The 56,178-nt window shown below is 70.5% G+C and carries 56 protein-coding genes and 1 pseudogene (2 of these 57 only partly in view); 42 read left to right on the top strand and 15 right to left on the bottom strand.

From position 1 onward, the window contains the following. The 10 genes from murD to ACIRQP_RS01375 form a co-directional block, all read left to right on the top strand. Positions 1-778, top strand: the 3' portion of a protein-coding gene (murD, locus tag ACIRQP_RS01420; protein WP_403881598.1) for a UDP-N-acetylmuramoyl-L-alanine--D-glutamate ligase. 632 nt of this gene lie to the left of the window's left edge; 778 of the gene's 1,410 nt are visible here — the last part of the coding sequence; its start codon lies off the left edge, out of view; it ends in the stop codon at positions 776-778. 80 nt (positions 779-858) lie between these two features. Continuing rightward, complete coding sequence (gene ftsW / locus ACIRQP_RS01415; protein ID WP_403881595.1) at positions 859-2,373, top strand: putative lipid II flippase FtsW; 1,515 nt, start codon at positions 859-861, stop codon at positions 2,371-2,373. 6 nt (positions 2,374-2,379) lie between these two features. Next, positions 2,380-3,474, top strand: a complete 1,095-nt coding sequence (gene murG / locus ACIRQP_RS01410) for an undecaprenyldiphospho-muramoylpentapeptide beta-N-acetylglucosaminyltransferase (RefSeq protein ID WP_403881592.1) — start codon at positions 2,380-2,382, stop codon at positions 3,472-3,474. A gap of 22 nt (positions 3,475-3,496) precedes the next feature. Beyond that, positions 3,497-4,300 carry a cell division protein FtsQ/DivIB gene (locus tag ACIRQP_RS01405; RefSeq protein WP_403881590.1) on the top strand — a complete coding sequence of 268 codons (804 nt, stop codon included), beginning with the start codon at positions 3,497-3,499 and terminating at the stop codon, positions 4,298-4,300. A gap of 276 nt (positions 4,301-4,576) precedes the next feature. Continuing rightward, positions 4,577-5,791 carry a cell division protein FtsZ gene (gene ftsZ / locus ACIRQP_RS01400; protein ID WP_403881586.1) on the top strand — a complete coding sequence of 405 codons (1,215 nt, stop codon included), beginning with the start codon at positions 4,577-4,579 and terminating at the stop codon, positions 5,789-5,791. Beyond that, a complete protein-coding gene (gene pgeF / locus ACIRQP_RS01395; protein WP_403881582.1) occupies positions 5,788-6,516 on the top strand; it encodes a peptidoglycan editing factor PgeF in 729 nt (242 codons plus the stop codon). The genes ftsZ and pgeF overlap by 4 nt, the downstream gene beginning before the upstream one ends. 7 nt (positions 6,517-6,523) lie before the next feature. Further along, entirely contained in the window at positions 6,524-7,243 is a 720-nt protein-coding gene (locus tag ACIRQP_RS01390; RefSeq protein WP_403881579.1) for a YggS family pyridoxal phosphate-dependent enzyme, read from the top strand. A 123-nt stretch (positions 7,244-7,366) separates the two neighbouring features. Beyond that, positions 7,367-7,978 (top strand): cell division protein SepF, encoded by a 612-nt coding sequence (locus ACIRQP_RS01385; RefSeq protein WP_403881576.1) that lies wholly within the window; start codon positions 7,367-7,369, stop codon positions 7,976-7,978. 91 nt (positions 7,979-8,069) lie between these two features. After that, positions 8,070-8,366 carry a YggT family protein gene (locus ACIRQP_RS01380; RefSeq protein ID WP_030353517.1) on the top strand — a complete coding sequence of 99 codons (297 nt, stop codon included), beginning with the start codon at positions 8,070-8,072 and terminating at the stop codon, positions 8,364-8,366. A gap of 49 nt (positions 8,367-8,415) precedes the next feature. Beyond that, positions 8,416-9,651: a DivIVA domain-containing protein gene (locus ACIRQP_RS01375; protein ID WP_403881573.1), complete on the top strand. Its 1,236-nt coding sequence runs from the start codon at positions 8,416-8,418 to the stop codon at positions 9,649-9,651. Positions 9,652-9,850: 199 nt separating this feature from the next. Here the strand turns inward: ACIRQP_RS01375 and ileS are convergent, their stop codons facing one another. Next, complete coding sequence (gene ileS / locus ACIRQP_RS01370; RefSeq protein WP_403882109.1) at positions 9,851-13,015, bottom strand: isoleucine--tRNA ligase; 3,165 nt, start codon at positions 13,013-13,015, stop codon at positions 9,851-9,853. A 581-nt stretch (positions 13,016-13,596) separates the two neighbouring features. On the opposite strand from ileS, the gene ACIRQP_RS01365 reads away from it, so the two are divergent. From ACIRQP_RS01365 to ACIRQP_RS01345, 5 genes are all read left to right on the top strand, one after another. After that, entirely contained in the window at positions 13,597-14,421 is an 825-nt protein-coding gene (locus ACIRQP_RS01365; protein ID WP_403881570.1) for a TraR/DksA family transcriptional regulator, read from the top strand. Between the two features lie 60 nt (positions 14,422-14,481). Continuing rightward, entirely contained in the window at positions 14,482-15,042 is a 561-nt protein-coding gene (gene lspA / locus ACIRQP_RS01360) for a signal peptidase II (RefSeq protein WP_403881568.1), read from the top strand. Positions 15,043-15,059: 17 nt separating this feature from the next. Next, a complete protein-coding gene (locus ACIRQP_RS01355) occupies positions 15,060-16,001 on the top strand; it encodes an RluA family pseudouridine synthase (RefSeq protein WP_403881565.1) in 942 nt (313 codons plus the stop codon). Beyond that, positions 15,998-16,483, top strand: a complete 486-nt coding sequence (locus ACIRQP_RS01350; RefSeq protein WP_403881562.1) for a GNAT family N-acetyltransferase — start codon at positions 15,998-16,000, stop codon at positions 16,481-16,483. Before ACIRQP_RS01355 ends, ACIRQP_RS01350 begins: the two co-directional genes overlap by 4 nt. 143 nt (positions 16,484-16,626) lie before the next feature. Beyond that, complete coding sequence (locus tag ACIRQP_RS01345; protein WP_403881559.1) at positions 16,627-18,213, top strand: Na+/H+ antiporter; 1,587 nt, start codon at positions 16,627-16,629, stop codon at positions 18,211-18,213. A gap of 14 nt (positions 18,214-18,227) precedes the next feature. On the opposite strand, the gene ACIRQP_RS01340 is transcribed toward ACIRQP_RS01345, so the two are convergent. Beyond that, entirely contained in the window at positions 18,228-19,454 is a 1,227-nt protein-coding gene (locus ACIRQP_RS01340) for a mechanosensitive ion channel family protein (protein ID WP_403881556.1), read from the bottom strand. 43 nt (positions 19,455-19,497) lie between these two features. On the opposite strand from ACIRQP_RS01340, the gene ACIRQP_RS01335 reads away from it, so the two are divergent. Beyond that, on the top strand, positions 19,498-20,067 hold the full coding sequence (locus ACIRQP_RS01335; protein ID WP_403881553.1) for a dienelactone hydrolase family protein: 570 nt from the start codon (positions 19,498-19,500) through the stop codon (positions 20,065-20,067). Between the two features lie 93 nt (positions 20,068-20,160). On the opposite strand, the gene ACIRQP_RS01330 is transcribed toward ACIRQP_RS01335, so the two are convergent. The 3 genes from ACIRQP_RS01330 to ACIRQP_RS01320 all read right to left on the bottom strand — a co-directional run bounded on the left by ACIRQP_RS01330 (position 20,161) and on the right by ACIRQP_RS01320 (position 23,146). Next, positions 20,161-20,976 carry a DsbA family protein gene (locus ACIRQP_RS01330; RefSeq protein WP_403881550.1) on the bottom strand — a complete coding sequence of 272 codons (816 nt, stop codon included), beginning with the start codon at positions 20,974-20,976 and terminating at the stop codon, positions 20,161-20,163. Between the two features lie 52 nt (positions 20,977-21,028). Then, positions 21,029-21,712 carry a hypothetical protein gene (locus tag ACIRQP_RS01325; protein WP_403881547.1) on the bottom strand — a complete coding sequence of 228 codons (684 nt, stop codon included), beginning with the start codon at positions 21,710-21,712 and terminating at the stop codon, positions 21,029-21,031. Between the two features lie 93 nt (positions 21,713-21,805). After that, positions 21,806-23,146 carry a DUF2252 domain-containing protein gene (locus tag ACIRQP_RS01320; protein WP_403881544.1) on the bottom strand — a complete coding sequence of 447 codons (1,341 nt, stop codon included), beginning with the start codon at positions 23,144-23,146 and terminating at the stop codon, positions 21,806-21,808. A 234-nt stretch (positions 23,147-23,380) separates the two neighbouring features. Between ACIRQP_RS01320 and dnaE the strand changes: the two genes are divergently transcribed. Then, positions 23,381-26,920, top strand: a complete 3,540-nt coding sequence (dnaE, locus tag ACIRQP_RS01315; RefSeq protein WP_403881541.1) for a DNA polymerase III subunit alpha — start codon at positions 23,381-23,383, stop codon at positions 26,918-26,920. A gap of 95 nt (positions 26,921-27,015) precedes the next feature. Here dnaE and ACIRQP_RS01310 read toward each other — a convergent pair whose 3' ends face one another. Next, on the bottom strand, positions 27,016-27,195 hold the full coding sequence (locus tag ACIRQP_RS01310; RefSeq protein ID WP_403881538.1) for a hypothetical protein: 180 nt from the start codon (positions 27,193-27,195) through the stop codon (positions 27,016-27,018). A gap of 245 nt (positions 27,196-27,440) precedes the next feature. Here ACIRQP_RS01310 and ACIRQP_RS01305 point away from each other — a divergent pair, with 245 nt between their 5' ends. The 4 genes from ACIRQP_RS01305 (at position 27,441) to ACIRQP_RS01290 (ending at position 31,500) form a co-directional block, all read left to right on the top strand. After that, complete coding sequence (locus ACIRQP_RS01305) at positions 27,441-28,730, top strand: NYN domain-containing protein (RefSeq protein ID WP_403881535.1); 1,290 nt, start codon at positions 27,441-27,443, stop codon at positions 28,728-28,730. A gap of 149 nt (positions 28,731-28,879) precedes the next feature. Beyond that, positions 28,880-29,851: an ABC transporter ATP-binding protein gene (locus ACIRQP_RS01300; protein ID WP_403882106.1), complete on the top strand. Its 972-nt coding sequence runs from the start codon at positions 28,880-28,882 to the stop codon at positions 29,849-29,851. Positions 29,852-29,906: 55 nt separating this feature from the next. Then, on the top strand, positions 29,907-30,743 hold the full coding sequence (locus tag ACIRQP_RS01295) for an ABC transporter permease (RefSeq protein ID WP_403881532.1): 837 nt from the start codon (positions 29,907-29,909) through the stop codon (positions 30,741-30,743). A 34-nt stretch (positions 30,744-30,777) separates the two neighbouring features. Beyond that, on the top strand, positions 30,778-31,500 hold the full coding sequence (locus ACIRQP_RS01290; protein WP_403881529.1) for a DUF2567 domain-containing protein: 723 nt from the start codon (positions 30,778-30,780) through the stop codon (positions 31,498-31,500). Positions 31,501-31,511: 11 nt separating this feature from the next. Here the strand turns inward: ACIRQP_RS01290 and ybaK are convergent, their stop codons facing one another. From ybaK to ACIRQP_RS01270, 4 genes are all read right to left on the bottom strand, one after another. Further along, positions 31,512-32,012 (bottom strand): Cys-tRNA(Pro) deacylase, encoded by a 501-nt coding sequence (gene ybaK, locus ACIRQP_RS01285; protein WP_403881526.1) that lies wholly within the window; start codon positions 32,010-32,012, stop codon positions 31,512-31,514. Between the two features lie 31 nt (positions 32,013-32,043). Next, on the bottom strand, positions 32,044-32,781 hold the full coding sequence (locus tag ACIRQP_RS01280; protein ID WP_403881523.1) for an LON peptidase substrate-binding domain-containing protein: 738 nt from the start codon (positions 32,779-32,781) through the stop codon (positions 32,044-32,046). Positions 32,782-32,786: 5 nt separating this feature from the next. After that, a complete protein-coding gene (locus ACIRQP_RS01275; RefSeq protein WP_403881521.1) occupies positions 32,787-33,815 on the bottom strand; it encodes a hypothetical protein in 1,029 nt (342 codons plus the stop codon). 147 nt (positions 33,816-33,962) lie between these two features. Then, positions 33,963-35,564, bottom strand: a complete 1,602-nt coding sequence (locus ACIRQP_RS01270; RefSeq protein WP_403881518.1) for an oxidoreductase — start codon at positions 35,562-35,564, stop codon at positions 33,963-33,965. A gap of 207 nt (positions 35,565-35,771) precedes the next feature. On the opposite strand from ACIRQP_RS01270, the gene hisD reads away from it, so the two are divergent. The 10 genes and pseudogenes from hisD to ACIRQP_RS01220 form a co-directional block, all read left to right on the top strand. Continuing rightward, positions 35,772-37,103 carry a histidinol dehydrogenase gene (gene hisD, locus ACIRQP_RS01265; RefSeq protein WP_403881515.1) on the top strand — a complete coding sequence of 444 codons (1,332 nt, stop codon included), beginning with the start codon at positions 35,772-35,774 and terminating at the stop codon, positions 37,101-37,103. After that, on the top strand, positions 37,100-38,266 hold the full coding sequence (locus ACIRQP_RS01260; protein WP_403881512.1) for a histidinol-phosphate transaminase: 1,167 nt from the start codon (positions 37,100-37,102) through the stop codon (positions 38,264-38,266). Before hisD ends, ACIRQP_RS01260 begins: the two co-directional genes overlap by 4 nt. Beyond that, positions 38,263-38,856, top strand: coding sequence for an imidazoleglycerol-phosphate dehydratase HisB (gene hisB, locus ACIRQP_RS01255; protein ID WP_403881509.1), 594 nt, complete (start codon positions 38,263-38,265; stop codon positions 38,854-38,856). Before ACIRQP_RS01260 ends, hisB begins: the two co-directional genes overlap by 4 nt. Continuing rightward, positions 38,853-39,020: a hypothetical protein gene (locus tag ACIRQP_RS01250; protein ID WP_403792749.1), complete on the top strand. Its 168-nt coding sequence runs from the start codon at positions 38,853-38,855 to the stop codon at positions 39,018-39,020. Before hisB ends, ACIRQP_RS01250 begins: the two co-directional genes overlap by 4 nt. Beyond that, complete coding sequence (gene hisH / locus ACIRQP_RS01245; RefSeq protein ID WP_403881506.1) at positions 39,017-39,652, top strand: imidazole glycerol phosphate synthase subunit HisH; 636 nt, start codon at positions 39,017-39,019, stop codon at positions 39,650-39,652. Before ACIRQP_RS01250 ends, hisH begins: the two co-directional genes overlap by 4 nt. A gap of 26 nt (positions 39,653-39,678) precedes the next feature. Further along, on the top strand, positions 39,679-40,404 hold the full coding sequence (priA, locus tag ACIRQP_RS01240; RefSeq protein WP_403881503.1) for a bifunctional 1-(5-phosphoribosyl)-5-((5-phosphoribosylamino)methylideneamino)imidazole-4-carboxamide isomerase/phosphoribosylanthranilate isomerase PriA: 726 nt from the start codon (positions 39,679-39,681) through the stop codon (positions 40,402-40,404). Continuing rightward, entirely contained in the window at positions 40,401-40,856 is a 456-nt protein-coding gene (locus ACIRQP_RS01235) for a RidA family protein (RefSeq protein WP_403881500.1), read from the top strand. The genes priA and ACIRQP_RS01235 overlap by 4 nt, the downstream gene beginning before the upstream one ends. Then, positions 40,853-41,608 (top strand): imidazole glycerol phosphate synthase subunit HisF, encoded by a 756-nt coding sequence (hisF, locus tag ACIRQP_RS01230; RefSeq protein ID WP_403881497.1) that lies wholly within the window; start codon positions 40,853-40,855, stop codon positions 41,606-41,608. Before ACIRQP_RS01235 ends, hisF begins: the two co-directional genes overlap by 4 nt. Before the next feature lie 318 nt (positions 41,609-41,926). Further along, positions 41,927-42,835 carry an alpha/beta hydrolase family protein gene (locus tag ACIRQP_RS01225; protein ID WP_403882103.1) on the top strand — a complete coding sequence of 303 codons (909 nt, stop codon included), beginning with the start codon at positions 41,927-41,929 and terminating at the stop codon, positions 42,833-42,835. 14 nt (positions 42,836-42,849) lie between these two features. After that, positions 42,850-43,125: pseudogene (locus tag ACIRQP_RS01220) on the top strand (MFS transporter); the annotation flags it as partial. A gap of 98 nt (positions 43,126-43,223) precedes the next feature. Here ACIRQP_RS01220 and ACIRQP_RS01215 read toward each other — a convergent pair. Further along, complete coding sequence (locus ACIRQP_RS01215; RefSeq protein ID WP_403881494.1) at positions 43,224-43,856, bottom strand: TIGR03085 family metal-binding protein; 633 nt, start codon at positions 43,854-43,856, stop codon at positions 43,224-43,226. An 83-nt stretch (positions 43,857-43,939) separates the two neighbouring features. Here ACIRQP_RS01215 and hisI point away from each other — a divergent pair, with 83 nt between their 5' ends. The 11 genes from hisI to lgt all read left to right on the top strand — a co-directional run bounded on the left by hisI (position 43,940) and on the right by lgt (position 53,092). Next, positions 43,940-44,317 carry a phosphoribosyl-AMP cyclohydrolase gene (gene hisI, locus ACIRQP_RS01210; protein WP_403881492.1) on the top strand — a complete coding sequence of 126 codons (378 nt, stop codon included), beginning with the start codon at positions 43,940-43,942 and terminating at the stop codon, positions 44,315-44,317. A 147-nt stretch (positions 44,318-44,464) separates the two neighbouring features. Next, complete coding sequence (locus ACIRQP_RS01205; protein WP_403881489.1) at positions 44,465-45,952, top strand: anthranilate synthase component I; 1,488 nt, start codon at positions 44,465-44,467, stop codon at positions 45,950-45,952. A 47-nt stretch (positions 45,953-45,999) separates the two neighbouring features. Continuing rightward, a complete protein-coding gene (locus ACIRQP_RS01200) occupies positions 46,000-46,698 on the top strand; it encodes a TIGR02234 family membrane protein (RefSeq protein WP_403881486.1) in 699 nt (232 codons plus the stop codon). A gap of 101 nt (positions 46,699-46,799) precedes the next feature. Beyond that, positions 46,800-47,108 (top strand): HGxxPAAW family protein, encoded by a 309-nt coding sequence (locus ACIRQP_RS01195; protein ID WP_403881483.1) that lies wholly within the window; start codon positions 46,800-46,802, stop codon positions 47,106-47,108. 133 nt (positions 47,109-47,241) lie between these two features. After that, entirely contained in the window at positions 47,242-47,706 is a 465-nt protein-coding gene (locus tag ACIRQP_RS01190; protein ID WP_403881481.1) for a DUF2752 domain-containing protein, read from the top strand. Positions 47,707-47,853: 147 nt separating this feature from the next. Further along, a complete protein-coding gene (gene trpC, locus ACIRQP_RS01185; RefSeq protein WP_403881479.1) occupies positions 47,854-48,663 on the top strand; it encodes an indole-3-glycerol phosphate synthase TrpC in 810 nt (269 codons plus the stop codon). A 34-nt stretch (positions 48,664-48,697) separates the two neighbouring features. Then, a complete protein-coding gene (trpM, locus tag ACIRQP_RS01180; RefSeq protein WP_403882100.1) occupies positions 48,698-48,949 on the top strand; it encodes a tryptophan biosynthesis modulator TrpM in 252 nt (83 codons plus the stop codon). A gap of 126 nt (positions 48,950-49,075) precedes the next feature. Continuing rightward, entirely contained in the window at positions 49,076-50,311 is a 1,236-nt protein-coding gene (gene trpB, locus ACIRQP_RS01175; protein ID WP_403881477.1) for a tryptophan synthase subunit beta, read from the top strand. Beyond that, complete coding sequence (gene trpA, locus ACIRQP_RS01170; protein WP_403881475.1) at positions 50,308-51,120, top strand: tryptophan synthase subunit alpha; 813 nt, start codon at positions 50,308-50,310, stop codon at positions 51,118-51,120. Before trpB ends, trpA begins: the two co-directional genes overlap by 4 nt. A 76-nt stretch (positions 51,121-51,196) precedes the next feature. Further along, the gene (locus ACIRQP_RS01165; protein ID WP_403881472.1) at positions 51,197-52,063 is read left to right on the top strand and encodes a DsbA family protein; all 867 of its coding nucleotides are present in this window, start codon (positions 51,197-51,199) and stop codon (positions 52,061-52,063) included. 69 nt (positions 52,064-52,132) lie between these two features. After that, positions 52,133-53,092 carry a prolipoprotein diacylglyceryl transferase gene (gene lgt, locus ACIRQP_RS01160; RefSeq protein WP_403881469.1) on the top strand — a complete coding sequence of 320 codons (960 nt, stop codon included), beginning with the start codon at positions 52,133-52,135 and terminating at the stop codon, positions 53,090-53,092. A gap of 58 nt (positions 53,093-53,150) precedes the next feature. On the opposite strand, the gene ACIRQP_RS01155 is transcribed toward lgt, so the two are convergent. The 4 genes in view from ACIRQP_RS01155 to ACIRQP_RS01140 are tightly spaced (at most 11 nt apart) and all read right to left on the bottom strand, a layout consistent with a single transcriptional unit that may run on beyond the window. After that, the gene (locus ACIRQP_RS01155; protein ID WP_403882097.1) at positions 53,151-53,948 is read right to left on the bottom strand and encodes an HpcH/HpaI aldolase/citrate lyase family protein; all 798 of its coding nucleotides are present in this window, start codon (positions 53,946-53,948) and stop codon (positions 53,151-53,153) included. 11 nt (positions 53,949-53,959) lie between these two features. Beyond that, on the bottom strand, positions 53,960-55,273 hold the full coding sequence (locus ACIRQP_RS01150; protein ID WP_403881466.1) for a CaiB/BaiF CoA transferase family protein: 1,314 nt from the start codon (positions 55,271-55,273) through the stop codon (positions 53,960-53,962). Continuing rightward, on the bottom strand, positions 55,270-56,154 hold the full coding sequence (rbsK, locus tag ACIRQP_RS01145; protein ID WP_403881462.1) for a ribokinase: 885 nt from the start codon (positions 56,152-56,154) through the stop codon (positions 55,270-55,272). The genes ACIRQP_RS01150 and rbsK overlap by 4 nt, the downstream gene beginning before the upstream one ends. Continuing rightward, a protein-coding gene (locus ACIRQP_RS01140; RefSeq protein WP_403881459.1) for an ADP-ribosylglycohydrolase family protein crosses the window boundary here: on the bottom strand, positions 56,151-56,178 show its 3' portion. It continues 1,376 nt past the right edge of the window; only the last 28 of its 1,404 coding nucleotides appear in the window; the start codon falls outside the window, past its right edge; it ends in the stop codon at positions 56,151-56,153. Before ACIRQP_RS01140 ends, rbsK begins: the two co-directional genes overlap by 4 nt.

Raw genomic sequence — 56,178 nt, 5'->3', positions numbered from 1 at the left:
CAACAGCGTCGCCTGCGTCTACAACGTGGCCGATCCGGCCACCGAGGACCTGGTGCGCGCGGCCGACGTCGAGGAGGGCTGCCGTGCGATCGGCTTCACCCTCGGCACTCCGGGACCGTCCCAACTCGGTGTCGTGGACGGCATCCTGGTCGACCGCGCCTTCGTCGAGAACCGGCGCGAGCAGGCCCAGGAGCTCGCCCACGTCTCCGACGTCAACCCGCCCGTCCCGCACAACATCGCCAACGCGCTCGCGGCCGCCGCGCTGGCGCGCGCGTACGGTGTCGAGCCGGCCGCCGTACGTGACGGGCTGCGCGCCTTCCACCCCGACCCGCACCGGATCGAGCGCGTCGCGGAGGTCGCCGGCGTCACGTACATCGACGACTCCAAGGCCACCAACACTCATGCCGCCGAGGCGTCGCTCGCGGCGTACGACCCGATCGTCTGGATCGCGGGCGGTCTGGCCAAGGGCGCGACCTTCGACGAACTCGTCACGGCGTCCGCGAAGCGGCTGCGCGGTGTGGTCCTGATCGGCAGGGACCGCGCGCTCATCCGGGAAGCCCTCGCGCGACACGCCCCCGAAGTCCCGGTCGTGGACCTCGACCGGACCGACACTGGGGCGATGTCGGCCGCGGTCCGCGAAGCGGCACGGCTCGCGCAGCCGGGGGACACGGTACTGATGGCCCCGGCCTGTGCCTCGATGGACATGTTCGTCAACTACAACAAGCGGGGCGAGGCGTTCGCGGACGCGGTACACGCCCTCGCAGCCGAGCACGCCTGACCCGGTGTCGCAGCAGCAGGCCGCAGCCCACTGACCACCCGCGCCAGCCGCGCCAGGCACGACTGGAGGGGACAGCGACGATGCCGGCCGACGACACCGCGGACCGAGATCCGCGGCCCGCGCCGGGGCCTGTCCGGCGCGGCTGGGGCTTCCTGGGCGCGTCTCCGGGCGCTCCCGCTCTCGCGGGGGCGCCAGGTGGCGTGGACACCCCGGAGGAGAGCGCGCACGCCGGTGCGGACGCCCGCGCGGAGCGCCCGGCAGGGCTCGTGCTGCGCGGCCGGTCCGCCGGATCCGCCGTACGCCGTAGGCCCGCCGCCCGGCGCGGGGGCGGCAGGAGCCGCGCCCCCCGGCGACCGCGCGGCGGCGGCCCCCGGCGCTTCTGCGAGCGGACGCGGCGCGCCTGGGACCGGCCGCTCACCGCGTACTACCTGATCCTCGGCAGCGGTCTGCTGATCACCGTGCTCGGTCTGGTGATGGTGTACTCCGCGTCGATGATCTACGCGCTGCAGCTGTCGCTGCCCGCCACGTACTTCTTCCGCAAGCAGTTCCTCGCGGTGGTCCTCGGCACCGGCCTGCTGCTGCTCGCCTCCCGGATGCCGATCAAGCTCAACCGGGCGCTCTCGTACCCGCTGCTGGTCGGCACGGTCTTCCTGATGGTGCTCGTCCAGATCCCGGGGATAGGGCGGTCCGTCAACGGCAACCAGAACTGGATCTATCTGGGCGGTCCGTTCCAGCTCCAGCCCAGCGAGTTCGGCAAACTGGCGCTGATCCTCTGGGGCGCCGATCTGCTCGCCCGTAAACAGGACAAGCGGCTGCTGACCCAGTGGAAACATCTGCTGGTGCCGTTCGTCCCGGTCGCCCTGCTCCTGCTCGGACTGATCATGCTCGGCGGAGACATGGGCACCGCGATCATTCTCACGGCGATCCTCTTCGGACTGCTCTGGCTGGCAGGCGCCCCCACCCGGCTCTTCGCCGCTGTGCTGGCCGTCGCCGGGCTGATCGGCTTCGCGCTGATCAAGACCAGCGAGAACCGGCTGTCGCGGTTCTCCTGCATCGGCGCGATCGATCTGGGCCCGGCCGGGGAGTGCTGGCAGGCGGTCCACGGGATCTACGCGCTGGCCTCCGGCGGATGGTTCGGTTCCGGCCTCGGCGCGAGTGTGGAAAAGTGGGGTCAACTGCCCGAACCGCACACCGACTTCATTTTCGCCATCACCGGGGAGGAACTGGGTCTGGCGGGGACGCTGTCGGTACTCGCACTGTTCGCGGCTCTAGGCTATGCGGGTATCCGCGTGGCCGGACGCACGGAGGATCCCTTCGTGAGGTACGCCGCGGGAGGTGTGACCACCTGGGTCACGGTGCAGGCCGTGATCAACATTGGTGCGGTGCTCGGCCTGCTGCCGATCGCCGGAGTCCCGCTCCCGCTGTTCTCCTACGGAGGGTCGGCCCTGCTGCCGACCATGTTCGCTATCGGGCTGCTGATCGCGTTCGCGCGAGAGGATCCCGCCGCGAAAGCGGCCCTGGCCATGCGACGGCCCGGGGTGAGATGGAAGACGATGAGACGGCGCGTCAAGAAGCGTCCGTCCGGAGAGCGGTGAATTTCGGTGCATGTCGTACTCGCCGGTGGGGGGACCGCCGGCCACATCGAGCCCGCGCTCGCCCTCGCGGACGCCCTGCGCAGGCAGGACCCCACCGTGGGGATCACGGCCCTCGGCACGGAGCGCGGACTGGAGACCAGGCTCGTACCGGAGCGGGGGTACGAGCTGGGCCTGATCCCCGCCGTACCGCTGCCGCGCAGACCCACGCCCGAACTGATCACCGTCCCCGGGCGGCTGCGCGGCACGATCAAGGCCGCCGAGCAGATCCTGGAGCGCACCAAGGCGGACTGCGTGGTGGGCTTCGGCGGCTATGTCGCGCTGCCCGGCTATCTGGCCGCGAAACGGCTCGGGGTGCCGATCATCGTCCATGAGGCCAACGCCAGGCCCGGACTGGCCAACAAGATCGGCTCGCGGTACGCGGCCGGTGTGGCCGTCTCCACCCCGGACAGCAAGCTGCGCGGTGCCCGGTACATCGGCATCCCGCTGCGCCGCACCATCGCGACCCTCGACCGGGCCCGCGTACGCCCCGAGGCGCGCGCGGCGTTCGGCCTCGACCCCAATCTGCCGACGCTGCTCGTCTCCGGCGGCTCCCAGGGCGCGCGCCGGCTCAACGAGGTGATTCAGCAGATCGCTCCGGTGCTCCAGCGCTCCGGAATCCAGATCCTGCACGCGGTCGGTCCGAAGAATGAAATGCCGCGCGTGGACAACATGCCCGGAATGCCGCCCTATATCCCGGTACCGTATGTGGACCGGATGGACCTCGCGTACGCCGCGGCCGACATGATGCTCTGCCGCGCGGGCGCGATGACCGTCGCCGAACTCTCCGCCGTCGGACTGCCGGCCGCCTACGTACCGCTGCCGATCGGCAACGGTGAACAGCGGCTCAACGCCCAGCCGGTGGTGAAGGCCGGCGGTGGACTGCTGGTCGACGACGCCGAACTGACCCCCGAGTGGGTCCAGAGCCATGTGCTCCCGGTGCTCGCCGATCCGCACCGGCTGTACGAGATGTCCCGCGCGGCCTCCGAGTTCGGCCGCCGGGACGCCGATGATCTGCTCGTAGGAATGGTGTACGAGGCGATCGCCGCACGCCGTCGGGCGTAGCGGCGCAGGGAGGCAGGGGAGCGTGGCCGGACCGACGATCGCAGAGCGTGGTGCCCGACCGCGGTCGGAGTCCGGCCGCCCCGACGAGGGGCCGCCGGGCCGCCGGTTCGGGCTCCCCCGCCTCCGTCTCTCTTCCCGTGTGCTGATCGCGCTCATCGCCGCGGTCGTGCTGATCGCGGGCGGGATCTGGGCGCTGTACGGCTCCTCGTGGATGCGGGTCGAGAAGGTGAGGGCCTCGGGCACCGATATGCTCACCCGCGCCGAGGTCGAGGCCGCGGCCGCGGTGCCGGTCGGGGCTCCGCTGATTTCCGTCGACACGGACGGGATTGAGGCGCGGCTGCGCCGGAAGCTGCCCCGTATCGATTCGGTCGAGGTGGTCCGTTCATGGCCGAACGGCATCGGGCTGAAAGTGATCGAGCGAAAGCCCGCGCTGCTTCTTAAAAAGGGAGCAAAGTTCATCGAAGTGGACGCCGGGGGCGTGCGTTTCGCCACCGTGGAGAAGGCCCCCAAGGATGTCCCCCTCCTCGAATTGACGGTGGAGCGGTCCGCCGGAACACAACGCTTCGGAACGGAGCGGCTGATGCGCGAAGCGGTACGGGTCCGCGCCGAACTGCCGGGGAAAGTGGCCGGGGACATCAAGGTCGTACGGGTCCGTTCGTACGACTCGATCTCCGTGGAGCTGACCGACGGCCGTACGGTGATGTGGGGAAGCGGAGAGGACGGTACGGCCAAGGCGCGTGCGCTCACCGCTCTCATGAAAGCCGTCCCCAGGGCGGGGCACTTCGATGTGAGCGCACCCACCGCGCCTGCGGCGTCGGGGAGTTGACGGGCATATGTGCTGGCCAGCACCCTGGTTGGTCAGCGCTATGGGTGATCACATAGGGTGAAAAGAAAAACGGGAGGTTCGGCGTGTTCGTTGAACGTCCGCCACTTGTCGACTTAGTGTCCTGTTCGGAAGAGTCCAAGAAGCGGACACACTGGTAACCCTGAACTTCAACGTGAGGGTTTGGGTCGGCGTTTCGGACCGTCCCATCGGCATCAGTCGTCGCGGCGCCACATCAGCGAAGCGACGACACGTAACTCGAGGCGAGAGGCCTTCGACGTGGCAGCACCGCAGAACTACCTCGCAGTCATCAAGGTCATCGGTGTCGGCGGCGGTGGTGTCAATGCCATCAACCGAATGATCGAGGTCGGCCTCAAGGGCGTCGAGTTCATCGCGATCAACACCGACGCACAAGCCCTGTTGATGAGCGACGCCGACGTCAAGCTCGACGTCGGCCGCGAACTCACCCGGGGCCTCGGCGCCGGAGCCAACCCGGCAGTCGGCCGCAAGGCGGCAGAGGACCACCGCGAGGAGATCGAGGAGGTCCTCAAGGGGGCCGACATGGTCTTCGTCACCGCCGGCGAGGGCGGCGGCACCGGCACCGGCGGCGCGCCCGTCGTCGCCAACATCGCCCGCTCGCTCGGCGCCCTCACGATCGGCGTGGTCACCCGCCCGTTCACCTTCGAGGGCCGCCGCCGCGCGAACCAGGCGGAGGACGGCATCGCCGAACTCCGTGAAGAGGTCGACACCCTCATCGTCATCCCCAACGACCGGCTGCTGTCCATCTCGGACCGCCAGGTCAGCGTCCTCGACGCGTTCAAGTCCGCGGACCAGGTGCTGCTGTCGGGTGTCCAGGGCATCACCGACCTCATCACCACCCCCGGCCTGATCAACCTCGACTTCGCCGACGTCAAGTCCGTGATGTCCGAGGCGGGCTCCGCGCTCATGGGTATCGGCTCGGCCCGCGGCGACGACCGCGCGGTGGCCGCCGCCGAGATGGCGATCTCCTCGCCGCTCCTCGAAGCGTCCATCGACGGCGCCCGCGGCGTCCTGCTCTCCATCTCCGGCGGTTCCGACCTCGGTCTCTTCGAGATCAACGAGGCGGCGCAACTGGTCAGCGAGGCCGCCCATCCCGAGGCCAACATCATCTTCGGCGCCGTCATTGACGACGCCCTGGGCGACGAGGTACGGGTCACCGTGATCGCGGCCGGCTTCGACGGCGGACAGCCGCCGACCCGGCGCGAGACCGTACTCGGCGCGGGCTCCGCGAAGCGCGACGAGCAGCCGGCGCCCTCCCGGTCCTCGGACACCGTCCGGTCCTCGGGCGGACTGGGCACCGTACCGCCGCGTGAGGACCGCCCGGTCAAGTCCGAGTCTGTTCCCCCGGTCAACGAGAAGCCGCTCTCCCCGGTGAACCCGCCGCAGGTTCCCCCGGCCCGTCCCTACCAGGACAGCCAGGCCGAGGAACTGGATGTCCCGGACTTCTTGAAGTGATACGACAGCACGAACCACGGAGCGGCGCGCACTTCGCCTTCACCGACCGGTGGGGCGGGGTGAGCGCCGTTCCGTACGATCAGCTCAACCTCGGCGGCGCGGTCGGCGACGACCCCGGAGCCGTACGCGCCAACCGTGAACTCGCCGCGAAGTCCCTGGCGCTCGACCCCGCGCGGGTCGTCTGGATGAACCAGGTGCACGGCCGTGATGTGGCCGTCGTCGAAGGGCCGTGGACGAGCGCGGACACCCCGGCCGTCGACGCGATCGTCACGCTACGGCGCGGACTGGCACTCGCCGTACTCACCGCGGACTGCGTTCCGCTGTTGCTGGCCGACCCGGTCGCCGGGATCGTGGCCGCCGCCCACGCGGGCCGTCCCGGTCTGGTCGCCGGGATCGTACCGGCCGCCGTCGAGGCGATGATCACACTCGGCGCGGAACCGTCCCGGATCACCGCCCGTACCGGACCGGCCGTCTGCGGACGCTGCTACGAAGTCCCGGCGCGGATGCGGGACGAGGTCGCCGCCGTCGTACCGGAAGCCCGCTCCGAGACCAGCTGGTCCACCCCGGCCGTGGATGTCGTCGCCGGGGTCCACGCACAGCTCGACGCGCTCGGGGTCAGGGACCGGCAGCGCTCGGCGGTCTGCACACTGGAGTCGGACGACCACTATTCGTATCGCCGCGACCGCACCACCGGACGGCTCGCCGGCTATGTCTGGCTGGACTGATAAGCACATGAAGGACCGGAAGACCGAACTCGCCGCGAATCTGGCGATGGTGGAGGAACGTATCTCCTCCGCCTGCGCCGCGGCCGGGCGCGCGCGGGACGAGGTGACCCTGATCGTGGTCACCAAGACCTACCCCGCCGGCGATGTCCGGCTGCTCCATGAACTCGGCGTACGGCACGTCGCCGAGAACCGTGATCAGGATGCCGCACCCAAGGCCGCCGCCTGCGCGGATTTGTCGCTGACCTGGCACTTTGTTGGTCAATTGCAGACGAACAAGGCCCGTTCCGTAGCCAGTTACGCCGAAGTCGTGCAGTCTGTCGACCGGATCAAGCTCGTTTCCGCGCTCTCCGCCGCGGCGGTGCGCGCGGAGCGTGAGCTGACCTGTCTGATTCAGGTCGCCCTCGACGCCGAATCCGGCGAACGCGGTGCGCGGGGCGGCACGGCACCCGACGGAATTGAGGAGTTGGCCACAGTGGTGGCCGGTGCACCAGGACTGCGGCTCGGCGGTCTGATGACCGTGGCGCCGCTCGCCGGACCGTACGCGGGACGGCAACAGGCGGCGTTCGAGCGGCTGCTGGAATTCTCATCACGCCTGCGCGCGGACCATCCGGCTGCGAACATGGTCTCAGCAGGGATGAGTGCGGACCTTGAGGATGCCGTGAAGGCCGGTGCGACACATGTACGCGTCGGTACGGCGGTACTCGGAGTCCGACCCAGCCTCGGGTAACGTCGCGAAGCAAGTCGGACCACAGCAGAAAATATGGTCATTTCGCCAAAAAGCGGACAGACCTAGTGGATCGCGGGCACTTGGTGACGAGGCCGATCCACCACAGAGCGGAGGACTCAGAGCATGGCCGGCGCGATGCGCAAGATGGCGGTCTACCTCGGCCTCGTGGAGGACGATGGGTACGACGGCCGGGGCTTCGACCCCGACGATGATTTCGAACCCGAGCCGGAGCCCGAACGGGAACACCGGCGTCACCAGCCCGTGCGTCAGCAGGAGCGGGAAGAGCCGGTGCGGGTGCCTCAGCCGCCCGCGCAGCGTGAGCGCGAGCCGGTGTCGCTAGCGGTAGAAAGTGGACGTCCCGCCCGAATCGCCCCCGTGGCGTCCATCACACCTGAACGTCCGAGCCTGGAGAAGAACGCACCGGTGATCATGCCCAAGGTCGTGTCCGAGCGGGAGCCCTACCGCATCACCACACTGCACCCGAGGACCTACAACGAGGCCCGTACTATCGGGGAACACTTCCGCGAGGGCACTCCAGTGATCATGAACTTGACCGAGATGGACGACACCGATGCGAAGCGACTTGTCGACTTTGCCGCGGGACTTGTCTTCGGTCTCCATGGCAGCATTGAGCGAGTGACCCAGAAGGTGTTCCTGCTGTCTCCTGCTAACGTCGATGTCACGGCGGAGGACAAGGCCCGCATCGCAGAGGGCGGGTTCTTCAACCAGAGCTAGGAAGCAGCACCGGGAACGACCCGGTCGCACGGCGGGAACGGCCCGGCGAGCGGCCGGACCACAGTGAGCCAGGGGAGAGGGAAGCAGCGGGATGGGCGTCGCACTACAGGTGGTTTACATCGCGCTGATGTGCTTCCTCATCGTGCTTATTTTCCGGTTGGTCATGGACTACGTCTTCCAGTTCGCCCGCTCATGGCAGCCCGGCAAGGCGATGGTGGTCGTTCTGGAGGCCACCTACACTGTCACCGATCCACCGCTCAAGCTTCTGCGGCGGTTCATTCCGCCGTTGCGTCTCGGGGGCGTGGCACTCGACCTGTCCTTCTTCGTTCTGATGATCATCGTTTACATCCTGATCTCGCTTGTGAGCAACCTGGCGAGGGGAATGTGAACGATACGGTCTTGCCGACTGCCGACGACTACGTAGAGGTGAAGTAGAGATGCCGTTGACCCCTGAGGACGTGCGGAACAAGCAGTTCACGACCGTCCGCCTCCGAGAAGGCTACGACGAGGACGAGGTCGATGCCTTTCTCGACGAGGTCGAGGCCGAACTGACCCGCCTGCTCCGCGAGAACGAGGATCTGCGCGCCAAGCTGGCCGCCGCCACGCGTGCCGCCGCGCAGAACCAACAGCAGCAGGGTATGCGGAAGCCTCCCGAACAGCAGGAACGGCCGGGTGCCCCGGTACCCGCCGCCATATCCGGACCGCCGCCGCAGCAGCAGCCCCCGCAGATGGGTCCCCCCCAGCTGCCCGGTGGTGCTCCGCAGCTGCCCGCGGGTCCGAGCGCGCACGGCCACGGCCCCGGTCCGCAGGGTCATGACCCGCGGGGCCAGCACGGCCCCGGCCCGATGCAGGGCGGCCCCATGCAGCAGGGCGGCCCCATGCAGCAGGGCGGTCCGATGCAGGGCGGTCCCATGCAGCAGGGTGGCCCCATGGGCCAGGGCGGTCCGATGCAGGGCGGTCCCATGCAGCAGGGCGGTCCCATGGGTGGACCGATGGGCGGCCCCATGGGCGGCCACGGCCCGGGGATGCAGCAGCCCGGTCAGGGCCCCGGCGGCGACAGCGCCGCGCGGGTCCTCTCGCTCGCCCAGCAGACCGCCGACCAGGCGATCGCCGAGGCGCGCTCCGAGGCCAACAAGATCGTCGGCGAGGCGCGCAGCCGTGCCGAGGGTCTGGAACGGGACGCGCGCGCCAAGGCGGACGCCCTGGAGCGGGACGCGCAGGAGAAGCACCGCGTGGCGATGGGCTCCCTCGAGTCCGCGCGCGCGACGCTGGAGCGCAAGGTCGAGGACCTGCGCGGCTTCGAGCGCGAGTACCGTACGCGGCTGAAGTCCTACCTGGAGAGCCAGCTGCGTCAGCTGGAGACCCAGGCCGACGACTCGCTGGCCCCGCCGCGGACCCCGGCGACCGCTTCGCTGCCGCCGTCGCCGTCCATGGCTCCGGCCGGTGCGGGCGCGATGGGACACAGCATGGGTGGCAACCCGTCCATGGGCGGATCCATGGGTGGGTCCATGGGGGGCCACACGCCCTCGCCCGGTCCGTCGTACGGCGGTCAGCAGCAGATGTCGCCGGCGATGACCCAGCCGATGGCGCCGGTGCGGCCGCAGGCGCCGCAGCCGATGCAGCAGGCACCGTCGCCGATGCGGGGCTTTCTGATCGACGAGGACGACAACTGACGGGCGGCGTGCGCGCGACCAGCGCGTAGCCGTCGGCAGGCTGAGGGGCTGGGCCCGGGGTTCTTACCTCGGGCCCAGCCCCTTTCCGTGGGCGGGCGCGGTGGCCGGCGCGGCTTCGCGGCGTCGGCGTCCGTACTGAGCCGGGAACGGCCCGGCCTGGGGATGCCGGGGCCGGGCCGTCCAGGGGAGGGGAGGCGGGTCAGATCTTGCGCAGCCGGAACGTGAGCGACAGGCCCTCGTCCGTGAAGGGGGCGCCGTACGCGTCGTCCGCTTCCGCGTCGTCCGCTTCGCCCGTGGCGAAGTCCGTCGCGAGGACCTCCTCGGAGATCAGCGGGGCGTGGGCCGTCAGGGCCTCCGTGGTGGACGGGGACGACGCCGTCCAGCGCACCGCGATGCGGTCCGCCACGTCGAGACCGCTGTTCTTGCGGGCCTCCTGGATGAGGCGGATCGCGTCACGGGCCAGGCCCGCCAGGCGCAGTTCCGGGGTGATCTCCAGATCCAGGGCGACCGTCGCGCCGGAGTCCGAGGCGACCGACCAGCCCTCGCGCGGGGTCTCCGTGATGATCACCTCGTCGGGGGCGAGCGCGATCGGCTCGCCGTCCACGGTCACCGTGGCCGTACCGTCGCGCAGGGCGGCGGACAGGGCCGCCGCGTCCGCCTCGGCGACGGCCTTGGCCACCGCCTGGACGCCCTTGCCGAAGCGCTTGCCCAGCGCGCGGAAGTTCGCCTTGGCCGTGGTGTCGACCAGCGAGCCGCCCACCTCGGAGAGCGTCGCCAGCGAGGAGACGTTCAGCTCCTCGGTGATCTGGGCGCGCAGCTCGGGGGAGAGGTCCTCGAAGCCCGTCGCCGCGATCAGCGCGCGGGACAGCGGCTGGCGGGTCTTCACGGCCGACTCGGCGCGCGTCGCGCGGCCCAGCTCGACCAGCCTGCGTACCAGCGTCATCTGCCGCGAGAGCACCGGATCGATCGCCGTGAGGTCGGCCTGAGGCCAGCCGGTCAGATGGACCGACTCCTCCGCCTCGGCCGTCACCGGCACGATCATGTCCTGCCAGACCCGCTCGGTGATGAACGGGGTCAGCGGGGCCATCAGCCGCGTGACCGTGTCGACCACCTCGTGCAGTGTGCGCAGCGCCGCCTTGTCGCCCTGCCAGAAGCGGCGGCGCGAGCGGCGTACGTACCAGTTGGAGAGATCGTCGACGAAGGCCGAGAGCAGCTTGCCGGTGCGCTGGGTGTCGTACGCCTCCATGGCCTGCGTGGTCTGGTCGACCAGCGCGTGCAGCTCGCTCAGCAGCCAGCGGTCGAGCAGCGGGCGGTCGGCCGGCGCCGGATCGGCCTCGCTGGGCGCCCAGTTGGAGGTGCGCGCGTACAGGGCTTGGAAGGCGATGGTGTTCCAGTAGGTGAGGAGCGTCTTGCGGACGACCTCCTGGATCGTGCCGTTGCCGACCCGTCGGGCCGCCCACGGGGAGCCGCCGGCCGCCATGAACCAGCGCACCGCGTCCGCGCCGTGCTGATCCATCAGCGGGATCGGTTGGAGGGTGTTGCCCAGGTGCTTGGACATCTTGCGGCCGTCCTCGGCGAGGATGTGGCCGAGGCAGACCACGTTCTCGTACGACGACTTGTCGAAAACCAGCGTGCCGACGGTCATCAGCGTGTAGAACCAGCCGCGCGTCTGGTCGATCGCCTCCGAGATGAACTGCGCCGGGTAGCGCTTCTCGAAGAGGTCCTTGTTCTTGTACGGGTAGCCCCACTGCGCGAACGGCATCGAACCCGAGTCGTACCAGGCGTCGATGACCTCGGGGACCCGGACGGCCTCCAGCGAACAGCCCTCCGTGGGGCAGCCGAACGTGACCTCGTCGATGAACGGGCGGTGCGGGTCCAGCGCCGACTGGTCGGTGCCCGTCAGCTCGCTCAGCTCCGCGCGGGAGCCCACGCACGTCAGATGGTTGTCCTCGCAGCGCCAGATCGGCAGCGGGGTACCCCAGTAGCGGTTACGGGACAGCGCCCAGTCGACGTTGTTGTTCAGCCAGTCCCCGTACCGGCCGTGCTTGACCGACTCCGGAATCCAGTTGGTCTTCTCGTTCTCCTCCAGCAGCCGGTCCTTGATGGCCGTCGTACGGATGTACCAGGACGGCTGCGCGTAGTAGAGGAGCGCGGTGTGGCAGCGCCAGCAGTGCGGGTAGCTGTGCTCGTAGGGCACATGGCGCAGCAGCAGCCCGCGCTCGCGCAGGTCCTCGGTCAGCGCTTCGTCCGCCTTCTTGAAGAAGACCCCGCCGACCAGCGGGACGCTCTCCTCGAACGTGCCGTCGGGACGGACCGGGTTCACGACCGGAAGGCCGTACGCGCGGCAGACCTTGAGGTCGTCCTCGCCGAAGGCCGGGGACTGGTGGACCAGACCCGTACCGTCCTCGGTCGTGACGTACTCGGCGTTGACGACGTAGTGCGCCTCGGTCCCGTCCGGGAAGTCGATCAGCGTGAAGGGGCGGTCGTACGTCCAGCGCTCCATCTCGCGGCCGGTGAACGACTCGCCGGTGGCCTCCCACCCCTCGCCCAGCGCCTTCTCCAGCAGCGGGCGGGCGACGACGAGCTTCTCCTCGCCGTTCGTCGCGACGACGTAGGTGACGTCGGGGTGCGCGGCGACGGCGGTGTTCGAGACCAGCGTCCAGGGGGTGGTTGTCCAGACCAGCAGCGCCGCCTCGCCCGCGAGCGGTCCCGAGGTGAGCGGGAAGCGGACGAAGACCGAGGGGTCGACGATCGTCTCGTACCCCTGCGCCAGTTCATGGTCGGACAGGCCCGTCTGGTCGCGGGGACACCAGGGAGCGACGCGGTAGTCCTGGACCAGCAGGCCCTTGTTGAAGATCTCCTTCAGCGACCACCAGACGGAGTCGACGTACTCCGGGTCCATCGTGCGGTACGCGTCGTCCAGATCGACCCAGTACCCCATGCGGGTCGTCAGCTCGGCGAAGGCGTCGGTGTGGCGGGTGACGGACTCGCGGCACTTGGCGTTGAACTCCGCGATGCCGTACGCCTCGATGTCCTTCTTGCCGGTGAAGCCCAGCTCCTTCTCGACGGCCAGCTCCACGGGCAGGCCGTGGCAGTCCCAGCCGGCCTTGCGGGCGACGTGGTAGCCGCGCATGGTGCGGAAGCGCGGGAAGACGTCCTTGAAGACACGGGCTTCGATGTGGTGCGCGCCCGGCATGCCGTTGGCGGTGGGCGGTCCCTCGTAGAAGACCCACTCGGGGCGGCCCTCGGACTGTTCGAGGCTCTTGTCGAAGACCTTGCTCTCGCGCCAGAAATCGAGCACGGCGTGTTCCAGCGCGGGCAGGTCGACCTGGGCGGGCACCTGGCGGTACTGGGGCGGGGTCACTGGTGTCATGGGGCGCTTCCTCCGGCGGAACTGCGGCATCTCCGTCGGAGGGACGAGAGCAGTGCTCCCGCGGTACCACCCTCCTTGGCCCCGGGCGTGCGCCGCCCGCGGCCCCCTCATTGGGGTCGCGCTGCCGGTTCTACTCGCTCCGGTCGGACCGGGGCTTTCTTCCGGCGGCTCCGGGGTGATGCTTCACATCGCGCTCTGCCCCCGGGCTCTCACCGTCCCCGGGTCGCTCATGGCCGCGTACGACGCTACTCGTCCCCATCCACGCCTCTCGCTCGGCCCAGTGTACGGGGCCGAGCGAGGCGCGGCCGACCGGTTTTCGCGGGGAGCGCCGTACGGCCGAACGTATGACCCGAATGGTTATACCGGCCCTGGTGGGCTCGGCGGCGGCTCGGTGGTGGCCCACCGGCGGATTACCGGGCGGCGAGCTGGGCACAACGGAGGCAGGCTGGTCTTGTTCACCGACGTGGGGAGGGTCGATCCGGCGGCGTGCCCCGTTGCCGCGGCGCTGGGGTCGATTTATCGTCCCAGCACGATTCGCGAGCAAGATCACCCTATGTGAAGGGGCCGCGGCCATGGTGGCGAAGAAGACCGCCGCGAAGAAGACGACCGCGGCGGAACCGGCGACCGAGAGCGCGGCCAGGACCACGGCGAAGGCCACGGCGAAGAAGGCACCGGCCAAGAAAGCACCGGCCAAGAAGGCCACGGCGAAGAAAGCGGCCAAGAAGGCATCGGCCAGGAAAGCACCGGCGAAGAAGTCCGCGGCGAAGAAAGCGGCCAAGAGGGCACCGGCCAAGAAGGCGGTGCCCGGCCGGGCGGCCGTCGGTGAGACCGCGAAGAAGGCCGCGTCCGCGGCCGAGGGGGCGGCCCAGGCCGCGGAACAGACGGGAGCCAGCACGGTGGGAGCGAAGAAGACCGCGGGCGGCGGGGGTACGGCGGCCGGCCGGCGTGAATCGGGGGCCGCGACGGCGGTCCCCACCGCGCGCGCCGCCGCCACACCCCCGGAGGAGCTGGCCGTACGGCCGGGCGAGGATCCCTGGACGCCGGAGGAGGTCGCGGCGGCCCGCGCCGTGCTGGAGAGCGAGTCGGCCAGACTGCGCGCCGAGATCACTTCGTCCGAGACCGCGCTGGCCGGGCTGATGCGGGACTCCGGGGACGGCGCCGGTGACGACGACGCGGACACCGGCACGAAGAACATCACGCGCGAGCACGAGATGTCGCTCGCCGCCAACGCCCGCGAGATGCTGGAGCAGACCGAGCGGGCGCTCCAGCGGCTCGACGCCGGTACGTACGGGTTGTGCGAGGTCTGCGGAAAGCCGATCGGCAAGGCCAGGATGCAGGCGTTTCCACGAGCCACGCTCTGTGTGGAGGACAAGCAGAAGCAGGAACGTCGGGGCTGAACGCGTACGCGTGTGCCGTACGCTCGTCCTCAGTCAGGTACCTAGGGTTGAGGGACTCACGTGGCAGAGGCGGAGCGCATCATCGGTACGCCGGAGGTTGACGACGAGGCCGCGGCTGCCGCCGAGCAGCCCAGAGGGAAGCGCAAGATCGTCGCCCTCTTCGCCGTGGCCGTGGTGGCTTATCTGCTGGACCTCAGCAGCAAGATGCTCGTGGTGTCCAGGCTGGAGCACCACGAGCCGATCGAGGTGATCGGCGATCTGCTGAAGTTCGAGGCGATCAGGAACCCGGGCGCAGCGTTCGGTATCGGCGAGGCGTTCACGGTGATCTTCACGTGTATCGCGGCGGCCGTGATCGTGGTGATCGCCAGGCTGGCCCGCAAGCTCTACAGCCTGCCCTGGGCGATCGCGCTGGGTCTGCTGCTCGGTGGCGCGCTGGGCAATCTCACCGACCGGATCTTCCGTGCGCCCGGCGTCTTCCAGGGCGCCGTGGTCGACTTCATCGCGCCCGCGCACTTCGCGGTCTTCAACCTCGCCGACTCCGCGATCGTCTGCGGCGGCATCCTCATCGTGCTGCTGTCGTTCCGGGGCCTCGACCCCGACGGGACCGTCCACCGGGACTGACAAGGCATACTCGACGGGTGAGCTTTCCCGAGATCAGAACGCTGCCCGTGCCCGATGGCCTGGAGGGCGAGCGCGTCGACGCCGCTATCGCCCGTATGTTCGGGTTCTCCCGTACGAAGGCGGCCGAGCTGGCCGCCTCCGGGAAGGTCCAGGTCGACGGCGCCGTCGTCGGGAAGTCCGAGCGTGTGAACGGCGGGGCCTGGCTGGAGGTCGAGATGCCGCTGGCCGCCGTCCCGGTGCAGATCGTGGCCGAGCCCGTCGAGGGCATGGAGATCGTGCACGACGACGACGACATCGTGGTGATCGTCAAGCCGGTCGGTGTCGCCGCGCATCCCAGCCCCGGCTGGAGCGGTACGACCGTCATCGGCGGTCTGGCCGCCGCCGGCTACCGCATCTCCACCTCCGGGGCGGCCGAGCGGCAGGGCATCGTGCACCGGCTGGACGTCGGGACCTCCGGGCTGATGGTGGTGGCCAAGTCGGAGCGCGCGTACACCCTGCTCAAGGCGCAGTTCAAGGAGCGGGTCGTCGACAAGCGCTACCACGCGCTGGTGCAGGGCCACCCGGACCCGATGAGCGGGACCATCGACGCCCCCATCGGCCGCCATCCGAACCACGACTACAAGTGGGCGGTCACCGCCGAGGGCAAGCCGTCGGTGACGCACTACGACCTGATCGAGGCGTTCCGGTCGGCCTCGCTGCTGGACATCAAGCTGGAGACGGGCCGTACGCACCAGATCCGGGTGCACATGTCCGCCCACCGCCACCCCTGCGTGGGCGATCTGACCTACGGCGCCGATCCGACGCTGGCCAAGCGGCTGGGGCTGACGCGGCAGTGGCTGCACGCCGTACGGCTCGGCTTCGAGCACCCGTCGGACGGGCGGTGGGTGGAGTACTCCAGCGGCTACCCCGACGATCTCCGGAGCGCGCTGGACAAGGTCAGAGCGGAGAGCAACGGATGACCGCGGGCGAGGCCGGCTCCGGCTTCCTGGTGCGGATAGCGACCGGACCGGCGGACGTCGCGGCGTGCTTCGCGGTCCGCAAGGAGGTCTTCGTCGTCGAGCAGCGGGTCTCCGAGGACATCGAGTACGACGGCCGTGACGAGCGGGCGCTCCAGTTGCTCGCGGTCCGCGAGGACGGGACGCCGCTGGGCACGGCGCGGCTGCTGTACGGGCCCGAGGCCGCCGACCGGACCGGCGGGGACCCGTCCGTCGGTTCGCTGGGAAGGCTGGCGGTCGTCGCGTCGGCCCGTGGCCTCCGTATCGGCGTGGCGCTGGTACGGGCCGTCGAGGACGCGGCCCGCGAACGCGGCCTCACGGTGGTGGACCTGCACGCGCAGTCGCACGCGCTGGGCTTCTACGAGCGGCTGGGTTACGCGGCGTACGGCGCCGAATTCCAGGACGCGGGCATCACGCACCGGTCGATGCGGCGGACGCTCTCCTGACGGGTTGTTCCCTCAGCGGGCGGAGCCGCTTCCGTGGCGTCTTTCAGCCACCCCCTGGGGGGATTCGGACAGCGTGCGTGGCAGGCTGGAGCCCCTGATCACCGACGTCTGCCGTAAGGCTTTCGATCACCGGAGGGCCTCACGTGGACCAGTTGGCGCTGCTGCTCGTGCTGTTGCTCGGCGCGGTGGTCACGGTGCCGCTCGGGGAGCGGCTGGGGCTGCCCCCGCCGGTGCTGATGACCCTGGCGGGGATCGTCCTGGCGCTGCTGCCGTTCGTACCGAACGTTCAGGTGCCGCCGGACTTTATCCTTCCGCTTCTGCTGCCACCCCTGCTGTACGCCGCCGTACAGCGCACCTCCTGGCGGCAGTTCGCGGCGAATGTGCGCCCTATCCTGCTGCTCGCGGTCGCGCTGGTCTTCGTGACGACGGCGGTCGTCGCGGCGGTGGCCAACTCCATCGTGCCCGGACTGCCGATCGCCGCCGCGGTCGCGCTCGGCGCGCTGGTCGCCCCGCCCGATCCGGTGGCCGCGACCGCTGTCGCGGGCTCTCTCGGACTGCCCCGGCGGCTGGTCTCGATCCTGGAGGGCGAGGGGCTCTTCAACGATGTCACCGCGATCGTGCTCTATCACGTGGCGATCGCCGCGGCCGTCAGCGGAACGTTCTCCTGGCCGAGCGCGGTCGGTTCGCTCGTCCTGTCCGCGGTGGTCGCCGTGGCGGTGGGGCTCGCGCTCGGCTGGATCTCCAACAAGCTGATGTCGCTGCTCGGGGACGCGACGCTGCAGATCGGACTCTCGCTGCTGGTGCCGTTCGTCAGCTATGTGCTGGCGGAGGAGCTGCACGGCTCGGGTGTGCTCGCCGTCCTGACCACCGCGCTCTTCCTGGCCACGCACACGGCGGACGCCGACGACGTGATGGGGCGGCTGGCCGGCAACTCCTTCTGGCAGATCGTCGACACCCTGGTGACCGGCGTCGCCTTCGGTCTGATCGGGCTGGAGCTCCACAACGCCTTCGGCGCGACCGGCGGCCACGCGGCCGAGATGCTCGGCTGGGGCGCGGCGGTCATCGTGGTCGTCGTGGTCGTACGGCTGCTGTGGCTGCTGCCGGCGACCTGGCTGGCCAAGCGGATGCACAAGCTCCGCGACTACGACGAGGAGATCCCGACCAGCTGGCGCGAGACCGTGGTCATATGGTGGGCCGGGATGCGCGGGGTGGCCTCGGTCGCCCTGGCGCTGGCGATCCCGCTGAAGACCGACAGCGGCGAGCCGTTCCCCGGTCGCGCGGAGATCATCTTCATCGCGTTCGCGGTCATCATGGCCACCCTCGTCATCCAGGGTCTGACCCTGCCCTGGCTGGTGCGCAGGCTCGGCGTACGGGCGGACACGGACGCGGAACGCGAGCTGGAGCACTCGCTCGCGATCCGCGCCGCCAAGGCGGCCAAGCGCCGGCTCAAGGAGATCGAGGAGGTCGAGGATCTGCCGGAGGAGATCAGCGAGCGGCTCCTGCGCGGCGCGGGCGACATCGGGGTGCGGATCAGCCCCGATCTGATCGATGACGAGCGGCGTGAGTGGGTCACCAAGCGAGTGGAGCGCCTCAGGACTGTCTCGCGCATTCAGCGCGAGATGATGTCGGCGGCCCGCCACGAGGTGCTCTCGGCCCGCAATGAGCCGGGCTCGAACCCCGAGATCGTGGACCGCGTCCTGCGCCATCTGGACGTACGCAGCATGCGCTGAGCGCGTGCGCGGTCTCAGCCGCGGCTCGTGCGGGGCCGCTCGGTGTCCTGGTCGACCTCGGTGTCCTGGCCGTTCCCGGTGTTCTCGTGGTCCGCACCGCGGTCCCGCGTCTCACCCGTCTCGCGTTCGTTGCGTTCAGTCCGTTCGGTCCGTTCAGGCCGTGCGGTCCGCTCGGCGGCCAGCGGGCTCCGGCCGCGCGGGAGAAGCCCGTGGGCGAGATCCGTCGAGATCCTCGGCAGCGCGTACGGATGGTTCTCCACCAGCCAGACGATCAGCTGCTCCCGTACCGCGCAGCGCACCGTCCAGATGTCGTCCGCGTCCTTGGCCGTGACCACGGCGCGCACCTCCATCGTGGTGGTGGCGGTGTCGGTCACCGCCAGACTCCAGGCCCTGCCGTCCCAGGCCGGGCAGGCCAGCAGGATCTCGTGGAGCCTCTCGCGCATCGGCTCCATCGGGGCCGAGTGATCCAGCTGGAAGAGGACGGTGCCGGTCATCTGGACCCCGCCGCGCGACCAGTTCTCGAAGGGCTTGCTGGTGAAGTACGACACCGGCATCGTGATGCGCCGCTCGTCCCAGGTCCGTACGGCGAGGAAGGTGAGCGTGACCTCCTCGACCACGCCCCACTCGCCGTCCACCACCACCGTGTCGCCGATCCGCACCATGTCCCCGAACGCGATCTGGAAGCCCGCGAAGAGATTGCCGAGCGTGGACTGCGCGGCGACACCGGCGACGATGCCGATGATGCCCGCGGAGGCCAGGATCGAGGTGCCGATGGCCCGCATATCGGGGAAGGTGAGCAGGATCGCCGCCGCCGCGACCACCGCGACGACCGCCGTCACGATCCGCATGATCAGCGTCACCTGCGTACGGACCCGGCGGATCCGGGCCGCGTCCCGGGTCGAGGCCGCGTAGCGGGCGTACGTGGACTCCACCGCCGCCGAGACGATCCGTATCACCAGCCAGGCACCGGCGCCGATGAGCACCAGCGAGAGCGCCCGGCCGATCCCGTCGTGATGGTTCTCGATGATCCGCCACCGGGTCTGCCGGAACGAACCGCGCAGCAGGGCCGTGAGCAGGACCACCTGGAGCGGCAGTCGGCAGCGCCGCAGCAGCCCCCACAGCGGGGTCTCCGGGTTCCGGCCGTCCGCGCGGCGCAGCACCAGATCGACGGCCCAGCCGAGCGCGAGCGTCAGCAGCACCGAGCCGCCGAGCACGAGAAGTGGGCGCAGTACGTTCTCCATGGCTCCCTCGTCGGGTTCCGATACGGGCTGGCAGGATGGCCGGATGGACATCATCCTCTTCCATTCCGTCCACGGTCTGCGCCCGGCCGTGCACGCCGCGGCGGACCGGCTGCGTGCCGCCGGGCACCAGGTGCGCGTGCCCGACCTCTTCGAGGGCCGAACCGCGACCTCTGTGGAGGAGGGTACGGCCCTGAAGGACGAGATCGGCAAGGACGAACTGCTGCGCCGCGCGGTGCTGGCCGCCGCGCCGTACTCGGAACGCGGTCTGGTGTACGCGGGCTTCTCGCTCGGCGGCTCGATCGCGCAGAATCTGGCGCTCGGCGACAGCAGGGCGCGCGGGCTGCTGCTGTTGCACGGTACGTCCGACATCGCGGAGAACGCGTCCGTGGACGACCTGCCCGTACAACTGCATGTCGCGGATCCGGACCCGTTCGAGACGCATGACTGGCTGACCGCCTGGTACTTGAAGATGCGGCAGGCCGGGGCCGATGTGGAGATCTACCGCTACCCGGGGGCAGGGCATCTCTACACCGACCCCGATCTGCCGGACTACGACGAGGCGGCTGCCGAGGAGACCTGGCGGACCGGGCTCGCCTTCATCGACTCGCTCTGAGGTCGCGCCGGGGCCCGCTCCGAGGTCGCGCCGAGGACCGGGTGCCGGTCGGCGGACGGGCTGCCCCCCGTCCGGACCGGGCGGTTCTCCTCGTCAGCCCTTGAGGGCCCGGGTGACCGCCGCGTTGAACTCCGCCACCGTCATGGGCGGGTTCTCGCTGCCCTCGGCGGTGAGCTTCTTGCCGTCCAGCTTCAGCGTCGGGGTGCCGCTCACCCCGCTCTTGTCGAAGGCGGCGGACATCTTCATCGCCCAGGCGTCGTACGTACCGTCCGTGACGTTCTTCTGGAACGCCTTGTTGCCCTTGAGCGCGCTCACCGAGTCCGCCACCTGGATCAGATAACTGTCCTTGGCGAACTTGTCGTTGGTCTCCTCGGGGTGGAACTTCGTCGAGTAGAGCGCGGTCTTGTACTGGAGGAACGCCTCGGGGCTCACATTGAGCGCCGCGCCCAGCGCCGACAGGGCGTTCTTCGAGCCGGTGCCGTTGTCGGAGTTGTCGATGAAGGTCGCGCCGACATACTTGATCTTGAACTCGCCGGAGTCGACGCCGTTCTGGACGGTCTCGCCGACCGTCTGCTCGAAGGACGCGCAGACCGGGCAGCGGGAGTCCTCGAACAGTTCCAGCGTGTTCTTGGCGTCCGCCTTGCCGATGACGACGGTCGTACCGTTCGTGCCCTCGGTGTTCTTCGGGGCGACGACGGACGTCTCGTCCTTCACCGCCTCCCAGTGCGAGGGCTTGTTGGACTGGACGACGGCGTAGCCCACGCCGCCGGCTATCGCGAGGACCACGACGGCCGAGCCGAGGACGACGAGCTGGCGGCGGACCCTGTCCTTCGTCGCCTGCCGCTCGCGCTCCTCGCGCAGCCGTTCGCGGGCCGCCGCCTTGTTGGCCTGGTTGTTGCGTGCGCTCATGATGATTCACTCCGTGTGATGACGTAACTGCTGCTGGGGGACGGGGCGTGGCTCAGACAGAGCTGAGCGCGAGGCGCGGCGGCCCCCGCCGTCCTACGGAGTGCACGAGAAGGCGGGTACGGGACGGCCGCGGGCGGCCCGCCGGGCGCGGCCCGCGCCGTACGGCCCGGCGGACCGTGCCCGCCGCCGCGACGGCGATCAGCAGCGGGCGGAAGGCGCAGGCGCCCGCCGCCCGGACCAGCCGGGACAGCGCGGACTCGCCGTGCCGCAGCCAGAACGCGGCGAGCAGCCCGATCGCGACATGGGCGGCCAGCAGCAGCCAGGGCAGAGCCGGGTCGGGTGAGTTCAGCAGGGCGGCCGGGGTGCCCTCGGGGGAGACCACGCCGGGCAGCGGCGTACCGAAGGCTCCCCCGCACAGGACATCGAGGCCGACCGAGCGCAGCGGCCCCGCGATGGGGCCGCCGGCCGGGCCGTAACAGACGTTCTGACCGCTGGTGAAGACGGTGTCCGCGGCCAGTTCGAGCGGGACGAGCAGGGCCGCGATCCGCCAGAAGCCCCGCTCGCGGCCCGCCGCCGCGTAGGCGACCAGAAACACTACGACGCTGAGCGCGGCGACGACGCTCAGCGGCAGCGGGGCGCGGGACAGCAGCACGTGCGAGCCCGCGGACAGTGTCACGACCAGTGCCGTGAACAGTGCTGCCCGCGCCGCCCTGAGCCGCGTCCCTGATATGTCCATCGTCGCCGAGTGTGCCATGCGTCCCTGTAAGCGGTCCTTAAGGATCCGTCCCGTCCGTCCAGCGTCCAGGCGGACGGCGGGTCTCAGCCGGTCTCAGGCCAGCCGGCCGTTGCGGAACAGGTCGACGAAGATCTGGTGATCGGCCCTGGCCCGCGCCCCGTACGCGTGCGCGAAGTCCACCAGCAGCGCGCCGAAGCCCTCCTCGTCGGCCGCGATCGCCGCGTCGATGGAGCGTTCCGTGGAGAACGGCACCAGCGAGTGGCCGCTCTCGTTGTCCGCCGCCGCGTGCATCGTGGCCGTCGCGCGGCCGAGGTCGGCGACGACCGCCGCGATCTCCTGCGGGTCGTCCAGATCCGACCAGTCCAGATCCACGGCGTACGGCGAGACCTCCGCCACCAGCTGCCCCGTCCCGTCCAGCTCGGTCCAGCCGAGCCACGGGTCGGCATGGGCCTGGAGGGCCCGCTGCGAGATCACCGTGCGATGGCCCTCGTGCTGGAAGTACTCCCGCACGGTCCGGTCGGTGACATGCCGCGAGACCGCCGGGGTCTGCGCCTGCTTCATATAGATCACGACATCGTTCTCCAGGGCGTCGCTGTTGCCCTCCAGCAGGATGTTGTACGAGGGCAGCCCCGCGGAGCCGATACCGACGCCGCGCCGTCCCACGACATCCTTCACGCGGTACGAGTCGGGGCGGGTCAGGCTGGACTCGGGCAGGGTCTCCAGATAGCCGTCGAAGGCCGCGAGGATCTTGTAACGGGTGGCGGCGTCCAGCTCGATGGAACCGCCGCCCGGTGCGAAGCGGCGCTCGTACTCCCGGATCTCGGTCATCGAGTCGAGCAGCCCGAAGCGGGTCAGCGAGCGGGCCGAGCGCAGGGCGGCGAGCAGCGGGCCCTGTGCCGTGTCCAGGGTGAAGGGCGGGACCTCGTCGTTCTTGGCGCCGGTGGCCAGCGCGTGGATCCGCTCGCGGTAGGCGCCCGCGTAGATCGCCACCAGTTCGGTGATCTGCTCGTCGCTGAGCGCCTTGGTGTAGCCGATCAGGGCGAGGGAGGCGGCGAAGCGCTTCAGGTCCCAGGTGAAGGGGCCGACGTACGCCTCGTCGAAGTCATTGACGTTGAAGATCAGCCGGCCGTTGGCGTCCATGTACGTGCCGAAGTTCTCGGCGTGCAGATCGCCGTGGATCCACACCCGTCCGGTGCGCTCGTCGAGGAAGGGGCCGGTGACCCCGCCGGCCCTGCGCTCCCGCTCCAGGTCGTGGTAGAAGAGGCACGCCGTACCCCGGTAGAAGGCGAACGCGGAGGCCGCCATCTTCCGGAACTTCACCCGGAAGGCCGCTGGATCGGCCGCCAGAAGCTCACCGAACGCGGTGTCGAAAACGGCGAGGATCTCCTCGCCGCGCTGCTCATCAGCTGTTTCAACGGGTCGCGGGACCGACATCGCGGGGTGCCTCCTGGTGCATGACAGTGGAGTGAGGGGCCTCGTGCCCCTCGGAGTGGGCAACGGGTGACGCTACTCGCGAGTGCCCGCCGCTGTCAGTCCCGAGACGTAGACTTCGAGGCTGTCCCCCCGGACTGTGCGCAGCGCTGTGGGGCCCCGGGGTTGACCCCTGGAAAAGAACAGATTCACCCCTGGAAACCACACCGTGTCGTCCGCTCGCTGGAGGCCCTCGCCGTGACCAAGCCGCCGTTCACGCACCTGCATGTTCACACCCAGTACTCACTGCTGGACGGTGCCGCGCGGCTGGGGGACATGTTCAACGCCTGCAAAGAGATGGGCATGTCCCATATCGCGATGACGGACCATGGCAATCTGCATGGTGCCTACGACTTCTTCCATCAGGCGAAGAAGGCGGGGGTGACGCCGATCATCGGGATCGAGGCGTATGTGGCGCCGGAGTCGCGGCGCAACAAGCGGAAGATCCAGTGGGGGCAGCCGCATCAGAAGCGGGACGACGTGTCCGGCTCCGGCGGTTACACGCACAAGACGATCTGGGCGGCGAACCAGACAGGTCTGCACAATCTGTTCCGGCTGTCCTCGGACGCGTACGCGGAGGGCTGGCTCCAGAAGTGGCCTCGGATGGACAAGGAGACCATCGCGAAGTGGTCGGAGGGGCTGATCGCCTCGACCGGCTGCCCGTCGGGGGAGCTCCAGACGCGGCTGCGTCTCGGCCAGTTCGACGAGGCGCTGAAGGCGGCCTCCGAGTACCAGGACATCTTCGGCAAGGACCGGTACTTCCTGGAACTGATGGACCACGGCATCGAGATCGAGCGGCGCGTGCGGGACGGGCTGCTGGAGGTCGGCAAGAAGCTGGGGATCCCGCCGCTGGTCACGAACGACTCGCACTACACGTACGCGGGTGAGGCGACCGCGCACGACGCGCTGCTGTGCATCCAGACCGGCAAGAACCTCTCGGACCCGGACCGCTTCCGCTTCGACGGGACCGGCTACTACCTCAAGTCCACCGACGAGATGTACGCCGTGGACTCCTCCGACGCCTGGCAGGAGGGGTGTGCGAACACCCTGCTGGTCGCCGAGCAGATCAACACGGAGGGCTGGTTCCAGGAGCGGAACCTGATGCCCAAGTTCGATGTGCCCGAGGGCTTCACCGAAGTCACCTGGTTCCGTGAGGAGACGCTGCGCGGCATGGCCCGCCGCTACCCGAACGGCATCCCGGACGACCGGCTCAAGCAGGTCGAGTACGAGATGGGCATCATCATCGAGATGGGCTTCCCGGGGTACTTCCTCGTGGTTGCCGACTTCATCATGTGGGCCAAGAACAACGGCATCGCGGTCGGCCCCGGCCGTGGTTCCGCCGCCGGTTCGATCGTCGCGTACGCCATGGGCATCACCGACCTCGACCCGATCGAGCACGGTCTGATCTTCGAGCGGTTCCTCAACCCCGAGCGCATCTCCATGCCGGATGTCGACATCGACTTCGACGAGCGTCGGCGCGGTGAGGTGATCCGTTATGTGACGGAGAAGTACGGCGCCGACAAGGTCGCCATGATCGGCACGTACGGCAAGATCAAGGCGAAGAACGCGATCAAGGACTCGGCGCGGGTGCTGGGTTACCCGTACGCGATGGGCGACCGGCTCACGAAGGCGATGCCCGCCGATGTCCTCGGCAAGGGCATCGACCTCAACGGCATCACCGACCCCAAGCACCCCCGCTACGGCGAGGCGGGGGAGATCCGGGGGATGTACGAGAACGAGCCGGACGTGAAGAAGGTCATCGACACCGCGAAGGGTGTGGAGGGCCTGGTCCGGCAGATGGGTGTGCACGCGGCCGGCGTGATCATGTCGAGTGAGACCATCACCGATCATGTGCCGGTCTGGGTACGGCACACCGACGGGGTGACCATCACGCAGTGGGACTATCCGAGCTGTGAGTCGCTCGGCCTGCTGAAGATGGACTTCCTCGGCCTGCGGAACCTGACCATCATGGACGACGCCGTCAAGATGGTGAAGGCCAACAAGGGCATCGACCTCGACCTGCTCGCCCTGCCGCTGGACGACCCGAAGACCTACGAACTGCTCTGCCGCGGTGACACGCTCGGTGTCTTCCAGTTCGACGGCGGGCCGATGCGCTCACTGTTGCGTCTGATGAAGCCCGACAACTTCGAGGACATTTCCGCCGTCTCGGCCCTGTACCGGCCGGGCCCGATGGGCATGAACTCGCATACGAACTACGCGCTGCGCAAGAACGGCCAGCAGGAGATCACGCCGATCCACCCGGAGCTGGAGGAGCCTCTCAAGGAGGTCCTCGGCCTGACGCACGGCCTGATCGTGTACCAGGAGCAGGTGCAGAAGGCCGCTCAGATCATCGCGGGCTACTCGCTGGGCGAGGCCGACATCCTGCGCCGCGTGATGGGCAAGAAGAAGGCCGACGAACTGGCGAAGAACTTCGTCCTGTTCCAGGCCGGAGCCAAGAAGAACAACTACTCGGACGAGGCGATCCAGGCCCTGTGGGACGTGCTGGTCCCGTTCGCCGGATACGCGTTCAACAAGGCGCACTCCTCCGCGTACGGACTGGTCACGTACTGGACCGCGTATCTCAAGGCCAACCACCCCGCCGAGTACATGGCGGCGCTGCTCACCTCGGTGAAGGACGACAAGGACAAGTCGGCGGTCTACCTCAACGAGTGCCGACGCATGGGCATCAAGGTGCTGCCGCCCAATGTGAATGAGTCGCAGTCGAACTTCGCCGCGCAGGGTGACGATGTGATCCTGTTCGGTCTGACGGCGATCAGGAACGTCGGGCAGAACGTGGTGGATTCGATCATCCGGTGCCGTAAGGCGAAGGGGAAGTACGCGACGTTCCCCGACTTCCTCGACAAGGTCGAGGCCGTCGTCTGCAACAAGCGGACCGTCGAGTCACTGATCAAGGCCGGTGCCTTCGACGAGATGGGCCATACCCGCAAGGGGCTGGTCGCCCATCACGAGCCGATGATCGACAACGTGGTGCAGGTCAAGCGCAAGGAGGCCGAGGGGCAGTTCGACCTCTTCGGCGGGATGGGCGAGGAGGAGACCAGCGAGCCCGGCTTCGGACTCGACGTCGAGTTCTCGGACATCGAGTGGGACAAGTCGTATCTGCTCGCCCAGGAGCGGGAGATGCTCGGTCTGTACGTGTCCGACCATCCGCTCTTCGGTATCGAGCATGTCCTGTCCGACAAGTCCGACGCCGCGATCTCGCAGTTGACCGGCGGTGAGCACGCGGACGGCGCGGTGGTCACCATCGGCGGCATCATCTCCGGTCTCCAGCGGAAGATGACCAAGCAGGGCAACGCGTGGGCGATCGCGACGGTCGAGGATCTGGCCGGCTCCATCGAGTGCATGTTCTTCCCCGCGACGTATCAGCTGGTCTCCACGCAACTGGTCGAGGACACCGTCGTCTTCGTCAAGGGCCGGCTCGACAAGCGCGAGGACATCCCCCGCCTCGTCGCCATGGAACTCCAGGTCCCGGACGTGTCGTCGGCGGGCACCGACGCCCCCGTCACCATCACCATCCCGACGGTGAAGCTCACCCCGCCGATGGTCAGCAGGCTCGGTGAGATCCTCAGCCACCACCGGGGCAACTCCGAGGTGAGGATCAAGCTCCAGGGCGCCAGGAAGACCACGGTGCTCCGGCTCGACCGGCACCGCGTCCAGCCCGACCCGGCGCTCTTCGGTGACCTGAAGGTCCTGCTCGGCCCGGCCTGCCTGGCCGGATAGCCGGGGCCGTGCCTCGGTGAGGAGGCGGACGCGTATGGGGGGCATCCCAGCATGTGGGATGCCCCTCATACGGTTACGGACGGCGGGTGGTGGGGTCAGTTGTGGCCGAAACGCTTCTGCTTGCCCTTGTGGGCCGCATCCGTCGGCGTGATCCTCGACTGCACCTGCTCGGACCGGTCCTCCATCGACGAGGACTGCGACTCTTCGGTGCCACGCGCGGCGTCCGAGCGGGCGTGCTGCTTGTTGCTGCGATCCCGGTTCTTGTTCTTGGCCATGATGCTGCCTCCTGCCGGGGGTGTGGATGCCAGGCCGCGTCAAGCCTCACATAAGCCGCCAATCGCCGCATTTTGGATCATTGCCGTGTGTAGTGGCCCCTCGTCAGCGGCCTGATCGGCTCCGTATCGCCGAATACGCCACGCCGATGATCGAGTTCCGGACGTTAACCCTGTTGCCGTCGGGCAGACTCGAAGGAAACCCGCAGTAACTCCTGATCTCACGATCCCGAGGTTCCCGAAAGAAGGTGGAACACGTGGACCGCTGCGTCGTCCTGGTGGACGCCGGCTATCTGCTGGGCGCCGCCGCGAGTCTCCTCGCCGGAGAACCGGCCCGTTCCCGCATCACCGTCGACCACACCGCCCTCATTCAGGGCCTGCGAGAACGGGCCGAGGCCGATACGGAACAGCCGCTGCTCCGTATCTACTGGTTCGACGGCGCCCCCGACCGGGTTCCGCAACCCGAGCACCGACGGCTGCGGGTCATGCCGCGCGTCACCGTCCGGCTCGGTGCCCTCACCCGCAGTGACGGGCGCTGGGCACAGAAGGGCGTGGACGCGGCGATGCACGCGGAGCTGACGGAACTGGCCAGAAATCGCGCCTGCTCCGATGTCGTGCTGGTGACGGGGGACGGGGATCTGCTGCCCGGCCTGATGTCCGCGAAGGAGCATGGCGTCGCCGTCCATCTCTGGGCCGTGCAGGCCGCCGACGGCGACTACAACCAGTCCGAGGACCTGGTTGCCGAGGCCGACGAGCGACGTGTGCTCGACCGGGCCTGGATCACCAAGGCCGTACGGGCCAAGGACCTGGGCGGCGTCTGCGCGCCGCCGCCGGCGCCCCGGCCCGAGATCGCGGCGATTCTCTCGGCGCCGCTGCCCGAATCGGCGCTGGCCGCGTCCGCGGAACGGGCGGCGGAGGCGGAGGCGGCGGGTGGCGCGGGTGCCGCCTCCGGCGCCGGGCGGAACGGCTCGTCGTCGACGCCCGCCCCCGCGGGGACCGGTGCGGAACCCCATCCGGCCGGTACGGGCAGCAAGGGCGTGCCGACGCCCAAGGACCTGGCGGGGCTGCGCGGCCCCGGTGCCCCGACGCCGGGCCCGTCCGCACAGCATCCGGCGGGGGCGACGCTGCGGTGGTCCTCCGACAAGGGCTGGGTCGAGCGGCCGGGCAGCGGTACGGCGGGTGAACCGCCCGAGACAGCGTCGCTGCCGACGCTGGCGCAGCTGACCAGCGCGGAGCAGCGCTGGGCGGACCGGGAGGAGGACATCACCACGGTGGGAGGCGATCCCTTCGAGGTGGGGCAGGTGTTCGCGCGGCGCTGGATGGAACGGCTGCCGGAGGCGGGGCATGTGCAGAAGCTGTCCGTGATGTATCCGCGGATTCCGCACCGTATCGACGGGGAACTGCTGCGGTATGCGGCGCGGTTCGGTCTGCTGGCGCACAAGGACGACCAGATCGATGAGCACGACCGGTATGCGATCCGGGCGGGGTTCTGGCGGGAGATCGATGTGCGGGCGGCGGCGGATACGGCTTCGCCGTAGGTGTTTCGGGGGTACGGTGCGGTGCGCCGTCCGGCGGGTTGCGGTTGCGGTTGCGGTGCGGGGTGCGGGGTGCGGCGAGGGGTGCGGGTGCGCCCCCCGCCGGATCCACACCGTCCAGCCACAACGTAAGGTCCTTGCTCGTGAGTACGGTGTGCGTGGTGCGCGATGTGGTCAAGACGTACCCCGCCGCGCGCGGCAGACGCGGCGTCCCCGGGACGCCCGCGGTGCGGGCCACCGACGGGGTCTCCCTCGATGTGCGGCGCGGCGAGATCTTCGGTCTGCTCGGGCCCAACGGCGCGGGCAAGTCCACTCTCGTACGCCAGCTCACCGGCCTGATGCGGCCCGACTCCGGTGAGGTCGAGGTCCTCGGGCACGATCTGGTGCGGCATCCCGAGCGCGCCTCCCGGCTCATCGGTTATCTCGGCCAGGAGTCGACCGCGCTGGACGAGCTGACCGTCGCGCTCGCCGCCGAGACCACCGGCCGGCTGCGCGGGCTGCCGCTGCGGGTGGCGCGGGCGGAGCGGGACGCTGTGCTGGCCGAGTTGGGGCTGACCGAGATCGCCGGGCGGCCTCTGAAGAAGCTGTCGGGGGGACAGCGGCGGCTGGCCTGTTTCGCCGCCGCGCTGGTGGGGGAGCGGCCCGTGCTGGTTCTTGACGAGCCGACCACCGGTATGGACCCGGTCGCGCGGCGCGCGGTGTGGGCCGCAGTGGACCGGCGGCGGGCCGAGCACGGGGTGACCGTACTGCTCGTCACCCATAACGTCATCGAGGCCGAGACCGTGCTCGACCGGGTGGCCGTGCTGGAGCGGGGCAAGGTCATCGCCTGCGACACCCCGTCCGGGCTCAAGGAAGAGGTCGCCGGAGAGGTGCGGGTGGAGCTCGTGTGGCGCGAGCGCGCGCCGCTCGATGTTCCCGAGGTCGCGGCGCTGCGCGATTCGGCGCAGGAGTCGGGGCGCCGGTGGGTGCTGCGGCTCGCACCGGACGAGGCGCGCGCGGCGGTCGCCGCGGTGACCGGCGGCGCGGCCTTCGCGGCGCTGGACGATTTCACACTGGCGACGCCGAGTCTGGAAGATGTCTATCTGGCGCTCGGCGGCCGGGCGAAGGGGCTAGTCAAGGCGTGAGCAGCCGTTTCACGAGCGACGCACGTACGCCCGTACCGAACAGGAGCAGCACCAGGTGAGCATCGTGCCCGCGGAGGCCGTGTCCGGGAGAGTCGGGACCGCGGCGGACACCGTGAACGAGCCGGCGGACGGCGAGCCCGCGCCGCTCGCGCCCCGGGCCCGGCTGCTGCCCTCGCTCGCCGCCGTGTACCGCGCCCAGCTGTCCCGGGCCCGGGTCGCGCGGATCCCGTTGCTTTTCGTGGCGACGTTCCAGTCGGTCGGGATCATGATCCTGATGCGGGGCGTGGTGGAGGGGGGCGACGAGGCGCGGGCGGTGGTCGCCGGGTCGAGTGTGCTCGTCGTCGCGTTCGTGGCGCTCAATCTGCTCGCCCAGTACTTCGGTCAGCTGCGCGCGAGCGGCGGGCTCGACCACTACGCCACCCTGCCGGTGCCGCCCGCCGCGGTGGTGCTCGGCGCGGCCGGTGCCTATGCCTCGTTCACGGTCCCGGGCACCGCGGTCACGGCCGTCACCGGCAGTGTGCTCTTCCAGTTGCCGCTCACCCATCTCTGGGTGCTGGTCGCGGTGATTCCGCTGTCCGGCGCGGCGCTCGCCGGTCTGGGCGCGGCGCTCGGTCTGCTCGCGCCCCGTCAGGAGCTGGCGACGCTGCTGGGCCAGCTGGGCATGTCGGCGGCGCTGCTGCTGGGTGTGCTGCCCCCGGACCGGCTGCCGGGGGCGATCGGGTACGCGCGCGACCTGCTGCCCTCCACGTACGGGGTGGAGGCTCTCGCCCGTACGTTCGATGCCCGTCCGGACTGGCCGGCCGTCGCTCTCGACCTGGCGGTGTGCGCGGCCGTCGGTGTCTGCTCGCTGGCCGTGGCGACCTGGGCGTACCGGCGGGCGGCGGTCCGATGAGGCACCCCCTGGCCAGGACTGGCACGATGGCACAGTGACAGCACCCTTGACACCGCCCCACCGACCGCCGCACGACGATCCCTGGCAGACACCGCCGGCCGGGGGATCGCCCCATCACGGGGCGGAAGCGGAGAAGGGGCCCGATATGAGGACCGAAGTGCGTCAGGCCGTCGTGGTGATGGTGGCGGTGGCGGTCTCGGGTCTGGCGCTCGGACTGCTGTGGCTCTGGCTCTCACCGCGTATCCCGTTGATCTCGGACGAGACGGCGGTCTTCCTGAAGGACACCGAGGGCGAGGAGGCCATCGGGTCGGACGGTACGTTCCTGCTGCTGGCGCTCGCCTTCGGGGCGGTCAGCGGGCTGCTGGTGTTCGTCTTCCGCAGGCGCGGCGGTATCCCGCTGGTGGTGGGGCTGGCACTGGGCGGGCTGCTGGGCGCCGCGCTCGCCTGGCGGGTCGGCGTCTGGTTCGGCCCCATGTCGGACGTGGTGGCGCATGCCAGGGCGGTCGGCAAGGGCGTCACGTTCGACGCGCCGCTGGAACTGAACGCGAAGGGCGCGCTGCTGGCGTGGCCGATCGCGGCGATGGTGGTCCACCTGGCCCTGACGGCCCTGTTCGGCCCGCGCGATCCGGAGCCGCGCTGGGACGGCTGGGGCCCGGCGGCGTACGGCCCGGCGCCGGACGACGCCGCGCCGGACGATGCCGCGCCGGACGATGCCGCGCCGGACGATGCCGCGCCGGACGGACAGCACAGGCACTGAGAGCCGGTCGTTCAGCTCCGGCCGATAGGCGCCATGACGGCCGAGGTGAGCGCCGCCAGATCGGCCGGGGACAGCTCGACCTCCAGGCCCCGGCGGCCCGCCGAGACACAGATCGTCGGGTGGGCCCCCGCCGAGGCGTCCACTACGGTGCGTAGTCGCTTGCGCTGCCCCAGGGGTGAGATTCCACCGCGTACATAACCTGTCGTACGTTCCGCGGCCGCCGGGTCCGCCATCGCGGCGCGTTTGCCGCCGACGGCCGCCGCGAGGGCCTTCAGATCGAGCGAACCGGAGACCGGCACGACGGCCACGGTCAGTTCGCCGTCGACGTCCGCGACCAGGGTCTTGAAGACCCGGTCGGGAGAGACACCGAGGGCCTCGGCCGCCTCCTCGCCGTACGAGGGCGACGCCGGGTCGTGCTCGTACGCGTGCAGGGTGTATGGCGTGCCCGCGGCCGTCAGGGCGACCGTCGCCGGGGTGCCTCCGGACTGCTGCTTCTTGGACTTCTTCGCCAAGGCGGTTCTTCCCTGGGTGAGTTGAGGTGTGTCAGTTGGGGCTGGGCGGCGTGTGCGTCAGCGTCACGGCGGGCAGCGAGGGGAGATGGCGGATCACGGCGGTCTCGGCCCGCAGGAGCTTCAGCTCCTCGCGCAGCCGGGCCGCGATGTCCGGAGCCTCGAGCAGCCGCTGCTTGGCCGGGGTGTCGAGCACCGCCGCCGCGGCGACCAGATAGGACACGACCGAAGGCTCGTCGGGCAGTTCGTCCCCGGAGAGTGAGCGCTCACGCGCCCCGGCCAGCCGCTTCTGGTAGTTCCGGAAAGCGCGCAGCACGCCCTCGGCGAGCGTGCCCGCGCCGTCGCCCGTCTGCTCGGGGAGCTCTTCGAGCTCGGCCGTCAGATACGGGCCGCTCGCGTCGACCGAGAGCAGCCGGACCCGGGTGGTGCCGGTCGCGACCACCTCGAAGCTGCCGTCGGGGCGCTCGCGGATCGTCGCCGCGTCCGCGACGCAGCCCACCGGGTGGAAGGATTTCAGGGGTTCGGGGCCGAAGCCGGCGGCGGGCCCGCGGTCGGTCAGGGCGGTTCCGTCCGGCATTCCCGGCGCTGTCGGCGCGACTTCGTGTCCGTCGCGGATGGCGACCACGGCGAAGCGGCGCGGCTCGGAGTCATCGGTCTTGAGCAACTCGCGCATCATCGCGCGGTAGCGCTCCTCGAAGACGTTCAGAGGCAGGACGAGGCCCGGGAACAGCACCGCGTTCAGCGGGAAGAGAGGGAGGCGTGCGGTGGTCACAACGGTCAAGCGTAGTGGCCGCGGGGCCCTCTCCGTTCTGTCCTGCTCCGCAAAGGCATCGCCGAGGCCACTTGGAGCCGTACGGCGTGCCGTGATTCGAGGAACTGGCCCAGCGGATCGTCGGTGAACGAGGTCCACGGGAAGGAGGTCGCGTACGAGCCGATCAGCCGGAACTGCTCCAGCGCCTCCTGCCAACGTCCCCGCTCCACCAGCACATACGCCAGCAGATTGCGCACCTCGGCCGGCCACGGGTCGCCCGGCTCGTACTCGGCGGACACCGCGATCGCGAGATCGGCCGCCGCGTCGATCCGGTCCAGTTGCACGGAGGTGGGCTCGCCGCTCAGCAGCAGCGTGAAGGCGGCGCGCACGGGCAGCGCGCGTACCTGGGAGCCGGGCAGGGCGTCGTGCGCCGCCTGTTCGGCGAAGTCGAAGCACTCGTGGTGCGAGCCGTACCACTCGGCCGAGAGGTACTGGAGGGCCGCGACATGGCAGCCGTAGTGGTGCGAGGAGCGGCGCACGGCCTGCTCCCACAGCGACTCGAACGCGGTGTGGGTGGCGTGCGTACCGCGTGCGTGGTCGAGCGCGACCCGCCAGGGCACCGGATCGCGTGGATCGCCGTCGGCCGCCGCGTCGATCATCGGGCCCGTCTCCCGCAGCCGCTCGGCGCGGGCCGGCGACTCCCAGGCCCTGCGGATGGCCAGCTCGGCCCGGACGAGCAGCGCGTCGGGGTCTCGGGGCGCGGCGCGCAGCCAGGCGGTGAGCCAGCCGTCCCGGCCGTACGCGAACGCGGCCAGCCGCATAACATAACGGTCGCGGTTCTCCCATTCGGCGGCCTCGCGCGTCGTCGCGAGCAGCTTCGCCGCGGGCTCGTACTCGCCGAGAGCGGCGGCGACGAGCGCCGGAGCGAGCCGCTCGTCGGGAGCGTCGAGCAGCACCGCGTCGTCCGGCGGCAGCCCGGCGGCGAGCTGCGGGGTGTGCCGGACCATACGCGCGGTGCTGATCAGGGCGCGGAGCAATGACATGGTGCGGACCATTGAAAACCGCAGGTCGCGGACGCGCCAGAGGGCAGCTGTGAAGCTTTCGTATCGGGCGAAAAGGTTGTAGCGCCCAAAGTCAAGGCAAGGTAAAGAAACCCGGGATGTCGACACATCCCGGGTGTCCCGGATGCCTTCGAACGGGCCCTAGCCGCGCCGCAGGAGTCGCGACGCACCCGCCGCCACCGTCGTCGCCAGGATCCAGCCCAGCATGATCAGCATGGCCGCCGCCCACTGCCAGCCGCCCTTCAGCAGCCAGTAGCCGTCCTGGCCGAGGTTGATCACCGGGATCAGCAGGTCCAGCGTGTACAGCGCCGGGTTCCACGCCGGATGTCCGTCGCCCTTGATCGCCTCCGGCGCGTGGCGGGCGAAGGCGACCGTGCTCGCTCCCCACAGCACCGCCATCCACAGCGCCGCCCGGCCCGGCCGGTAGCCGTAGGCCACCGTCCAGTCCTGGAGGTAGCCCCAGAGCTTCGCCGCGAGCGGCAGCGTCTCCCGGCGCCTGCGCTGTTTGGCGAGGAGGACCTCCCGCGCGTCCGCGTCCTCGCCGGTGTTGCGCAGGACCTGGGCCAGTCGTTCGTACGGCTCGGGGGAGTACTCGGGAGTTGCCGCCGCCACCCATTCCAGCCGTCTGATCAGCGGGAAGTGGCCGAACGGGACGAGGTTCTCGTAGACGAAACCGCCCATGGCGAGCCCGCCGGGGCCCGGCCAGCTGGTCGACATGTCGACCAGCGTGATGATCTTCGCGCCGTTCAGGACGACCCTGCCCTCCTCCAGCCGCTCGCACTTGAACCGCAGCTCGGGGGTGCTGATCCGGCGCAGCGACAGCTCCTCCATGGGGGCGAGATGGAACCGCGCCTGGTCCATGTCGACCGCGTCGCCGAAGCGGCCGTCGTCGAGCCGGACCCCGCCCCGGCACTCGAAGCGCTGCAGCCGCGTGCCCAGGAGCGGCGTGGCGACGCTGCCGACGCCGTGCGGGGGCGTCATCCCGGGGTCGCCGGTCTCCGTGCTCACCCACGCGCCCGTCATGTACAGCGACCGCTCCACGGTCAGCTGCGGGGCGTTGAGCGCCCGCCGCTCCTCCGCGGCGCGCAGCCGGCTGCCGCGCAGGCTCAGCGACACCCCGATCTTGGCACCGCGGAGACTGACCTCGCCATATGTCTCGATCTGATCGGCCTGGAGGTCCTGGGCGACGGACATTCCGTCCGCGGTGATCGCCCGGCCCAGTCGGTCGGGACGTACATCGATCTGGCTGATCAGCAGATCCGTACCGATGTGCGCGTCGGTCAGCCTGATGCCCCGCTCGACCCGGCAGCGCGGCAGATGGAGATCTCCCTCGGTGTGCAGCCGGGCGGCCTCCAGTCGGGGGATGGCGCAGCCCACCATCCGCAGGGTGGTGAAACGCGACTCGGGCAGCACCACCTCGTTCTCGAAACGGCAGTGGTTCAGCTCGACGTACGGGGCGATGGTGCCGCCCGCGAGATTGAGCGTGCCGGTGATCTGCACCCCGCGGAGCTTGAGCGCGGCGACCCGGCCCGGCAGCGCGGCGGGGCCGTTGAGCAGCAGCAACGCGATGACCCTGGCGCGGACGCTGCGGTCCGTGCCCCAGGGACGCGGCGCGAAGGGGTCGTTCAGTAAGGCGTCCGACGTGCTCAGATCGTACGTGCTGCCGTTGCGGAACGACTGCCACATGCCGAGTTCCGCCGCGCTGAGCCAGTCGGGAGATTCGTCGTTCTGCGGCTCGGTCACTGCCGCGCCTCCGCTTCCCCTGTGCGTACGGATGGTCCGTACAACTGATGACGGATGGTCCGTGCGACTGATGAAAGGTGGTCGTACATGCGTTGTTCCCGCTGAGTGACGTGCTGAACGCTAATGGTGACCCGGAGTGAACATGGCGTGTATCAGCCAGTGATACGCGCGACCGGCGGCCTGATCCGGTCTGCGAGAATTGACCCCGTGATCTCACGAATCGATCTGCGCGGCGACACCCTCCCCGAGGGTGGAGACCTGCGTGACCTGCTGCCCCGAGCCGAGTTCGACGTGGAAGCCGCCCTGGAGAAGGTGCGCCCGCTCTGCGAGGACGTGCGCCATAGGGGGACGGCGGCGCTGATCGATGCCGCGGAGAAGTTCGACGGAGTGACACTGGAGCGGGTCCGGGTGCCCGCGAAGGCCCTTATCGACGCCCTGGAAGCGCTTGATCCGGCCGTACGGGCCGCGCTGGAGGAGTCGATCCGGCGCGCCCGGCTGGTCCACCGCGCGCAGCGGCGCTCCTCGCACACCACTCAGGTCGTGCCCGGCGGCACGGTCACCGAGAAGTGGGTGCCGGTCGGGCGGGTGGGGCTCTACGCGCCCGGCGGCCGGTCCGTCTACCCGTCGTCGGTGATCATGAACGTGGTGCCGGCCCAGGAGGCGGGCGTCGAGTCGATCGCCCTGGCCTCTCCCGCGCAGCGGGAGTTCGGCGGTCTGCCGCACCCGACGATCCTGGCCGCGTGTGCGCTGCTCGGGGTCGACGAGGTATACGCGGCCGGTGGCGCCTCGGCCGTCGCGATGTTCGCGTACGGCACCCCGGGACCCGACGGCTGCGCACCCGCCAACATGGTCACGGGCCCCGGCAATATCTGGGTCGCCGCCGCCAAGCGCTACTTCACCGGCCGGATCGGCATCGACGCCGAGGCGGGCCCGACCGAGATCGCGGTCCTCGCGGACGAGACCGCCGACCCGGTCCATGTCGCGGCCGACCTGATCAGCCAGGCCGAGCACGACCCGCTGGCCGCCTCCGTCCTGGTCACCGACTCCGCCGAACTGGCCGACGCGGTCGAGAAGGAGCTGGAGCCGCAGGTCGCGGCGACCAAGCACATCGAGGACCGGGTGGTCCCCGCGCTCTCCGGCCGGCAGTCCGCGATCGTGCTGGTCGAGTCCGTCGAGGATGGCCTGCGGGTCGTCGACGCGTACGGCGCCGAGCACCTGGAGATCCAGACCGCCGACGCCGCCGCGGTGGCCGCGCGGGTGCGCAACGCGGGCGCGATCTTCGTCGGCCCGTACGCCCCGGTATCGCTCGGCGACTACTGCGCGGGCTCCAACCACGTACTGCCGACCGGCGGTTGCGCCTGCCACTCCTCGGGACTCTCCGTCCAGTCCTTCCTGCGCGGTATCCACATCGTGGACTACAACGAGGAGGCACTCGCCGAGGTCGCCCATCACGTGGTGACGCTCGCCGAGGCCGAGGACCTGCCCGCGCACGGCGCGGCCGTGAAGGCGAGGTTCGCGTGGAAGGTGCCCGGAAAGTGACGTTCGGTAGTCGTGAGTTCGACGAGCTGCGCGTACGGGACGAGCTGCCCGTACGGGACGAGCTGCGCGGCAAGTCCCCCTACGGCGCGCCCCAGCTGGATGTCCCCGTACAGCTGAACACCAACGAGAACCCGTACCCGCTGCCCGAGCCGCTGGTCGAGCGGATCACCGAGCGCGTCCGCGAGGCCGCCCGGAGCCTCAACCGCTACCCCGACCGGGACGCGGTCGAGCTGCGCACCGAGCTGGCCCGGTATCTGACCCGGACCGGAAAGCACCCGCTGACCGCGGCGAACGTCTGGGCCGCCAATGGCTCCAACGAGGTCATCCAGCAGCTGCTGCAGACCTTCGGCGGCCCCGGCCGTACGGCCATCGGCTTCGAGCCCTCGTACTCGATGCACGGACTGATCGCCCGCGGCACCGGCACCGGCTGGCTCTCCGGTCCGCGCAAGGAGGACTTCACCATCGATGTGGAGGCGGCGCGGAAGGCCGTCGCCGAGCACCGCCCCGAGGTCGTCTTCATCACCTCGCCCAACAACCCCACGGGCACGGCGGTCGACGCCGGGACCGTCGTCGCGCTCTACGAGGCCGCCCAGGCCGCCAGGCCCTCCCTGGTCGTGGTCGACGAGGCGTACGTCGAATTCAGCCACCGGGACTCCCTGCTGCCCCTCATCGAGGGCCGGCCGCACCTCGTCGTGTCGCGCACCATGTCCAAGGCGTTCGGGGCGGCCGGGCTGCGTCTGGGCTATCTCGCCGCGCACCCCGCCGTGGTCGACGCCGTCCAGCTGGTGCGCCTGCCGTACCACCTCTCCGCGATCACGCAGGCCACCGCGCTCGCCGCGCTGGAGCACACCGATACGCTGCTCGGGTACGTCGAGACGCTCAAGGCCGAGCGGGACCGGCTGGTAGGGGAATTGCGGGCGATCGGTTACGAGGTCACCGAGTCGGACGCGAACTTCGTCCAGTTCGGCCGCTTCGAGGACTCCCACGTGGCCTGGCAGCGGATCCTCGACCAGGGTGTCCTCATCCGTGACAACGGCGTACCGGGCTGGCTGCGGGTCACCGCGGGCACCCCGTCCGAGAACGACGCGTTCCTCAACGCGGTACGTGACCTGAAGCGTCACCTGGGGGACGCCCCCAAACCCCCGAAGGAGCAGCGCGCATGAGCCGCATCGGCCGCGTGGAACGCAGTACGAAGGAGACCTCCGTCGTCGTCGAGATCGATCTCGACGGCAGCGGCAAGGTCGACGTGTCGACCGGAGTCGGCTTCTACGACCACATGCTCGACCAGCTCGGCAGGCATGGCCTGTTCGACCTCACGGTGAAGACCGAGGGCGATCTGCACATCGACTCGCACCACACCATCGAGGACACCGCGCTGGCCCTCGGCGCCGCCTTCAAGCAGGCCCTCGGCGACAAGGTCGGGATCTACCGCTTCGGCGACTGCACCGTCCCGCTGGACGAGTCGCTGGCCCAGGTGACGGTGGACCTGTCGGGGCGGCCGTATCTCGTACACACCGAGCCCGAGAACATGGCGCCGATGATCGGCGAGTACGACACGACCATGACCCGGCACATCCTGGAGTCGTTCGTCGCCCAGGCGCAGATCGCGCTGCACGTACACGTGCCGTACGGGCGCAACGCGCACCACATCGTGGAGTGCCAGTTCAAGGCCCTCGCCCGCGCCCTGCGATACGCCTCCGAGCGCGATCCGCGCGCTGTGGGGATTCTTCCTTCGACCAAGGGTGCCCTGTGACCGGTCTGTCGACCATTCTGATCGTCGTGGGGCTCTTCCTCGCCGGCGGTGTGTACTCGTTCCACAAGCAGAAACTGCCCAAGAGCGTGATCGTGCTGCTGGGCATCTGCTCCGCGCTGTGCCTGGTCGCCGGAGTCCTGCGCATCCAAGGGATCTGGGAATGAGCAAGAGCGTCGTTGTCTTCGACTACGGATTCGGCAACGTCCGTTCCGCGGAGCGCGCCCTCGCCAGGGCCGGTGCCGACGTCGAGATCACCCGCGACTTCGACCGTGCCATGAACGCCGACGGGCTGCTCGTCCCGGGCGTCGGGGCCTTCTCCGCGTGCATGAAGGGGCTCACCGCCGCCCGCGGCGAGTGGATCATCGGCCGCAGGCTCGCCGGTGGCCGGCCCGTCATGGGGATCTGTGTCGGGATGCAGATCCTCTTCGAGCGCGGTATCGAGCACGGCGTGGAGACCGAGGGCCTCGACGAGTGGCCCGGTACCGTCGCGCCGCTCAAGGCCCCGGTCGTCCCGCACATGGGGTGGAACACCGTGGAGGCACCGGAGGACAGTCAGCTGTTCGCCGGGCTCGACCCGGAGGCCCGCTTCTACTTCGTCCACTCCTACGCCGTGCACGAGTGGGGCCTTGAGGTCACCAACCCCAAGATCCGCGCCCCCAAGGTCACCTGGGCCACCCACGGCGAGCCGTTCGTCGCCGCCGTGGAGAACGGCGCCCTGTGGGCCACCCAGTTCCACCCCGAGAAGTCCGGCGACGCCGGCGCCCAGCTGCTGACCAACTGGATCGGAACCCTCTGATGTCATCTGTGCCCCCGGTGCCCTCCGTGCCGAAGCTTGAACTCCTGCCCGCCGTCGACGTCCGCGACGGCCAGGCCGTCCGGCTGGTCCACGGCGAGTCCGGTTCGGAGACGTCGTACGGTTCCCCGCTCGAAGCGGCCCTCGCCTGGCAGCGCTCGGGCGCCGAGTGGCTGCATCTGGTCGACCTCGACGCGGCGTTCGGCACCGGTGACAACCGCGCGCTGATCGCCGAGGTCACCGAAGCCATGGACATCAAGGTCGAACTGTCCGGCGGAATCCGCGACGACGCCTCGCTCGCCGCCGCCCTCGCCACCGGCTGCACCCGCGTCAACCTCGGTACGGCCGCGCTGGAGAGCCCCGAGTGGGTCGCCAAGATCATCGCCGAGCACGGCGACCGGATCGCGGTCGGCCTCGACGTACGCGGTACGACGCTGCGCGGGCGCGGCTGGACCCGTGACGGCGGCGATCTCTACGAGACGCTGGCCCGGCTGGACTCCGAGGGTTGCGCGCGGTACGTCGTGACCGACATCGCCAAGGACGGCACGCTCCAGGGCCCCAACCTGGAGCTGCTCACGAACGTCTGCGCCGTCACCGACAAGCCGGTCGTCGCGTCCGGCGGGGTCTCCTCGCTGGACGATCTGCGCGCGATCGCCACGCTGGTGCCCGAGGGCGTCGAGGGCGCGATCGTCGGCAAGGCGCTGTACGCCAAGGCGTTCACCCTGGAAGAGGCGCTGGCGGCGGTGTCCGGATGAGCGACGACGTACGCGACGCCGCACCCGCCGGAGAGGTGCGGAAGGTCTCGTCCGGCGGGCCGTGGGAGGAGTCCATCGGCTACTCCCGCGCGGTGGAACTCCCCAACGGCCTTGTCCTGGTGGCCGGGTGCACGGCGATGGCCGACGGCAGGATCGCGGCCGGTGGCCCGTACGAGCAGGCCAGGGCCGCCTTCGGGGTGGCCGTCAAGGCGCTGGAGGAGCTGGGGCTCGGCGCGGAACATGTGGTGCGCACACGTATGTACATCACCCATGTACGGGACACCGACGACGTGGGGCGCGCCCACAAGGAGCTGTTCGACGCCGTACGCCCGGTCGCATCGATGATCGTCGTGTCCGGCTTCATCGACCCGAGTCTGGTCGTCGAGGTCGAGGTCGAGGCGTACCGGCCCGAGACACAGCGGCCCGAGACGCACCCGGGAGGTGCCGGATGACTCTCGCCGTACGGGTCATTCCCTGCCTGGACGTGGACAACGGCCGGGTGGTGAAGGGCGTCAACTTCCAGAACCTGCGGGACGCGGGCGACCCGGTCGAGATGGCCAAGCTGTACGACGCCGAAGGCGCCGACGAGCTGACATTCCTCGACATCACCGCTTCCTCCGGCGACCGCGAGACGACGTACGACGTGGTGCGCCGCACCGCCGAGCAGGTCTTCATCCCGCTCACGGTCGGCGGCGGCGTACGCACCCCCGAGGACGTCGACAGGCTGCTGCGGGCGGGCGCGGACAAGGTCGGCGTCAACACCGCGGCCATCGCACGCCCCGACCTCATACGGGAGATCGCCGAACGCTTCGGGCGGCAGGTGCTGGTGCTGTCGGTCGACGCGCGGCGCACGCCGTCCGGGACCTTCGAGGTGACGACGCACGGCGGACGCCAGGGCACCGGCATCGACGCCGTCGAATGGGCGCACCGCGCGGCCGAGTTGGGCGCGGGGGAGATCCTGCTCAACTCGATGGACGCGGACGGTACGAAGGACGGCTACGACACGGAGATGATCGCGGCCGTACGCGAGCACGTCACCGTGCCCGTCATCGCGTCGGGGGGCGCGGGCAGGCTCGCGGACTTCGCGCCGGCCATCGAGGCGGGCGCCGACGCCGTGCTGGCCGCCTCCGTCTTCCACTTCGGTGATCTGCGGATCTCGGAGGTCAAGGGCGCGCTGCGCGAGGCGGGTCATCCGGTGCGCTGATCCGGGGTGGTTGACCCAGGTTGACTGCGATTGACCCCGGTGCGGATTCGGTAGGTTTGCCTCCGTTCGTGAAGATCTGTCAGGTCCGGTGAGAACCGGCGAGAACTGGTGAAGACCGGTGAACTCGCCGGTGCTCGTACGCCGGTTGCGCCGCGACAGTGGAATCGCCAGTCATCATCGCGGTTCCACTCCGGTGCGCCGACGGCATCCGACGATTCGCGGCAGCTTCCGGTGTGGCTCCGTCACGACCGAGAGGCACCCGCCGTGCACCCGTACTCCCCACCGCGTCCCGTCACCTCCCGCGCCACCTCCGGCTCCATCTCCCGCCCCACCTTCCACTCCCCGCGTTTACGAGCGGGCGCGCTCGCGAGCGCGGTTCTGGTCGCCGCGCTGATCCCCGGCGCGTCCGGCGCCCACGCGACCGGCCTCGCCGAGGCCGCGGACAATCCGTACGAGCGCGGACCGGCCCCGACCGTGGCGGCCATCGAGGCCGACCGCGGCCCGTACACCGTCTCGCAGACCCCGGTCGCCCCGGCCGCCGTCAGCGGATTCGGCGGCGGCACGATCTACTACCCGACATCCACCGCGGACGGCACCTTCGGCGCCGTGTCCGTCGCGCCCGGTTTCACCGGCACGCAGTCGAGCCTCGCCTGGCTCGGCCCCCGGCTCGCCTCCCAGGGCTTCGTCGTCTTCACCATCGACACCACCGGCCTCCTCGACCAACCCGCGAGCCGGGGCCGCCAACTCCTCGCCGCGCTCGATTATCTGACCGGCAGTTCGGCCGTCAGCGGCCGGATCGACGGCGCGCGGCTGGGTGTGATGGGCCACTCGATGGGCGGTGGCGGCGTGCTGGAGGCAGCCAAGAGCCGTACCTCGCTGAAGGCGGCCGTCCCGCTGACCGCCTGGAACCTGGACAAGACCTGGCCCGAAGTGCGTACCCCCACCCTGGTGGTCGGCGCCGACGGTGACACCGTCGCGCCCGTCGCCTCGCACTCCGAGCCGTTCTACACCTCGCTGCCGGGCTCGCTCGACAAGGCGTATCTGGAACTGAAGGGAGCCACCCACAACGCGCCGAACACCTCGAACACCACGATCGCGAAGTACAGCGTCTCCTGGCTGAAGCGGTTCATCGACCAGGACACCCGCTACGAGCAGTTCCTCTGCCCGCTGCCCCAGCCGGGCGTGGCCATCGTGGAGTACCGCGGGAACTGCCCGCACCACGGCTGACTCCACAGCCACTCCTGACTCCGCGGGGTTTATCGGCTCCGGAGCGACCCGCTCACCGTGACCGCAACGTCGGGCGCCGGCTCGCCGCCTGCACCGCCTCCATGATCGGCGACAGCGTCTACCGCATGGCACTGTCCTGAGCCGCGATCCGGATCGGCAGTCCGGTGCAGGCCGGTCTCGTACTCGCCCCCGGTGCCGTTCCGCGCGCCGTGCTGATGCTCGGCGGGGGAATGCTCGCCGACCGTTTCGGACCACGCCGGGCCGTCATCGGCAGCGACGCCGCGCGCTGTCGTCAGTGCGGCACCGGGGGCCTGCTCGGCCTCTGCTTCAAGGCCCTCCGCCGTGCCGAACTGCCCGCGTCCTGAGGCGCGTAGCTCCGGACAGGCCCCTAGATACCGAGGTTCGCTTCCTGGAGCCGTGCGATCGCGTCCTTGTCGCCGTCCAGTTCCACATGCGCCGCCGTCTGCCGGCCGAACGCGAAGAGCAGCAGCTCACCCGGCTCGCCGGTGACCGTCACCACCGGTGTGCCGCGGTGGGCCACGGTCGTCTGGCCGTCCGGGCGGCGCAGCACCAGGCCGACCGGGGACTTCCGCCCCATCATCCGGCCGCCTTTCTCCAGCCGTGACCAGAGCGCGTTCGCGAAGACGCTGTCCAGTTCCCGGGGCGACCAGTCCGGCTGCGCCCGCCGTACGTCCTCGGCGTGGACGTAGAACTCGACGGTGTTCGCGACCTCGTCGATCTGCTTGACGCCGAACGGGGACATCCGGGGCGGGCCGGTACGGATCAGCTGGATCAGTTCCTCGTACGGCTTGGCGAGATACTCCGCCTGCACCCGTTCGAGCCGGTTCCTGAGCACGGCCAGTACCGTCCCGCCCGCCGCGTCGGGGCGGCGCTCGCGGACCACGACATGGGCCGCGAGATCGCGGGTCAGCCAGCCTTCGCAGAGCGTCGGCGCATCGGGGCCCGCCGCCTCCAACAGGTCGGCGAAAAGAAGTCGTTCACGCTTCGCATGGGTCGACATGCCGGTAAGCCTACGGTGGCCCGGCCCCGTCCGCCCAGTGGACGTCCCGGTCGCCCGCCTCACGGGCGCGGCACAATGGCCGTATGACCAGCACGCCCCCACCCGCGGGCCCGGCCGGCGGACTCGACCCCGCCATCGCCGACCGCCTCAAGCGCAGCGCCGACGGCCTCGTCCCGGCCATCGCCCAGCAGTACGACACCGGCGAGGTGCTGATGCTCGGGTGGATGGACGACGAGGCACTGCACCGCACCCTGACCACCGGCCGCTGCACCTACTGGTCGCGCAGCCGGCGGGAGTACTGGGTCAAGGGCGACACCTCGGGCCATGTCCAGCACGTCAAGTCCGTCGCCCTGGACTGCGACGGCGACACCGTCCTGGTCCAGGTCGACCAGGTGGGCGCCGCCTGCCACACCGGCGCGCGGACCTGCTTCGACGCCGACGTACTGCCGCTCGGCCGCTGACGTCCGGGCGTAACCGTCGTCCTGCGCAGCCATCGTCGTGGGTAACCGTCGTCGTACCGTAGGGAAGTGATTCCCGGTGACCGTACGGAGTGGACGTTCCACCGTCCGCGCCCAACGCCTCCCGTCCAACGAGTAGGGTCAGCGGCCATGGACCTTGAGACCTTCCGCAAGCTGGCGGTGGACCGCCGCGTCATCCCCGTCAGCCGGCGCCTCCTCGCGGACGGCGACACTCCGGTCGGCCTGTACCGCAAGCTCGCCGCCGAGCGTCCCGGCACGTTCCTGCTGGAGTCCGCGGAGAACGGCCGCTCCTGGTCCCGCTACTCCTTCATCGGGGTACGGTCGGCCGCCACGCTCACCGAGCGCGACGGCGTCACCCACTGGCTCGGCACCCCGCCCGTCGGGGTCCCCGTCGACGGGGACCCGCTGGCGGCCCTGCGCGCGACCGTGGAGGCCCTGCACACCCCCCGCGACCTCTCCTCCGGCATGCCGCCCTTCACCGGCGGCATGGTCGGCTACCTCGGCTACGACATCGTCCGGCGGCTGGAGCGGATCGGCGAGCACGCCCGCGACGATCTGCGCATCCCCGAGCTGACGATGCTGCTCACCTCGGATCTCGCCGTACTCGACCACTGGGACGGCACCGTCCTGCTGATCGCCAACGCCATCAACCACAACGACCGCGACACCGGTGTGGACGAGGCGTACGCGGACGCCGTCGCCCGGCTCGACGCCATGGCCGCCGATCTCACCGAGCCGGTACGGTCCGCGCCCACCGCGCTGCCCGCCTCGGAGCTGCCGGAGTACACCGCGCTCTGGGGCGGCCCCGACTACCAGGCCGTGGTCGAGGACATCAAGGAGCGCATCAGGGCGGGCGAGGCGTTCCAGGTGGTCCCCTCCCAGCGCTTCGAGACCCCCGTCACCGCGAGCGCGCTGGACGTCTACCGGGTCCTCCGGGCCACCAACCCGTCGCCGTACATGTACCTCTTCCGCTTCGACGGCTTCGACGTCGTGGGCTCCAGCCCGGAGGCGCTGGTCAAGGTCGAGGACGGCCGGGCGATGGTCCACCCCATCGCGGGCACCCGGCCGCGCGGCGCCACGCCGCGGGAGGACCAGGCCCTCGCCGACGAGCTGCTCGCCGACCCCAAGGAGCGCGCCGAGCATCTGATGCTCGTGGACCTCGGCCGCAACGACCTCGGCCGGGTCTGCGAGCCCGGCACCGTCGAGGTGGTCGACTTCATGTCCGTCGAGCGCTACTCGCACGTCATGCACATCGTCTCGACGGTGACCGGACGGGTCGCCGAGGGGCGCAGCGCCTTCGACGTACTGACCGCCTGCTTCCCGGCGGGCACCCTCTCCGGGGCCCCCAAGCCGCGCGCCCTGCAGATCATCGACGAGCTGGAGCCCACCCGGCGCGGACTGTACGGCGGCTGCGTCGGCTATCTCGACTTCGCGGGGGACTCCGACACCGCCATCGCCATCCGTACCGCCCTGCTGCGCGACGGCACGGCCTATGTGCAGGCGGGAGCGGGTGTCGTCGCCGACTCGGACCCTGTCTCGGAGGACACGGAGTGCCGTAACAAGGCAGCCGCGGTGCTCCGCGCCGTCCACACGGCCAACCGGCTGAACGCCGGGTAAACCCCCGGGCGGCCGGGCGGGTGGAGCCGTAGGGGATAGTGGGGTGCGTGAGTGCCGTACCCGTACCCCAGCCCCGTACCGCAGGACCCGCGGCCACCGCCAGGAGCGGCGGTGGCGGGGCCCGCCGCGCGCTCGCCGCGGCGCTGCTGCTCGGCGCCGCCGGCGCCGCCGTCGCGCTGATCGCCTCCGGCCAGATCTGGGCCGAGGGCACGGCGGCCGTCGGCGGTGGTTCCGTGCTGCTCGACGCCGATGGCAGGGATGTCACCGGCGTTCCGGCCGCGCTCGGCATCGTCGGTCTCGCGGCGCTCGTCGCCGTCTTCGCCGTACGCGGAGCGGGGCGTTTCCTCGTCGCGGCGCTGCTCGCGCTGAGTGGCGCGGGCGCGGCCGTCTCCGCGTTCCTCGGCGCGTCGGACAGCACGGCCCTCGACGAGAAGGCCGCCAGGACCACCGGCGACAGCGCCGCCACCGTCGACGCCCTGACCCATACCGCGTGGCCGTACGTGACCGTGGTCGGTGGCGTACTGATCCTGCTCGCGGGGGCGCTGGCCCTGCTGTACGGGCTGCGCTGGCCGGGGATGTCGGGCCGCTACGAGCGGCCCGGCGCGCCCACCGGCACCGGCGGGCCCGGCGGAGGCCATGGCGGGCGCGGGCGTACGGCCGGTAAGGCGCCCACCGTGGACCCCGACCGCCCCGAGGACCTGTGGAAGGCCCTGGACCGGGGCGAGGACCCCACGCGCGAGAGCTGACTCACATCGATGGACCCCACAGGCCTTCACGGGTACCGCATGCGGGACAATATGAGTCGAGCGTCCGACTCACACAGCGCAACAGCAACGAGGAGCAACTCATGGCGGGCACCAGCCACGGACACACCCCGGCCGCCTGGACCGGCGTCACCATCTCCGTCATCGGCTTCTGCATCGCGGGAGTCTTCATGGTGGCGGCGAATCAGCCCGGGTTCTGGGCCGGTATCGGCGTGGTCCTGCTCGGTGGTGTCGTCGGCCTGGCGATGAAGGCCGCGGGCCTGGGCATGCCGAAAGAGTCGGCGGCGATGGCGCAGGCGAGGGCCGCGGCGGTGAGGCAGCAGCTCGAGAGCGCCGCCGAGACGCAGGTCCGTCCCGAGACGCAGAGCCAGACGCAGGCGCAGGCCGTCTGACGGACCGCACCGTCTGACGGACCGCGCACCGGGATTTCCGTGCACCGGGATTTCCGCGCACACTGACACGCACCGAGGCGCAGTCCGGCGAGACCGGGCTGCGTCTTTCCGTACGAGCGGGGAGAATCACCGGGTGGATGACGCCCTGCCTGTGCCCGCGCCCGACCGCTCGGTCCCTCCGGCGGCCTCCGCCGGGCAGCCGTCGATGGCGCGGCGGCTGCTGCCGCCGCTCGCCACTCTCGCGGGAGTGGCCGCCGCCTTCACCTACGTCGGGCTGGTCGACCCGAACGAAACCGGCCACTACCCGGTCTGCCCGCTGTACGGCCTGACCGGCGTCCTCTGCTTCGGCTGCGGCGGGCTGCGCAGCGCCCACGCCGTCGCGCACGGCGACTGGATCGCCGCCCTCGGCGACAACGCCCTCGCCACCGTCGGCTACCCGGTCTTCGCCGTCCTGTGGGTGGTGTGGCTCGTACGTGCGCGGAAGGCGCTCCCCGTGGCGATCACCCTGCGGCCCGCCTGGTGGTGGGCCATCGGCGGGGTGATCCTGGCCTTCAGCGTCATCAGAAACCTGCCCTTCGGCTCGTCCCTCGCGCCATGATGGTCCCGGCGGTGTCATGCTCGGTCCACCGGATGCGGGTCCTCCGGCCAGTTCCGGATAGCATCGATATGGCCGATCCTGATCCCATTGCCGATCCGGTCGGCGACCGAGCTTGAATCGAACCAGTCCCGGAAGGGGGCCGCTCGCGTGAGTGTGCTCGACGAGATCATCGAAGGCGTACGCGCCGACCTCGCAGAGCGGCAGGCGCGCGTGGGCCTTGGCGAACTCAAGGAGCGCGCGGCGAAGGCGCCCCAGGCCAAGGACGGTGTCGCCGCGCTGCGTGGCGAGGGTGTCCATGTGATCTGCGAGGTCAAGCGCTCCAGCCCGTCGAAGGGCGCGCTGGCCGCGATCGCCGACCCCGCGGCCCTCGCCGCCGACTACGAGGCGGGCGGCGCCGCCGTCATCTCCGTACTGACCGAGCAGCGGCGCTTCGGCGGCTCGCTGGCCGATCTGGAGGCCGTACGCGCCAGGGTCGACATCCCGGTCCTGCGCAAGGACTTCATCGTCACCTCGTACCAGCTGTGGGAGGCGCGCGCGTACGGCGCCGACCTGGTGCTGCTGATCGTCTCCGCGCTGGAGCAGCCGGCGCTGGTCTCGCTGATCGAGCGCGCCGAGTCGATCGGGCTCACTCCGCTCGTCGAGGTCCATGACGAGGACGAGGTCGAGCGGGCCGTGGACGCCGGGGCGAAGATCATCGGTGTCAACGCGCGCGATCTGAAGACGCTGAAGGTCGACCGGAGCACGTTCGAGCGGGTCGCTCCGGAGATTCCGGCCGGCATCGTGAAGATCGCCGAGTCGGGGGTGCGCGGGCCGCACGACCTGATCGCGTACGCGAACGCCGGGGCCGACGCGGTACTGGTCGGTGAGTCGCTGGTCACCGGGCGGGACCCGAAGTCGGCGGTGGCCGATCTGGTGGCGGCGGGCGCGCATCCCGCGCTGCGGCACGGGAGGGACTGAGCTCCCCGTGTCCGCGACCTCCGTTGCCGTGCGTATGCCGGGGCCCGTGCCGAGTGCGATGGGCGCTGCGGCCCCAGCCCGACACCAGGCGTGCTCACAACGCCAGGCGCCCGCACGCTCGGCCGCGGGCTTCGCGTGTGTCCCGCACGCACCGCTGGCGCGGGGGTGCCGCCCGCGTGGGTGCCGTGCGCCGGCGCGGCGGGTGCATGGGCGACGGGTGCGGTACGTGATCGGCGACGAGCCGGGACAGGTCAACGGGATGCGATGGCGCGGGGCCGCGCTGTAGGCGTGGCCTTCGCGGTGCGGTCTCCGCGGGTTGTATGTGTGTGCGGTGCCGCGCCGTGTGCTGGGCTGCCTCGCCTTGGCGCATTCGGTCATTCCCGTCTGCCGCTCTCCGAGGAGTCGTTCATCGATGTCCGAGTTTTTTGTTCCCGACCCTGACGGTCATGTCCCGAGCGCCGAAGGGTACTTCGGTGCCTTCGGCGGCAAGTTCATTCCCGAGGCTCTCGTCGCCGCCGTCGACGAGGTCGCCGTCGAGTACGAGAAGGCCAAGGGCGACCCCGCCTTCGCCGCCGAGCTCGAAGACCTCCTGGTCCACTACACCGGGCGCCCCAGCGCGCTGACCGACGTCCCGCGGTTCGCCGAGCATGCCGGTGGCGCTCGGGTGTTCCTCAAGCGGGAAGATCTGAACCACACCGGCTCCCACAAGATCAACAATGTGCTGGGGCAGGCATTGCTGACGAAGCGGATGGGCAAGACCCGCGTCATCGCCGAGACCGGGGCCGGGCAGCACGGGGTCGCGACCGCGACCGCCTGTGCGCTGTTCGGGCTCGAATGCACCATCTACATGGGCGAGATCGACACCGAGCGCCAGGCCCTGAACGTGGCCCGGATGCGGATGCTCGGTGCCGAGGTCGTGCCCGTGAAGTCCGGGAGCCGGACACTGAAGGACGCCATCAACGAGGCGTTCCGCGACTGGGTCGCCAATGTGGACCGTACGCACTATCTGTTCGGGACGGTCGCGGGGCCGCACCCCTTCCCCGCGATGGTGCGGGACTTCCACCGGGTCATCGGCGTCGAGGCACGGCGACAGATCCTGGAGCGGGCCGGGCGGCTCCCCGATGCCGCTGTGGCGTGTGTGGGGGGCGGGTCCAACGCGATCGGGCTCTTCCACGCGTTCATCCCCGACACGGATGTGCGGCTGGTGGGCTGTGAACCGGCCGGGCACGGGATCGGGAGCGGGGAGCACGCCGCCACCCTGACCGCCGGTGAGCCCGGCATCCTGCACGGGTCGCGGTCCTACGTCCTCCAGGACGAGGAGGGCCAGATCACCGAGCCGTACTCGATCTCGGCCGGTCTCGACTATCCCGGCATCGGCCCCGAGCACGCGTATCTCAAGGACAGCGGGCGCGGCGAGTACCGGGCGGTGACCGATGACGACGCGATGCGGGCGCTGTTGCTGCTCTCGCGCACGGAGGGCATCATTCCGGCGATCGAGAGCGCGCACGCGCTGGCCGGCGTGCTGGAGGTGGGGCGGGAGCTGGGCGAGGACGGGCTGATCATCGTCAACCTGTCCGGGCGCGGCGACAAGGACATGGACACGGCCGCCCGTTACTTCGGGCTGTACGACGGGGAGGGCACCAAGTGAGCGGGAACATCCAACTGCTGAGTGACACGCTCGCGGCGGCGAAGGCCGAGAACCGCGCCGCGCTGATCGCCTACCTTCCCGCCGGGTTCCCGACCGTGGACGGCGGGATCGAGGCGGTGAAGGCCGTCTTCGACGGTGGCGCGGACGTGGTCGAGGTGGGGCTGCCGCACAGCGACCCGGTGCTCGACGGGCCCGTCATCCAGACCGCCGACGACATCGCGCTGCGGGGCGGTGTGAAGATCGCGGATGTGATGCGTACGGTCCGCGAGGCGTACGAGGCGAGCGGTAAGCCGGTGCTCGTGATGACGTACTGGAATCCGATCGACCGGTACGGGATCGAGCGGTTCACCGCCGAGCTGGCCGAGGCGGGCGGCGCCGGGTGCATTCTGCCGGATCTGCCCGTGCAGGAGTCCGCGCTATGGCGCGAGCACGCCGAGAAGCACGGGCTGGCGACCGTGTTCGTGGTGGCTCCGAGCAGCAGGGACGAGCGGCTGGCGAAGATCACGGCGGCGGGCAGCGGCTTCGTGTACGCGGCGTCGCTGATGGGCGTCACCGGCACGCGTGCCTCGGTGGGCCTGGAGGCCAGGAATCTGGTGGGGCGTACGCGCGCCACGACCGGGCTGCCGGTCTGTGTCGGGCTCGGGGTGTCCAACGCGGAGCAGGCGGCCGAGGTCGCCGGATTCGCGGACGGTGTGATCGTCGGATCCGCGTTCGTGAAGCGGATGCTGGACGCGGAGGACGAGGTGGCGGCGCTGGCCGCGGTGCGCGCGCTCGCGGGTGAGCTGGCCGAGGGCGTTCGCAAGCGCTGACGGGTGACCACACCCGTACGGGTGGACCTGGGACCGGGGAGGTGCGTAGGCGCCTCCCCGGTTCGTTGCTGTGGGCGTGAGCGAGAAGAACCGTGAGGTAAAACGGAGCGCGAGAGAGCGGCTCCAGCAGGAACGTGTCGCGGACAGGTCGCGGGAGAAGCGCCGGCGGACCCTGGTCGTCTCCGCGGCGGTGGTGGGGGTCCTCGGCCTCGTCGCGGTGGTGGGGCTGGTCGTCGCGAATGTCGGCAAGGACAAGACCGACAGCGCGGGGGGCCCGGTCAGCGCGCCGTCGGGACTGACGGGCAAGGACGATCTGGCGATCCCCGTGGGAGCGACGGACGCGCCGTCCACGCTCACGGTATGGGAGGACTTCCGCTGCCCGGCCTGCGCCCAGTTCGAGAACGGCTTCAGGAGCACGATCCAGCAGCTGGAGAAGGCGGGGGAGCTCAAGGTCGAGTACCACCTCGCCACGATCATCGACGGCAACATGGGCGGTACGGGCTCGCTGCGCGCGGCCAACGCGGCGGCGTGCGCGCAAGACGCCGGTGAATTCGCCCCGTACCACGATGTGCTCTACCAGAACCAGCCGGCGGAGACGGACGACGCCTTCGCCAAGAACAGTCATCTGCTGGATCTGGCGGGCAAGGTCGACGGGCTGGAGTCCGCGCCCGGCTTCCGGGAGTGCGTGGACGGCGGCAAGCACGACGACTGGGTGAACAAGTCCGCGGAGGCGTTCCGGACGGGTGGTTTCTCCGGGACGCCGACCGTGCTGCTCAACGGTGAGCCGGTCTTCCCGAAGAAGGGCGCCGAGAACATCACGCCCGACAATCTGAGGAAGTGGGTCAAGGAGGCCAACAAGGGCAAGAAGGCGGGTATGACCACCCCGTCCGCGCCCTCCTCGATCCCGGTCGAACCGACGCCCGCGGGGACCCCGTCGGCCTGAGCTCGTTATGCAGAAGTTGCCGGGCGGGTTGCCGTAGGTCCCGTCCGGCACTGTAGCGTCGGTCCTGCCATGGACCTCGCTTACATTCCCAGTCCGTCGACCGGAGTGATCCACCTCGGACCGCTTCCGTTGCGCGGCTATGCCTTCGCCATTCTCGTCGGGTTGTTCATCGCCCTCTGGATCGTCAACCGGCGTTGGGTCGCCCGTGGCGGCAAGCCGGGAACGACCACGGACATCGCCGTCTGGGCCGTACCGTTCGGTCTGCTCGGCGGCCGGCTGTACCACGTCATCACCGACTACGAGCTGTACTTCGGTGAGGGGCGCAACTGGGTCGACGCCTTCAAGATCTGGGAAGGCGGCCTCGGCATCTGGGGCGCGGTGATGCTGGGCGCGGTGGGCGCGTGGATCGGCTGCCGCCGCCGGGGGATCGCGCTTCCGCCGTACGCCGACACGCTGGCCCCGGGCCTCGCCATCGCGCAGGCCGTCGGGCGCTGGGGAAACTGGTTCAACCAGGAGCTGTACGGCAGGCCGACCGATGTGCCGTGGGCGCTGAAGATCAGCGAGGGCCCCAACCGGGAGGCCGGCCTCTACCACCCGACGTTCCTGTACGAGTCCCTGTGGTGCCTCGGGGTCGCCGCACTGGTCATCTGGGCCGAGCGTCGCTTCAAGCTCGGACACGGACGGGTCTTCGCGCTCTATGTCGCGGCGTACTGCGCGGGCCGCGCCTGGATCGAGTACATGCGGGTCGACGAGGCGCACCACATCCTGGGCCTCCGGCTCAATCTGTGGACCGCGATGATCATCTTCGTCCTCGCCGTTGTCTATCTGGTGGTCTCCAGCAAGCTGCGGCCGGGCCGCGAGGAGATCGTGGAACCGGACAAGGGCGCCGACGCCTCGGGGAAGGACGCCGACGCCGAGGAATCCGCGGGGACCGACTCCGGTCAGGTCGCGGTAGCCGCCGAGGCGTCCGGAGCCGCCGAGAAGGCGGAGGATTCGGTGTCCGGCGCGGCCACGGACGGGCGCGGCTGAGAACCTGTCGGGCGGACAGCGCTGCTTTCGCGACACGCCCCAAGGGCCGCCAGGCGGGTCACCGGCGGGCGGCCAGTGAGAGGGTTCTGTGCGCCGCCGCCACGATCGCCGCGTCCACGAAACGGCCGTCGGGCAGCGCGTGGGCTCCCGCGTCGGCCGCCGCCGCCTCGATGATCTCCTCGGCCTCGACGATCTCCCGGGCCGTGGGCAGATACGCCCGCTCGATGACCGGCAGCTGGCGTGGGTGGATCGCCGCCCTGCCGACGAACCCCAGTGCCCTGCCGCGGAGGCAGGACGCCGCGAGACCGTCCAGGTCCTGTACGTCGGGGTGGACCGACTGCGCGGGCGGTGCCAGACCCGCCGCGCGGGCCGCGACCACGGTCCGGCCGCGTGACCAGTCCAGGCCCGCGTCGTCCCGTACCCCCAGATCGGCGCGGAGATCCGCCTCGCCCAGGGCGATGCCGCGGACCGCCGGGTGGGCGGCGGCGATGGCGTGGGCGTGTTCCACGGCGAGGGCCGATTCGAGCAGCGCGTAGAGCGCGACATCGGGCGCGCGCGACGCGACGCGGTGGATGTCCGAGGCGTGGTCGACCTTCGGAACGCGCAGCCCGGACAGTCCCGGGAGGCCGACCAGGACCGGCAGGTCCCGTTCGTCGGCGATCCGGACATGGACCGGGGTCTCGTGGGTGGACGAGAGGAACTCGGCGGTGGCGGCGCGCGCGTACTCCCCGCGGTCCGGCGCCACCGCGTCCTCCAGGTCGACGATCACGACATCCGCGCCGCAGGACAGCGCCTTCGCCATCACCTCCGGACGGTCCCCGGGCACATAGAGCCAGGTGAGAGGGGTCGACCAGATGAGCGGCGCCGTCACAGCGCACCGGCGGAGCGGAGCGCGGCGACCTCGGACCGCGACAGACCCAGCTCTGCCAGGACGCTGTCGGTGTCCGCGCCGTGCGGGCGGCCCGCCCAGCGGATGGCGCCGGGGGTCTCGGAGAGCCGGAAGAGGACGTTCTGCATCCTGAGCGGCCCCAGTTCCGGGTCGGGGACCTCGGTGACGGTGTCCAGGGCCCGGTACTGGGGGTCCGCCATGACGTCGCGGATGTCGTAGACGGGTGCGATCGCGGCCTCGGCCTTCTCGAACTCGGCCATGGCCTCCTCGCGGGTGTGCCGGGCCATCCAGTCGCCGACGGCGTCGTCCAGCACGTCCGCGTGGTCCGCGCGCCCGCCGCCGGTGGTGAACCACGGCTCCGCGACCAGCTCCGGTCGGCCCACCAGACGCATCACGCGTTCGGCGATGGACTGCGCGGAGGTGGAGACCGCCAGCCAGGAGCCGTCGGCCGTGCGGTACGTGTTGCGCGGGGCGTTGTTGCGGGAGCGGTTGCCGGTGCGTGGCTGTACATAGCCGAGCTGGTCGTACCAGAGCGGCTGCGGGCCGAGGACGGTGAGGATCGGCTCGATGATCGCCAGATCCACCACCTGGCCACGGTCCGTGACGGCCCGGCCGCTGAGCGCCGTCATCACCGCGTACGCCGTGGCCAGCGCGGCGATCGAGTCGGCCAGCCCGAAGGGCGGCAGGGTGGGCGGTCCGTCCGGCTCGCCCGTGACGGCGGCGAACCCGCTCATGGCCTCGGCGAGGGTGCCGAACCCCGGGCGGTGGGAGTACGGGCCGAACTGCCCGAAGCCCGTCACCCGCGCGAGCACGAGCCGGGGGTTGGCGGCGGAGAGCTCCTCCCAGCCGAGGCCCCATTTCTCCAGGGTGCCCGGCCGGAAGTTCTCGATGATCACATCGGCCCCGGCGGCGAGCCTGAGCAGCAGATCACGGCCGCCCGGGGTGGAGAGATCGAGGGTGATGGGGCGCTTGTTCCGGCCGAGGAGCTTCCACCACAGGCCCACGCCGTCCTTCGCGGGGCCATGTCCGCGCGAAGGGTCGGGGCGGGTGGGGTGCTCGATCTTGATCACCTCGGCGCCGAAGTCACCGAGCATGGTGGCGGCGAGCGGGCCCGCGAAGAGCGTCGCGAGGTCGAGGACGCGCAGACCGGCGAGGGGCGGGGCGGGTGTGCCGGGTACGGGCGGGGCGGCGGATCGGCCGGGTCCGGGCTGTCCGGGTCCGGGCTGTCGGGAGGCGGGCTGCCGGAGGGCGGGCCGTCCGGGGGCGGGGCTGCTGGGGGCGTGCGCGGTCATCGGACCTCGATCTCGGTGCGGTACGGCATGGACGTGGACGCCCCGGGGCGCTGCACGCAGAGCGCGGCGGCGGCCGACGCCCAGCGCATCGCCTCGGGCATGGGGCGGCCCTCGCAGAGCGCGACGGCGAGAGCGCCCACATAGGTGTCACCGGCGCCGGTGGTGTCCACGGCGGGCACCCGGGGCGCGGTCACCGCGACGGGCGCCGTGTCACGGGCCGCGTACAGACTCCCCGCCGCTCCCATGGTGATCACGACCTCGGGGACCTGCTGGAGCAGGGCCTCGGCCGCCGCGTGCGGGGCGGCGATCCCGGTGAGGATGGCCGCCTCGTGCTCGTTGGGGACCAGCAGATCGACGGCGGCGAGGAGTTCGGGCGGCAGGGGCTGGGCGGGCGCCGGGGTGAGGACGGTGCGTACGGAGTGCCGGCGCGCCGCCTCCGCGCCTTCCAGTACGGCGCTCAGGGGCAGTTCGAGCTGGAGGAGCAGGGCGTCGGCGGCGGCGATCACGGTCTCGTCGCCGGGGCCGAGCCCGCTGACCGTGCCGTTCGCCCCCGGGATCACGACGATCGCGTTGCCGCCCTCGTCGTCGACCACGATATGGGCGGTGCCCGAGGCGCCCATGTGGGTGCGCAGGAGATCCGTGTCGACCCCGGAGGCTTCGAGGGTGTGCCGCAGCAGCTCTCCGTACTCGTCCGCGCCGACCGCGCCGATCAACGCGACCTCACCGCCCACTCGGGCGGCGGCGACGGCCTGGTTGGCGCCCTTTCCGCCGGGAACCGTGCGGAACTCCCGGCCGGTCACGGTCTCCCCGTGCTTCGGGGCGTGCGCGACATACACGACGAGATCCATATTGGCGCTGCCGAGCACCACGATGCCGCTCATGGGCGACGCCCCTCCCTCTGGGGC

Origin of the sequence: Streptomyces sp. NPDC102274 (assembly GCF_044766385.1) — a bacterium.
Taxonomy (GTDB): Bacteria; Actinomycetota; Actinomycetes; order Streptomycetales; family Streptomycetaceae; genus Streptomyces.
Note: the sequence above shows the minus strand (reverse complement) of the source record. Positions and strands in the feature narration are given on the sequence as shown.

Excerpts from the sequence above, each read along its gene's own strand:
- ACIRQP_RS01275 (WP_403881521.1), bottom strand. The coding sequence starts at position 33,815 with ATGGTCCGCACCATGTCATTGCTCCGCGCCCTGATCAGCACCGCGCGT.
- ACIRQP_RS01390 (WP_403881579.1), top strand. The coding sequence starts at position 6,524 with ATGAAGGACCGGAAGACCGAACTCGCCGCGAATCTGGCGATGGTGGAG.
- rbsK (WP_403881462.1), bottom strand. The coding sequence starts at position 56,154 with ATGAGCGGCATCGTGGTGCTCGGCAGCGCCAATATGGATCTCGTCGTG.
- ACIRQP_RS01335 (WP_403881553.1), top strand. The coding sequence starts at position 19,498 with ATGGACATCATCCTCTTCCATTCCGTCCACGGTCTGCGCCCGGCCGTG.
- ACIRQP_RS01365 (WP_403881570.1), top strand. The coding sequence starts at position 13,597 with ATGGTGGCGAAGAAGACCGCCGCGAAGAAGACGACCGCGGCGGAACCG.
- ACIRQP_RS01350 (WP_403881562.1), top strand. The coding sequence starts at position 15,998 with ATGACCGCGGGCGAGGCCGGCTCCGGCTTCCTGGTGCGGATAGCGACC.
- ACIRQP_RS01195 (WP_403881483.1), top strand. The coding sequence starts at position 46,800 with ATGGCGGGCACCAGCCACGGACACACCCCGGCCGCCTGGACCGGCGTC.
- hisB (WP_403881509.1), top strand. The coding sequence starts at position 38,263 with ATGAGCCGCATCGGCCGCGTGGAACGCAGTACGAAGGAGACCTCCGTC.
- ACIRQP_RS01320 (WP_403881544.1), bottom strand. The coding sequence starts at position 23,146 with ATGTCGGTCCCGCGACCCGTTGAAACAGCTGATGAGCAGCGCGGCGAG.
- lgt (WP_403881469.1), top strand. The coding sequence starts at position 52,133 with ATGGACCTCGCTTACATTCCCAGTCCGTCGACCGGAGTGATCCACCTC.
- ftsW (WP_403881595.1), top strand. The coding sequence starts at position 859 with ATGCCGGCCGACGACACCGCGGACCGAGATCCGCGGCCCGCGCCGGGG.
- ACIRQP_RS01235 (WP_403881500.1), top strand. The coding sequence starts at position 40,401 with ATGAGCGACGACGTACGCGACGCCGCACCCGCCGGAGAGGTGCGGAAG.
- trpM (WP_403882100.1), top strand. The coding sequence starts at position 48,698 with ATGCCGGGGCCCGTGCCGAGTGCGATGGGCGCTGCGGCCCCAGCCCGA.
- hisH (WP_403881506.1), top strand. The coding sequence starts at position 39,017 with ATGAGCAAGAGCGTCGTTGTCTTCGACTACGGATTCGGCAACGTCCGT.
- ACIRQP_RS01385 (WP_403881576.1), top strand. The coding sequence starts at position 7,367 with ATGGCCGGCGCGATGCGCAAGATGGCGGTCTACCTCGGCCTCGTGGAG.
- hisF (WP_403881497.1), top strand. The coding sequence starts at position 40,853 with ATGACTCTCGCCGTACGGGTCATTCCCTGCCTGGACGTGGACAACGGC.
- ACIRQP_RS01310 (WP_403881538.1), bottom strand. The coding sequence starts at position 27,195 with ATGGCCAAGAACAAGAACCGGGATCGCAGCAACAAGCAGCACGCCCGC.
- ACIRQP_RS01380 (WP_030353517.1), top strand. The coding sequence starts at position 8,070 with ATGGGCGTCGCACTACAGGTGGTTTACATCGCGCTGATGTGCTTCCTC.
- ACIRQP_RS01215 (WP_403881494.1), bottom strand. The coding sequence starts at position 43,856 with ATGTCGACCCATGCGAAGCGTGAACGACTTCTTTTCGCCGACCTGTTG.
- ACIRQP_RS01150 (WP_403881466.1), bottom strand. The coding sequence starts at position 55,273 with ATGACCGCGCACGCCCCCAGCAGCCCCGCCCCCGGACGGCCCGCCCTC.
- ACIRQP_RS01340 (WP_403881556.1), bottom strand. The coding sequence starts at position 19,454 with ATGGAGAACGTACTGCGCCCACTTCTCGTGCTCGGCGGCTCGGTGCTG.
- hisI (WP_403881492.1), top strand. The coding sequence starts at position 43,940 with ATGACCAGCACGCCCCCACCCGCGGGCCCGGCCGGCGGACTCGACCCC.
- ACIRQP_RS01205 (WP_403881489.1), top strand. The coding sequence starts at position 44,465 with ATGGACCTTGAGACCTTCCGCAAGCTGGCGGTGGACCGCCGCGTCATC.
- ACIRQP_RS01375 (WP_403881573.1), top strand. The coding sequence starts at position 8,416 with ATGCCGTTGACCCCTGAGGACGTGCGGAACAAGCAGTTCACGACCGTC.
- ACIRQP_RS01325 (WP_403881547.1), bottom strand. The coding sequence starts at position 21,712 with ATGGACATATCAGGGACGCGGCTCAGGGCGGCGCGGGCAGCACTGTTC.
- ACIRQP_RS01330 (WP_403881550.1), bottom strand. The coding sequence starts at position 20,976 with ATGAGCGCACGCAACAACCAGGCCAACAAGGCGGCGGCCCGCGAACGG.
- trpB (WP_403881477.1), top strand. The coding sequence starts at position 49,076 with ATGTCCGAGTTTTTTGTTCCCGACCCTGACGGTCATGTCCCGAGCGCC.